Origin of the sequence: Halomonas sp. BC1 (genome assembly GCF_002078135.1) — a bacterium.
Classification (GTDB): domain Bacteria; phylum Pseudomonadota; class Gammaproteobacteria; order Pseudomonadales; family Halomonadaceae; genus Vreelandella; species Vreelandella stevensii.
The window spans coordinates 44,566-99,181 of record NZ_LFGS01000017.1 but is presented as its reverse complement, the minus strand read 5'-3'; the positions used below and the strand labels follow the sequence as shown (position 1 = coordinate 99,181).

55 protein-coding genes and 1 pseudogene are annotated in these 54,616 nt (G+C 61.8%); 34 read left to right on the top strand and 22 right to left on the bottom strand.

Annotation, left to right across the window (positions count from 1 at the left end; genetic code table 11):
- Positions 1-34: 34 nt before the first annotated feature.
- Positions 35-286 (top strand): hypothetical protein, encoded by a 252-nt coding sequence (locus tag B7L72_RS13530; RefSeq protein ID WP_081194975.1) that lies wholly within the window; start codon positions 35-37, stop codon positions 284-286.
- Between the two features lie 15 nt (positions 287-301).
- Here the strand turns inward: B7L72_RS13530 and B7L72_RS13525 are convergent, their stop codons facing one another.
- Complete coding sequence (locus tag B7L72_RS13525; RefSeq protein ID WP_081194973.1) at positions 302-997, bottom strand: extensin-like domain-containing protein; 696 nt, start codon at positions 995-997, stop codon at positions 302-304.
- A 117-nt stretch (positions 998-1,114) separates the two neighbouring features.
- Between B7L72_RS13525 and gmk the strand changes: the two genes are divergently transcribed.
- The 4 genes from gmk to B7L72_RS13505 all read left to right on the top strand — a co-directional run bounded on the left by gmk (position 1,115) and on the right by B7L72_RS13505 (position 4,739).
- Positions 1,115-1,747, top strand: coding sequence for a guanylate kinase (gmk, locus tag B7L72_RS13520; protein ID WP_081194971.1), 633 nt, complete (start codon positions 1,115-1,117; stop codon positions 1,745-1,747).
- A gap of 87 nt (positions 1,748-1,834) precedes the next feature.
- Positions 1,835-2,095 (top strand): DNA-directed RNA polymerase subunit omega, encoded by a 261-nt coding sequence (rpoZ, locus tag B7L72_RS13515; protein WP_016915502.1) that lies wholly within the window; start codon positions 1,835-1,837, stop codon positions 2,093-2,095.
- A gap of 26 nt (positions 2,096-2,121) precedes the next feature.
- A complete protein-coding gene (locus B7L72_RS13510) occupies positions 2,122-4,254 on the top strand; it encodes a RelA/SpoT family protein (RefSeq protein WP_081194969.1) in 2,133 nt (710 codons plus the stop codon).
- Between the two features lie 95 nt (positions 4,255-4,349).
- The gene (locus B7L72_RS13505) at positions 4,350-4,739 is read left to right on the top strand and encodes a RidA family protein (RefSeq protein WP_016915500.1); all 390 of its coding nucleotides are present in this window, start codon (positions 4,350-4,352) and stop codon (positions 4,737-4,739) included.
- A 69-nt stretch (positions 4,740-4,808) separates the two neighbouring features.
- Here B7L72_RS13505 and B7L72_RS13500 read toward each other — a convergent pair whose 3' ends face one another.
- On the bottom strand, positions 4,809-5,690 hold the full coding sequence (locus B7L72_RS13500; protein ID WP_026001903.1) for an SDR family oxidoreductase: 882 nt from the start codon (positions 5,688-5,690) through the stop codon (positions 4,809-4,811).
- A 150-nt stretch (positions 5,691-5,840) separates the two neighbouring features.
- On the opposite strand from B7L72_RS13500, the gene B7L72_RS13495 reads away from it, so the two are divergent.
- Positions 5,841-6,770: a hydrogen peroxide-inducible genes activator gene (locus B7L72_RS13495; protein WP_016915498.1), complete on the top strand. Its 930-nt coding sequence runs from the start codon at positions 5,841-5,843 to the stop codon at positions 6,768-6,770.
- Positions 6,767-8,845, top strand: a complete 2,079-nt coding sequence (gene recG / locus B7L72_RS13490; protein WP_081194967.1) for an ATP-dependent DNA helicase RecG — start codon at positions 6,767-6,769, stop codon at positions 8,843-8,845. Before B7L72_RS13495 ends, recG begins: the two co-directional genes overlap by 4 nt.
- Before the next feature lie 44 nt (positions 8,846-8,889).
- On the opposite strand, the gene yccS is transcribed toward recG, so the two are convergent.
- Positions 8,890-11,106: a YccS family putative transporter gene (gene yccS, locus B7L72_RS13485; protein WP_081194965.1), complete on the bottom strand. Its 2,217-nt coding sequence runs from the start codon at positions 11,104-11,106 to the stop codon at positions 8,890-8,892.
- Positions 11,107-11,344: 238 nt separating this feature from the next.
- Between yccS and B7L72_RS13480 the strand changes: the two genes are divergently transcribed.
- The 5 genes from B7L72_RS13480 (at position 11,345) to B7L72_RS13460 (ending at position 16,362) form a co-directional block, all read left to right on the top strand.
- On the top strand, positions 11,345-12,160 hold the full coding sequence (locus B7L72_RS13480; protein ID WP_081138546.1) for a DUF3100 domain-containing protein: 816 nt from the start codon (positions 11,345-11,347) through the stop codon (positions 12,158-12,160).
- Positions 12,150-12,644: a hypothetical protein gene (locus tag B7L72_RS13475; protein WP_081138548.1), complete on the top strand. Its 495-nt coding sequence runs from the start codon at positions 12,150-12,152 to the stop codon at positions 12,642-12,644. Before B7L72_RS13480 ends, B7L72_RS13475 begins: the two co-directional genes overlap by 11 nt.
- Before the next feature lie 10 nt (positions 12,645-12,654).
- A complete protein-coding gene (locus tag B7L72_RS13470; protein ID WP_081194963.1) occupies positions 12,655-13,812 on the top strand; it encodes a M20 aminoacylase family protein in 1,158 nt (385 codons plus the stop codon).
- 97 nt (positions 13,813-13,909) lie between these two features.
- Entirely contained in the window at positions 13,910-14,815 is a 906-nt protein-coding gene (locus B7L72_RS13465) for an NAD(P)-dependent oxidoreductase (protein ID WP_016915492.1), read from the top strand.
- Positions 14,812-16,362, top strand: coding sequence for an aldehyde dehydrogenase family protein (locus B7L72_RS13460; protein ID WP_081138549.1), 1,551 nt, complete (start codon positions 14,812-14,814; stop codon positions 16,360-16,362). Before B7L72_RS13465 ends, B7L72_RS13460 begins: the two co-directional genes overlap by 4 nt.
- On the opposite strand, the gene B7L72_RS13455 is transcribed toward B7L72_RS13460, so the two are convergent.
- From B7L72_RS13455 to B7L72_RS13440, 4 genes are all read right to left on the bottom strand, one after another.
- Positions 16,341-17,279, bottom strand: a complete 939-nt coding sequence (locus tag B7L72_RS13455) for a LysR family transcriptional regulator (RefSeq protein WP_081194961.1) — start codon at positions 17,277-17,279, stop codon at positions 16,341-16,343. The genes B7L72_RS13460 and B7L72_RS13455 overlap by 22 nt on opposite strands.
- Before the next feature lie 46 nt (positions 17,280-17,325).
- The gene (locus B7L72_RS13450; protein WP_081194959.1) at positions 17,326-17,682 is read right to left on the bottom strand and encodes a hypothetical protein; all 357 of its coding nucleotides are present in this window, start codon (positions 17,680-17,682) and stop codon (positions 17,326-17,328) included.
- Entirely contained in the window at positions 17,682-17,954 is a 273-nt protein-coding gene (locus tag B7L72_RS13445) for an HU family DNA-binding protein (protein WP_016915488.1), read from the bottom strand. Before B7L72_RS13445 ends, B7L72_RS13450 begins: the two co-directional genes overlap by 1 nt.
- A gap of 92 nt (positions 17,955-18,046) precedes the next feature.
- Positions 18,047-19,231, bottom strand: a complete 1,185-nt coding sequence (locus tag B7L72_RS13440) for an NAD(P)/FAD-dependent oxidoreductase (protein WP_081194957.1) — start codon at positions 19,229-19,231, stop codon at positions 18,047-18,049.
- Positions 19,232-19,318: 87 nt separating this feature from the next.
- Between B7L72_RS13440 and B7L72_RS13435 the strand changes: the two genes are divergently transcribed.
- The 5 genes from B7L72_RS13435 (at position 19,319) to B7L72_RS13415 (ending at position 23,541) form a co-directional block, all read left to right on the top strand.
- Positions 19,319-19,891 (top strand): chorismate--pyruvate lyase family protein, encoded by a 573-nt coding sequence (locus tag B7L72_RS13435; RefSeq protein WP_081138554.1) that lies wholly within the window; start codon positions 19,319-19,321, stop codon positions 19,889-19,891.
- A 37-nt stretch (positions 19,892-19,928) separates the two neighbouring features.
- Positions 19,929-20,819, top strand: coding sequence for a 4-hydroxybenzoate octaprenyltransferase (gene ubiA, locus B7L72_RS13430; protein ID WP_039179261.1), 891 nt, complete (start codon positions 19,929-19,931; stop codon positions 20,817-20,819).
- A gap of 96 nt (positions 20,820-20,915) precedes the next feature.
- The gene (phoB, locus tag B7L72_RS13425; RefSeq protein ID WP_016915484.1) at positions 20,916-21,605 is read left to right on the top strand and encodes a phosphate regulon transcriptional regulator PhoB; all 690 of its coding nucleotides are present in this window, start codon (positions 20,916-20,918) and stop codon (positions 21,603-21,605) included.
- Between the two features lie 2 nt (positions 21,606-21,607).
- Positions 21,608-22,903 carry a phosphate regulon sensor histidine kinase PhoR gene (gene phoR, locus B7L72_RS13420; RefSeq protein ID WP_081194955.1) on the top strand — a complete coding sequence of 432 codons (1,296 nt, stop codon included), beginning with the start codon at positions 21,608-21,610 and terminating at the stop codon, positions 22,901-22,903.
- 329 nt (positions 22,904-23,232) lie between these two features.
- A complete protein-coding gene (locus B7L72_RS13415; RefSeq protein WP_229800834.1) occupies positions 23,233-23,541 on the top strand; it encodes a hypothetical protein in 309 nt (102 codons plus the stop codon).
- Positions 23,542-23,820: 279 nt separating this feature from the next.
- Here B7L72_RS13415 and cysZ read toward each other — a convergent pair whose 3' ends face one another.
- The 6 genes from cysZ to B7L72_RS13385 all read right to left on the bottom strand — a co-directional run bounded on the left by cysZ (position 23,821) and on the right by B7L72_RS13385 (position 29,770).
- On the bottom strand, positions 23,821-24,567 hold the full coding sequence (gene cysZ / locus B7L72_RS13410; RefSeq protein WP_081194953.1) for a sulfate transporter CysZ: 747 nt from the start codon (positions 24,565-24,567) through the stop codon (positions 23,821-23,823).
- Between the two features lie 70 nt (positions 24,568-24,637).
- A complete protein-coding gene (gene phoU / locus B7L72_RS13405; RefSeq protein WP_016915480.1) occupies positions 24,638-25,363 on the bottom strand; it encodes a phosphate signaling complex protein PhoU in 726 nt (241 codons plus the stop codon).
- 30 nt (positions 25,364-25,393) lie between these two features.
- Entirely contained in the window at positions 25,394-26,206 is an 813-nt protein-coding gene (gene pstB, locus B7L72_RS13400) for a phosphate ABC transporter ATP-binding protein PstB (protein ID WP_016915479.1), read from the bottom strand.
- On the bottom strand, positions 26,200-27,609 hold the full coding sequence (pstA, locus tag B7L72_RS13395; RefSeq protein WP_081194951.1) for a phosphate ABC transporter permease PstA: 1,410 nt from the start codon (positions 27,607-27,609) through the stop codon (positions 26,200-26,202). Before pstA ends, pstB begins: the two co-directional genes overlap by 7 nt.
- A complete protein-coding gene (locus tag B7L72_RS13390; protein WP_081194949.1) occupies positions 27,609-28,727 on the bottom strand; it encodes an ABC transporter permease subunit in 1,119 nt (372 codons plus the stop codon). Before B7L72_RS13390 ends, pstA begins: the two co-directional genes overlap by 1 nt.
- A 95-nt stretch (positions 28,728-28,822) precedes the next feature.
- A complete protein-coding gene (locus B7L72_RS13385) occupies positions 28,823-29,770 on the bottom strand; it encodes a PstS family phosphate ABC transporter substrate-binding protein (protein WP_081194947.1) in 948 nt (315 codons plus the stop codon).
- Between the two features lie 101 nt (positions 29,771-29,871).
- Between B7L72_RS13385 and B7L72_RS13380 the strand changes: the two genes are divergently transcribed.
- A complete protein-coding gene (locus B7L72_RS13380; RefSeq protein WP_016915475.1) occupies positions 29,872-30,285 on the top strand; it encodes an acyl-CoA thioesterase in 414 nt (137 codons plus the stop codon).
- A 92-nt stretch (positions 30,286-30,377) separates the two neighbouring features.
- Here B7L72_RS13380 and B7L72_RS13375 read toward each other — a convergent pair whose 3' ends face one another.
- The 3 genes from B7L72_RS13375 to hexR all read right to left on the bottom strand — a co-directional run bounded on the left by B7L72_RS13375 (position 30,378) and on the right by hexR (position 34,760).
- On the bottom strand, positions 30,378-31,466 hold the full coding sequence (locus B7L72_RS13375) for a TRAP transporter substrate-binding protein (protein ID WP_081195084.1): 1,089 nt from the start codon (positions 31,464-31,466) through the stop codon (positions 30,378-30,380).
- 125 nt (positions 31,467-31,591) lie between these two features.
- Complete coding sequence (gene uvrD, locus B7L72_RS13370; protein WP_081194945.1) at positions 31,592-33,790, bottom strand: DNA helicase II; 2,199 nt, start codon at positions 33,788-33,790, stop codon at positions 31,592-31,594.
- A gap of 115 nt (positions 33,791-33,905) precedes the next feature.
- On the bottom strand, positions 33,906-34,760 hold the full coding sequence (gene hexR / locus B7L72_RS13365; protein WP_016915472.1) for a transcriptional regulator HexR: 855 nt from the start codon (positions 34,758-34,760) through the stop codon (positions 33,906-33,908).
- Positions 34,761-35,013: 253 nt separating this feature from the next.
- Between hexR and B7L72_RS13360 the strand changes: the two genes are divergently transcribed.
- Entirely contained in the window at positions 35,014-35,232 is a 219-nt protein-coding gene (locus B7L72_RS13360) for a PA3496 family putative envelope integrity protein (protein WP_016915471.1), read from the top strand.
- Between the two features lie 94 nt (positions 35,233-35,326).
- Here B7L72_RS13360 and B7L72_RS13355 read toward each other — a convergent pair whose 3' ends face one another.
- Both B7L72_RS13355 and B7L72_RS13350 read right to left on the bottom strand, forming a co-directional pair.
- Positions 35,327-36,670 (bottom strand): sodium-dependent transporter, encoded by a 1,344-nt coding sequence (locus B7L72_RS13355; protein WP_081194943.1) that lies wholly within the window; start codon positions 36,668-36,670, stop codon positions 35,327-35,329.
- Between the two features lie 153 nt (positions 36,671-36,823).
- Positions 36,824-37,261 (bottom strand): annotated as a pseudogene (locus B7L72_RS13350) (DUF72 domain-containing protein); the annotation flags it as partial.
- Positions 37,262-37,389: 128 nt separating this feature from the next.
- On the opposite strand from B7L72_RS13350, the gene napE reads away from it, so the two are divergent.
- From napE to mscL, 8 genes are all read left to right on the top strand, one after another.
- Positions 37,390-37,572 (top strand): periplasmic nitrate reductase, NapE protein, encoded by a 183-nt coding sequence (gene napE, locus B7L72_RS13345; RefSeq protein ID WP_058577687.1) that lies wholly within the window; start codon positions 37,390-37,392, stop codon positions 37,570-37,572.
- A gap of 82 nt (positions 37,573-37,654) precedes the next feature.
- Positions 37,655-38,170 (top strand): ferredoxin-type protein NapF, encoded by a 516-nt coding sequence (locus tag B7L72_RS13340; protein WP_332868344.1) that lies wholly within the window; start codon positions 37,655-37,657, stop codon positions 38,168-38,170.
- Positions 38,163-38,450 carry a chaperone NapD gene (locus B7L72_RS13335; protein WP_081194939.1) on the top strand — a complete coding sequence of 96 codons (288 nt, stop codon included), beginning with the start codon at positions 38,163-38,165 and terminating at the stop codon, positions 38,448-38,450. Before B7L72_RS13340 ends, B7L72_RS13335 begins: the two co-directional genes overlap by 8 nt.
- Entirely contained in the window at positions 38,447-40,951 is a 2,505-nt protein-coding gene (napA, locus tag B7L72_RS13330) for a nitrate reductase catalytic subunit NapA (protein WP_081194937.1), read from the top strand. Before B7L72_RS13335 ends, napA begins: the two co-directional genes overlap by 4 nt.
- Positions 40,952-40,971: 20 nt before the next feature.
- Positions 40,972-41,457: a nitrate reductase cytochrome c-type subunit gene (locus B7L72_RS13325; protein ID WP_062359248.1), complete on the top strand. Its 486-nt coding sequence runs from the start codon at positions 40,972-40,974 to the stop codon at positions 41,455-41,457.
- Positions 41,454-42,116: a NapC/NirT family cytochrome c gene (locus B7L72_RS13320; protein ID WP_062359247.1), complete on the top strand. Its 663-nt coding sequence runs from the start codon at positions 41,454-41,456 to the stop codon at positions 42,114-42,116. Before B7L72_RS13325 ends, B7L72_RS13320 begins: the two co-directional genes overlap by 4 nt.
- 120 nt (positions 42,117-42,236) lie before the next feature.
- Entirely contained in the window at positions 42,237-42,683 is a 447-nt protein-coding gene (aroQ, locus tag B7L72_RS13315; protein WP_081194935.1) for a type II 3-dehydroquinate dehydratase, read from the top strand.
- Between the two features lie 169 nt (positions 42,684-42,852).
- Entirely contained in the window at positions 42,853-43,287 is a 435-nt protein-coding gene (mscL, locus tag B7L72_RS13310) for a large conductance mechanosensitive channel protein MscL (protein ID WP_308429518.1), read from the top strand.
- Between the two features lie 57 nt (positions 43,288-43,344).
- On the opposite strand, the gene B7L72_RS13305 is transcribed toward mscL, so the two are convergent.
- Genes B7L72_RS13305 through hemC form a run of 4 tightly spaced genes read right to left on the bottom strand, consistent with a single transcriptional unit; the run spans position 43,345 to position 47,723 of the window.
- Positions 43,345-44,607, bottom strand: a complete 1,263-nt coding sequence (locus B7L72_RS13305; RefSeq protein ID WP_081194933.1) for a heme biosynthesis HemY N-terminal domain-containing protein — start codon at positions 44,605-44,607, stop codon at positions 43,345-43,347.
- Positions 44,604-45,986 (bottom strand): uroporphyrinogen-III C-methyltransferase, encoded by a 1,383-nt coding sequence (locus B7L72_RS13300; protein ID WP_254893822.1) that lies wholly within the window; start codon positions 45,984-45,986, stop codon positions 44,604-44,606. The genes B7L72_RS13305 and B7L72_RS13300 overlap by 4 nt, the downstream gene beginning before the upstream one ends.
- Positions 45,987-46,029: 43 nt before the next feature.
- The gene (locus B7L72_RS13295) at positions 46,030-46,782 is read right to left on the bottom strand and encodes a uroporphyrinogen-III synthase (RefSeq protein ID WP_081138582.1); all 753 of its coding nucleotides are present in this window, start codon (positions 46,780-46,782) and stop codon (positions 46,030-46,032) included.
- Complete coding sequence (gene hemC / locus B7L72_RS13290; RefSeq protein WP_081138584.1) at positions 46,779-47,723, bottom strand: hydroxymethylbilane synthase; 945 nt, start codon at positions 47,721-47,723, stop codon at positions 46,779-46,781. The genes B7L72_RS13295 and hemC overlap by 4 nt, the downstream gene beginning before the upstream one ends.
- A gap of 135 nt (positions 47,724-47,858) precedes the next feature.
- Here hemC and B7L72_RS13285 point away from each other — a divergent pair, with 135 nt between their 5' ends.
- The 7 genes from B7L72_RS13285 to B7L72_RS13255 all read left to right on the top strand — a co-directional run.
- A complete protein-coding gene (locus B7L72_RS13285) occupies positions 47,859-49,922 on the top strand; it encodes a putative bifunctional diguanylate cyclase/phosphodiesterase (protein ID WP_081194931.1) in 2,064 nt (687 codons plus the stop codon).
- 119 nt (positions 49,923-50,041) lie between these two features.
- On the top strand, positions 50,042-51,445 hold the full coding sequence (gene argH, locus B7L72_RS13280) for an argininosuccinate lyase (RefSeq protein WP_016915463.1): 1,404 nt from the start codon (positions 50,042-50,044) through the stop codon (positions 51,443-51,445).
- Complete coding sequence (gene lptM / locus B7L72_RS13275; RefSeq protein ID WP_081194929.1) at positions 51,445-51,570, top strand: LPS translocon maturation chaperone LptM; 126 nt, start codon at positions 51,445-51,447, stop codon at positions 51,568-51,570. Before argH ends, lptM begins: the two co-directional genes overlap by 1 nt.
- The gene (lysA, locus tag B7L72_RS13270; protein ID WP_081194927.1) at positions 51,570-52,841 is read left to right on the top strand and encodes a diaminopimelate decarboxylase; all 1,272 of its coding nucleotides are present in this window, start codon (positions 51,570-51,572) and stop codon (positions 52,839-52,841) included. Before lptM ends, lysA begins: the two co-directional genes overlap by 1 nt.
- On the top strand, positions 52,841-53,674 hold the full coding sequence (gene dapF / locus B7L72_RS13265) for a diaminopimelate epimerase (protein ID WP_081194925.1): 834 nt from the start codon (positions 52,841-52,843) through the stop codon (positions 53,672-53,674). The genes lysA and dapF overlap by 1 nt, the downstream gene beginning before the upstream one ends.
- A 16-nt stretch (positions 53,675-53,690) precedes the next feature.
- Positions 53,691-54,419 (top strand): DUF484 family protein, encoded by a 729-nt coding sequence (locus B7L72_RS13260; protein WP_016915459.1) that lies wholly within the window; start codon positions 53,691-53,693, stop codon positions 54,417-54,419.
- Positions 54,409-54,616: site-specific integrase (locus tag B7L72_RS13255; protein ID WP_176212889.1), on the top strand; the 208-nt coding region annotated here is incomplete at its 3' end. The genes B7L72_RS13260 and B7L72_RS13255, both read left to right, overlap by 11 nt.

Sequence of the window (54,616 nt, the reverse complement as noted above, 5' to 3'; positions counted from 1 at the left end):
AGGGTGTAAGATGCAACCCATAAGGAGGTGACCCATGCAAAGCCCATCATTGAACGTCTCGCGTAGCTTGACCCTGAGTGCCATCGCGGCGCTGACCCTGGCCTTGGCGGGCTGTGGCGCAACCACTGGAGAGCGCGCCACCAGCGGCGCAGGCGTAGGTGCCGCCGTCGGTGCTGGCGCAGCAGCGGCCACTGGCGGAAGCGTTGGCCGTGGCGCGGTGATTGGTGCAGGCGCAGGTGCTGCGACCGGTGCCCTGACCGATGAAGAGGACATCAGCCTCGACTGACGTTGGCACAGGCCACTAGCGGCACAGCCTGAAACCGCGCATGCCCAGATGGAAATGATCGGCATGCGCGGCATTGTAATCCGGCCCCAGCACGTTGCCGAAGGTATCGCAGGCACCATCCCTCGCTGCCCGCAAGAACTCCCCTGCCTCACCCTCGTCGTCCCAGTCGCGAATCAGCGTAATCTGACGACCATTCTCGAAGCGAAAACCCACCACATCCAGGGCTTCAGCCGTGGCGTGCTCGCTGCGTCGACCGCTTTCGCGTCCGTAGACATTCCGGCAGGCAAAGCTGCCCACATGATCCACCTGGGCGACCGGGCTGCCCATGATGGCTTCGGCAGCCGGTTGCAGGGCGTGGCGTTCGTACATCACCCAGGCCAAGGCCAGCGGGCAGGTGGCCACGAAGCTCTGGTTGAAGCGCACGCTGCTGGACTGCATACGCACCACGTTACTCAGCGGGCAGCTGGCGGTGGGGGAGTAGTCGGCCAGCGGCGTGTAGCTCAGCCCGCCCTCGGGGACGGTGTCCAGGGCGGCCAGACAGGCCTCACGGTCGTCGTTGAGGCGCTTGAGCTTGAGTTGGGTGACCGGCGTGATCGGGTCGTCCACGTGCAGCGGTGCCCAGGGGGCCCAGTGGCGCGGGATGACGATGACATCCTTGTAGATGGCAACGCCAACCCCGACCAGCAGGAGCAGGAAGAAGAGTGCGCGCATGGTGACCTCCGTGTGGTGTTCTTGAACCCCTACAGTCCCTGCCAGGGGTATGCGATACTGCGCTATTGGCGTAGGCCGTCACCCACGCCCATTTCTGATCAACAAGGGAAGCGCTGCATGTCCCAGGGTACGCTTTATATCGTTTCTGCCCCCTCTGGGGCGGGTAAAACCAGCCTGGTTCGCGAGCTGATAGAGAGCCTGGATGGCATTCAGGTATCGGTGTCTCATACCACCCGTGCCAAGCGCGAAGGCGAAGTGAACGGCGTGAACTACCACTTCACGCAGATTCCCGAGTTCGAGGCCATGATGGCCCGCGGCGACTTCTTTGAGTATGCCAAAGTCTTCGACAATTACTACGGTACGTCACGTCAGGCCGTGCAGACGCGGCTGGATGCCGGGCAGGACGTGATTCTGGAAATCGACTGGCAGGGCGCGCGCCAGGTTCGCGAACAGATGCCCTCCGCCGTGTCGATCTTCATTCTGCCGCCATCGCGCAGTGAGCTGGAGCGCCGCCTGTCGAGCCGTGGCACCGACGAGCACGCGGTGATCGCTCGGCGCATGCGTGATGCCGTCAGTGAGATGTCCCATTACGATGAATACGACTACCTGGTGGTCAACGATGACTTCACCACGGCGTTGCAGGAACTGCAGTCGCTGGTAATCAGCCACCGCTTGACCCTGGCCACCATGCAGCAGCGTCATGCTCCCCTGCTGTCTGCGCTCTTGTCACAGACGCCTGGCGTCGAGTAATCTAGCAGGTCGTATGACTACTTTTCTCGCTGGGTCGGCGGCGTTTTCAGCCCTGCCGGCCCGGCGTCGTTATTACAGGATGGCTCCATGGCTCGCGTAACCGTCGAAGATTGTCTCGAAAACGTAGAAAACCGCTTCAAACTGGTGATGATTTCTACCCAGCGTGCCCGTCAGCTGGCGCGTGGCTCCCGTGATGCCCAACTGCCCTGGGAAAACGACAAGCCGACCGTCATGGCGCTGCGTGAGATCGCCGCAGGCCTGGTCGACCATACGGTTCTGGATGAGCCGGTCGAAGCGCCGGTGCGGGCGCGTCCTGCCATGACGCCCAGCGCTCAAATCGACGACTAAGCTAGCACCGATCAGGGGCGCGGTACATGTTCACCATTGATGACCTGGCCGACCGACTCGGCGGCTACTTACCCCCGGACGAGATCCAGCAGGTCAAGCGCGCCTTCTATTACGCCGAGCAGGCCCACGACGGCCAGCGCCGTCGCTCGGGCGAGCCCTACGTGACCCACCCGCTGGCGGTGGCCAACATTCTCGCCAACATGCACATGGACCATCAGAGCCTGATGGCCGCCATGCTGCACGATGTCATCGAAGACACCGGCGTCTCCAAGAAAGCCCTGGCCGCCCAGTTTGGCAAGCCGGTGGCCGAGCTGGTGGATGGCGTCTCCAAGCTGACGCAGATCACCTTCGAAGACAAGGCCGTTGCCCAGGCGGAGAATTTCCAGAAGATGGTGCTGGCGATGTCGCGGGACATCCGCGTCATCATCGTCAAGCTGGCCGACCGGCTGCACAACATGCGCACTCTGGGGGCCCTGCGGCCCGACAAGAAGCGCCGCATTGCCCGGGAAACCCTGGAAATCTACGCCCGTATTGCGGGGCGGCTAGGGATCAACACCATTCGTGTGGAGCTGGAAGACCTCTCGTTCCAGGCGATTCACCCCATGCGGGCCGAGCGCATCAAGCGTGCGGTGGCCAGCGCTAGAGGGAATCGTCGCAGCGCCATGCGTGAAATCCAGGCCTCGCTACAGCAGAGCCTCGATGACGAAGCGCTGCAGGGCACGGTGATTGGTCGCCAGAAGCATCTGCTGTCGATCTACAAGAAGATGCGCGACCAGCGCAAGCCGTTTGCCGAGATCATGGACGTCTTCGGGTTCCGTATCATTACCGAAGACGTGGCCAGCTGTTACCGGATTCTGGGCGTGGTGCACAACCTCTACAAGCCGGTACCCGGGCGCTTCAAGGACTACATCGCGATTCCCAAGGCCAACGGCTACCAGAGCCTGCACACGACGCTGTTCGGCCAGCGTGGCATGCCCATCGAAGTGCAGATCCGCACCCGCGAAATGGAAGCCATGGCCAACAACGGCATTGCCGCCCACTGGCTGTACAAGGCTGGCCAGACCGCGCATCCGATTGCCGAAGGCAGCCACGCCCGTGCCCGCGCCTGGGTGAAGGGGCTGCTGGAGATGCAGCGCCACGCGGGAGACTCGCTGGAGTTCATCGAGCACGTCAAGAACGACCTGTTCCCGGATGATATCTACGTGTTCACGCCCAAAGGCGACATCATGGAGCTTCCCCAAGGGGCCACGGTGATCGATTTTGCCTATAGCGTGCACACCGATATCGGCAACAACTGCATTGCCTGCCGAATCGACCGCCACCTGGCGCCGCTCTCGACACGGCTGGAAAGCGGCCAGACGCTGGAAATCATCACCGCGCCCGGCGCGCGCCCCAACCTGGCGTGGCTGAATTTCGTTACCACCGCCAAGGCGCGCTCGGCCATCCGTCACGCACTCAAGCATCAGCAGCAGGCAGAAGCCATCATGCTGGGACGCCGTTTGCTCAACAAGGCCCTGGCCCCCTTCGAGACCAGCCTGGAAGAGCTGGACGAAAGCGTGTTCGAACAGGCGCTGAAAGAGCTGGATGCCAGCTCCATGGATGCGCTGCTGGAGTCGATGGGGCTGGGCAATCGTATGGCCCACGTGGTGGCTCGGCGGCTGGTGGACGTGGCCCACGGCGAGAGCTTCGACAAGACGCTGGCCGACAACAGCGACAAGGCAGTGGTCATCAGCGGCGGCGAAGGCATGGTGATCAACTTTGCGCGCTGCTGCCACCCGCTGCCGGGCGACCCGGTGGTGGGACACCTCTCTGTGGGCAAGGGGCTGGTGGTGCACCGCAGTGAGTGCAAGAACCTCTCTGAGCGCAAGAACGACCCGGAAAAGCTGTTTGCTCTGGAGTGGTCGGAAAATATCGACGAAGACTTCCCGGTGGCCCTGCGTATCGAGATCGAAAGCCGCCGTGGCCTGGTCGCCGAGCTGGCCGGGCTGGTGACCGATGCGGACGCCAACATCGAGCGGATCGGCATCGAAGAGCGTGACGCACGGCTCTCGACGGTCAACCTGACCCTGTCGGTGAAAGGGCGAGTCCATCTAGCGCGGATCATCAAGCGGATTCGCAACCTGCCCAACGTCGGCAAGATTACCCGTATGGCCAATTAAAACGACCCGGTACCCGCCGCTGGCCCGTCAGGCTGGCGGCGTCAGCCGTGGCGATCATCATCCATCGATGTATTCTCACAGGAGCAAGAGACGTAATGAGCAATAAAGCGGTTATCAACACCGAGAAAGCCCCGGCGGCCATTGGCCCCTATTCACAAGCCATCAAGGCGGGCAACACGGTGTATCTGTCGGGCCAGATTCCCCTCGACCCGGACACCATGGCGCTGGTCTCTGACGATTTCGAAGCCCAGGCGCGTCAGGTGTTTGCCAACCTGCAGGCAGTGTGCGAAGAGGCGGCGGGCTCGCTGAGCGATATCGTCAAGCTCAACCTCTACCTGGTGGACCTGGACAACTTCGCCATCGTCAACAAGGTCATGGAGGAGTTCTTCTCCACGCCGTTCCCGGCCCGTGCGGCGGTGGGCGTGAAGGCGCTGCCCAAGGGCAGCCAGGTAGAAGCCGAAGCGGTCATGGTGATTGGCGACTAACGCCAAGGCCTGATACAGCACAGTAAAAAGCGAGCCGTGGGGCTCGCTTTTTGCTCTTACGCGATAGCGTCAGGCTTTTTGCAGTTCCAGAAACCCGCCTTCCTTGAGCACCTGCAGATACCCCTCCTTGTAGCTGGGGTAGCGGAAGGTGTAGCCGGTTTCACGAATACGGCGGTTGTCGCAGCGCTTGCTGGCCCGGCGGCGCAGGGGGGACTGCATGGTCTCGGTGGACTCCACCTTCAGCTGTTTCGCCAGCCATGCCATCACGTTGTGCATGGTCACCGGCTCGCAGTCGCTGCCCAGGTACAGGTCTGCCAGCGGCGTACCGCTCTCCTGACAGCGAATCAGGTGCGCCAGGATGCCGGTGCAGTCGTCGCGGTGAATCCGGTTGGAGTAGATCACCGGCGTCACGGCGGCAATGCGGCCTTCTGCCACCTGGTGAATCAGGCGGTCACGCCCCGGGCCATAAATACCTGAAAAACGCACCACGGTGCCAGGCAGCGGGTGGTTGAGCAGCGCCTGTTCTGCTTCGCACATCAGGGTGCCGGAGAAGCTGGTGGAGCTGGTGGGGCTCTCTTCGTTGACCACTTCGCCTTCCTGCTGGCCGTAAACGCTGGTAGAAGAGACGAAGAAGATCCGTTTGGGCGGCGTGTCGTGCTGCTCCAGCACGCTCAGCACACGTTTCAGGCCGTCCGGGTAAGCGCTTTGATAGGCGCTCTCTTCGAAACGGTCGGCGCTGACGGTGTAAATGACGTAGTCCGCGCTGGGCAAGGCGTTGGCGGGTGCGCCCTCCAGGTCGTTAAGGTCCAGGGCCAGCGGCTCGATGCCCGTGTTGGCCAGTGCATCGGCCTGGCGGCGCACGCCGATCACGCGGTGCCCTTCGTCCAGCAGCTCCTTGCCAAGCGTGACGCCGATATCTCCACAGCCGATAATCAGTACCGTTAGCTTCACCTTGCTCACCCCTCTTGATAAATATTCCCTATTAGATACAAAGTCCCTATGAGATGTGCCATCTTCAATAGGGCTTGTCTGTCCTTTTCCATCTCGCTAATTACGATTACCAGTCACGAGCTGCAACGAGAGGATGCCACTGGCACCACCATGACTTTAACAGAACTACGCTACATCGTAACCCTTGCACAAGAGCGCCATTTTGGCCGTGCCGCTGAACGTTGCCACGTTTCACAGCCCACCCTGTCGGTGGCGGTGAAAAAACTGGAAGACGAACTGGAAGTGGCGCTGTTCGAGCGCTCCAAGTCCACCGTACAGGTAACGCCGCTGGGTGAAAAGGTCGTTGCGCAGGCGCAGCGCGTTCTGGAACAGAGTGGGCTGATTTTCGAACTGGCCAAGGCAGGCAAGGACCAGTTGGCCAACCCCCTGCGCATTGGCGCCATCTACACCATTGGGCCCTACCTGTTTCCCCATCTGGTGCCTGCGCTGGCCAACGCTGCGCCACAGATGCCGCTGTACATCGAAGAGGGCATGACCGGCACGCTGCGCGCCAAGCTGCGCAATGGCGAGCTGGACGTGATCATCGTGGCGCTGCCCTTCACCGAAACCGATGTAGTTACCAAGCCGATCTATGACGAGCATTTCGAAGTGCTGATGCCCGCCAGCCATCCGTGGGTAGCGCGTGAAGCCATCCACAAGGAAGACCTGCTGGAAGAGCGCCTGCTGCTGCTGGGGGAAGGCCACTGCTTCCGCGACCAGATTCTGGAAGCCTGCCCGGCCATCACCCAAAAGCTGAACAGCCCCAACAACACCCTGATTGCCGAAGGCGGCTCGTTGGAAACGATTCGCCACATGGTGGCCTCCAGGCTGGGCATTACCGTACTGCCCCAGTCGGCGCTGGGCACCGACCAGTACGAAAACGCCATGCTGGTCAGCCGTCCCTTCGTGGAGCCTGCGCCTTCGCGCACGGTGGCGATTGCCTGGCGCGCAAGCTTCCCTAGGCCCAAGGCCATCGATGCCCTGGCCCAGGCGATTGGCCAGTGCCAGCAACCGGACCACAAGGCCCACACGGACTCATGAGTGAACTGGCTGCTCCGGTCACGGCGCTGAAGGGCGTAGGCGACGCGCTGGCCATCAAGCTGGCGCGGCTGGGAGTCGAGCGCGTCAGCGACCTGCTGTTTCACCTGCCGCTGCGCTACCAGGACCGTACGCGGCTGACGCCGATAGGCCACCTTCGGGCGGGCCAGGAGGCGGTGGTGGAAGGGGAAGTGACCGCCAGCGACGTGGTCAAGGGGCGGCGGCGCAGCCTGCTGGTGCGGCTGCGCGACGGGAGCGGCATCCTGAGCCTGCGGTTCTTTCACTTCTCTCCGGCTCAGCAACAACAGCTGCGCCCCGGCGCCACCGTGCGTGCATTCGGCGAAGCCCGGGCAGGGGCCACGGGGCTGGAAATCTACCACCCGGAGTATCGCCTGAGCGGCAGCAGTGACACCCCGGTGGAGGAGTACTACACGCCCATCTACCCCACCACGGAGGGGCTGCATCAGGCTCGCCTGCGGGCCCTGGCCCAGCAGGCGCTGCGCCTGCTGGCGCAAGCCCCTGAAACGCTGCCGGACGTGATCCCCGACACCCTGCGCCAGCGCTTCCAGCTACCGGGGCTGCATGCCAGCCTGCAGCTCTTGCACCAGCCACCGCCGGACGTGGATCTGGAGCAGCTTGCCCAGGGGCTTCACCCCGCCACCCGGCGGCTCGCCCTGGAAGAGCTGCTGGCCCATCAGCTTAGCCTGCGGGAAGTGCGCCTGCGCATTCAGGCCGATGGCGCGCCGACGCTGCCCTCCGGGCGTAGCCTGCAAACCCGCTTTCTGGCACAGCTGCCGTTTGCCCTCACCGGAGCCCAGCGCCGCGTGCTGGAGGAGATCGCCCTCGACCTGGCACGCCCGGCGCCCATGCTGCGGCTTGTGCAGGGAGATGTGGGGTCGGGCAAGACGGTGGTGGCAGCCATGGCCGCGCTCTCGGCGCTGGCGGGCAACTGCCAGGCGGCCATGATGGCGCCCACGGAAATTCTCGCCGAGCAGCACTATCGTTCGTTCAAGGCATGGTTCGAGCCACTGGGCATCGACGTCGCCTGGCTGGCGGGCAAGCTGAAAGGCAAGGCGCGGCTGGATGCCAAGGCCGCCATCGCCGATGGCCGAGCGCGGATGGTGGTGGGCACCCACGCGCTGTTTCAGGACGATGTGCATTTCCAATGCCTGGGGCTGGCGATCATCGACGAACAGCACCGCTTTGGCGTGCACCAGCGCCTCGCCCTGCGTGAAAAGGGGGAGGCCGGTGGGCTGACGCCTCACCAGCTGATCATGACCGCCACGCCGATTCCCCGCACCCTGGCCATGAGCGCCTACGCCGACCTGGACGTGTCGGTGATCGACGAGCTGCCGCCGGGGCGCACGCCGGTGAAGACCGTGGTGGTCTCGGACGAGCGCCGCCCGGAAGTGGTCGAGCGTATCCGCAATGCCTGCCGCGATGGCCGCCAGGCCTATTGGGTTTGCACGCTGATCGAGGAGTCCGAAGTGCTCCAGTGCCAGGCGGCGGAAGTCACGCGGGACGAGCTTACCCAGGCGTTGCCGGAGCTGGCCATCGGGCTGATACACGGGCGCATGAAGGCCGCTGAAAAAGCCGAGGTGATGGAGGCTTTCAAGACCGGCGAGCTGGATCTCCTGGTTGCCACCACGGTGATCGAGGTCGGCGTGGATGTCCCGAATGCCAGCCTGATGATCATCGAAAACCCGGAGCGCCTGGGGCTTTCTCAGCTCCACCAGCTACGCGGGCGTGTTGGGCGGGGCAGCACCGAAAGTTTTTGCGTGCTGCTTTACCACGCGCCGCTGTCCAAAAGCTCCCGAGAGCGGCTCAGCGTGATGCGCGAAACCACCGACGGCTTCCGTATTGCCGAAAAAGACCTGGAAATTCGCGGCCCCGGCGAAGTGCTCGGCACCCGACAGACCGGCCTCGCCCAGATGAAAATCGCTGACCTGGAGCGCGATGCCGACCAGCTGGAGCGGGTCACCGCCCTGGCCCAGGCGCTCCAGGGCAACGCCGAAGTCACCGCGGTACTGGTGCGCCGCTGGCTGGGCGAAGCCGCCGGGCGCTACGGGCAGGTGTGAGGGCCGGTGTGAGGCTGCAGGTGTAAGAGGCCGGTGTGCGAGAGTTAGCGTAGCGCTCCAGCCGCGTCGGCTTGAAGGCTGCCGGGCGCCACCAGTCGCCCAGCCGCCTCGCTGAGCGGCCCCAGTTGCTCGGCGATCAGACGCAGCTGGCTCTGGATGGGGCGGTAGTGGGTCATGGCCTTCTCATCCAGCGTATTGCTCTGCTCTTCCAGCAGGGCCAGCAGGGCCAGCAGCTCCTGGGCCTGGGCGGCCAGCGGCTCCACCGGCAGGCGTTTGTCCAGCTGTGTGGCCAGCTGCTCCAGCAGGGCGCTGATGCGTTTGGCCAGCGGTACCAGGGTGGCGTCGTCTTCGTCATCGGCCAGCCGATGACGGTGTGCGCCTAACGCCGAAAGGTGGCTGAGCAGCGTGTTGGAGAGCACCAGGAAGCGCAGGCCGTTGTCGGCGTCCTGTTTGCGGTAGTGGCCTGGCTCGTGGAGCATGTTGGTCAGCAGGGTCGAGAGCGCCGCATCGGCGTTGTGGGCATTCCGCCGGGCCAGGCGGTAGGCCAGGTCGTCCTGTTTGCCCTCTTCGTACTGGTGCACGATCTCGTCCAGGTAGTGACGATGGTTGGTCAGCACCTTGCCCGCCTCAAGGTAGAGCCGCCGCCCTTGCCAATCCGGCAGGATAAAGAACACCGCCAGCCCGGCAATCAGCGAGCCAATCAGGGTATCGAACAGCCTGGGCCAGATCAGATCGAAGCCATCCCCCACCTGATTGAAGCTGCACAGCACCAGCAGGGTGATGGAGGCAGTGGCAATCACGTAGTGCTTTTCCCGATTGGCGAAGAAGGATACCCCCGCCACCACGGCGATCATGCTCTGGACCAGCGGTTGGGGAAACAGGCTGATCGACATCCAGCCCGCGGTCAGGCCCAGCACCGTGCCGAGGATACGCTGAGATAAAAAGCGCCGCGTGGTGGCAAAATTCGGGCGGCACACGAACAGCGTGGTCAGCAGTATCCAGAAACCCTGTTTGGGGTCCAGCCACTGCAGCAGCCCATAGCCCACTAGCAGGGCGGTGGTCAGGCGTACCGCATGGCGAAAGGTGGGCGAGCCCAGCGTGAAATTGAGCCGCACGCGCTTCCAGGCTTCCAGCAGGCTGGAGGGCGAGCGGTCGTAGAGGGCGCTGTCGCGGCGCTCTTCATCGGCGGCAGGGTTATGGGCGCTGGCAATCTGGGTTTCCAGGGTGGTGAGGTTGTCGGCCAGGGCGGTCAGCGGGCGAATCAGGGGCCGCCACTCGGGCTTGCCGCGTTCGCGGAGGTTCTCGATGGAGGCGCGCAGATCGGCTAGCGCCTGCTCGCTCTGCTCGTGACTGAACGGGCGATTGAGCAGCAGCGATTTGGCCAGCTGACGGCAGGCACGGCCCTGCTGGTCCAGCAGGCGCTGGCAGCGAAACAGCACGTCGTGATGGAAAAACGCATCGGTGAGCGCGCTGTAAGGGTAGTGGGTGGAGCTGGCCCGCTCGTGGATATCCTGGGCAATGAAGTAGATCTGCAGGTAGCGGTTGAGCTTGCGGCTGCCGCGTTGGCCCTCCAGGCGGCGAAAGATCATCTCCTTGGCCTGGTTCAGGGCATCCACCACCTGGCCGTTCTGGCGGGCCAGCGCCACGCGTCGGGCCTCCACATCGACCCCGCGTACAGGCTCGAAAAGCGCCGATTTCAGGATCAAGAACTCCCCCAGCGCCTTGTACACCCGTGCCATGCTCTGCTTGACCGGCTGACGGGAGAACAGCGCGCACCAGACCACGGAAATTGCCCCGTACCAGGCCGCGCCGCCCAGCAGCAGCAGTTGGCGTGCCGCCACGTCCTCATCCACTCCGCCGTGTTGCTCGATGTTGATCATGGAGTAGATCGACAGAATCAGCGTGCCCGAGGCAATGGTGGCGTAGCGCTGGCCAATGGCGCCCAGCATGATCAGCGTAAAGGTGGAGACTGCCAGCCCCACGGCAAAGAGCCACGGCCAGGGGAATAGCCACTGCACCACGAACGAGGCCGAGGCAAAGCACAGCAGGGTGACCGCCAGGGCTTGTGCCCGCCCTTGCCAGCTGTCGTCGGTTTCCGAGAGCGCGCAGGCGATGATGCCGAGAAACAGCGGGATCACCAGGGCCACGTCGCCCATCAGCCCGCTCATCAACAAGGCGCCGCTGAAGGCGATGAAGACCCTCAGGCTGTAGGCGAACTTATCCAGTGTCCAGAGGCGGCGTAAGGGTAGTGAAATGGGCATGGTGTGTCTAAGCGGACCTCGAAAGTGTGGTGTTGTAACGTTGTTAGACTTTGGTCGTGTTCGAGTATAGAGCCAACTCGGCGCCGCTGTCGCTATCTGGCGCAGGTCAACCAACGCTGGGCGTTGGCCAAGCGTTTATTCGCTTGGGTGTTCTAAAAAGTAGCGCACAAAATCGCTATGATTGGAACAGTAACCTTTCGATACTCGGAGTGACTCTAAAAAAAACAGGATCACTCCCATGGATCTCAAACTGCTGCTGGACTGGCGTCTGCACCTCACGGTGATCGTGACGTCGATGTTGTCGGAATGGATAGGCATCGTACGCATGCCGCTGGGGCCAGGAACGCTCTTATTACTCCCGCTGCTTTACGCCTTCGTGATCGGCGTGCTGCTCAATCCGCATCTGTTTTCGGCGATGGGCAAGGTCATTCCCAAGCCGGTCAGCCATGCGGCCGGGCCCATCATTCTGATCGCTATTCTGCCGTTCATCGCCAAATTTGGCTCTACCATTGGCCCTGCCATCGAGCAGATCATCGCCGCCGGGCCTGCGCTGATCCTTCAGGAGCTGGGCAACCTGGGCACCATGCTGCTGGCGCTGCCGTTTGCGGTGCTGGTGCTGAAAATGGGCCGTGAAGCGGTCGGTGCCACCTATTCGATTGCTCGTGAGCCCAATATTGCCATCATTTCGGATCGTTATGGCCTGCGCAGCCCGGAAGGGATCGGCGTCATGGGTGTCTACGTGGTGGGCACCATGTTCGGCACGCTCTACTTCGCGCTGATGGCGGGCTATATCGCTTCGCTGGACATTCTCGATATCCGTGCCCTGGCCATGGCCTGTGGGGTGGGCAGCGGCAGCATGGTCGCGGCGTGTTCGGCCGCCCTCGCCGAAGCAGTGCCAGCCTCGCGGGACGAGCTGCTGGCCTTTGCCGGGGCCAGCAACCTGCTGACCTATGCCACCGGGCTGTATATCTCCCTCTTTATCGCGCTGCCCGTCACCGAGTGGATGTACAAGCGCCTGACCGGTAACCGCCAGGAGACGCAACATGAAGGCTAACGAGATGACCACAGAACCCCTGGACAAGAGTGCGCTGGAAGAGCTGCGCCCGGAAAACCAGCTGGGCAAGACCGCACTGGTGCTGGCAGCGGTCTGCGTGGCGGCCTGGTTCAGCAATACCGTCAACGGTGCGCCGCTGCTGGAAGCGCTGCCGGGCATGCTGATTCTTTATGGGCTGGTGATCATTGGCCTGGTCATGGGGCGTCTGTGCCCCTTCTACCTGCCCAGCGTGGCCTGGGTGTCCCTGGTGAGCATTCTGGTCACACTGCCCTCGTTTCCGGGGAGCGCCTGGATCGTATCGCAATTGGCGGCGGTGAATTTCCTGGCGGTCGTGACGCCGGTACTGGCCTACGCCGGGCTGGCGCTGACCGGCCGTGAGTTCAGCATGTTCCGCCAGACCGGCTGGAAGCTGGTCATCGTGGCGCTGCTGGTGTTCACCGGCACGTTCATCGGCTCTGCCGTCGTCGCGCATATCATGCTTTGAGGAGTGAACCATGGCTGCGTCAGTGACCATACCCGACAGCGCTGAACTCGCCGCCTGGCGGCAGGATTTCCATCAGCACCCCGAAACCGCCTTCGAGGAGCACCGCACCAGTGCGCGTATCGTGTCGCTGCTCACCCAGTGGGGCTTCGACGTTACCACGGGCTTGGCGGGCACGGGCGTGGTGGCCACTCTGGATGGCCAGCAGGGGGAAGGCAAGACCATCGGCCTGCGGGCCGATATCGACGCCCTGGACATCCGCGAAGAGACCGGGCTGGCCTACGCCTCGCAGACGCCGGGCAAGATGCACGCCTGCGGCCACGATGGCCATACCACGATGTTGCTGGGAGCGGCCTGGGCGCTGAAGCAGCAGCCCGACTTCAAGGGGCGGGTGGTGTTCATCTTCCAACCCGCCGAAGAGAACGAGGGCGGTGGCCGTGCCATGGTGGAGGACGGCCTGTTCGAGCGCTTCCCCATGGATGCCGTGTACGGGCTGCACAACTGGCCCGGGCTGCCGGTGGGGGTCGCTGCGGTGCACGATACCGACGTCATGGCCGCGTTCGACATCTTCAGCCTGACGCTGACCGGTAAAGGCTGCCATGCGGCGATGCCCCACCTGGGCACCGATACGGTGCTGGCGAGCTGCCAGCTGATCAGCCAGCTGCAGGGGCTGGTGAGCCGTGAAACGCCGCCGGACAAGTCGGCGGTGCTGAGCATCACCAGCATCAATGCCGGAGACACGTTCAACGTGATTCCCGAGCAGGTGGCGCTGCGCGGCACGCTGCGCTGCTTCGACATGGCGCTGAAAGAGCGCCTGGAAGCACGTTTCAAGCAGGCCATTGCCAGCTTGGCCGAGTTCCATGGCTTGACGGTGGAACTGGATTACCAGCGCTGCTACCCCGCCACGATCAATACCCCAGCGCATGCCCAGCACTGCGCCACGGTGCTGGAGGGGCTGCTTGGCCAAGGCAAGGTGCTGCGCAACCCGCCGCCCAGCATGGCCTCCGAGGATTTCTCGTTCCTGCTGGCCGAGTGCCCAGGTGCGTATATCTGGATGGGCAACGGCGAAGATTCGCCGTCGCTGCACAACCCCCACTACGACTTCAACGATGCGCTGTTACCGCTCGGAACGCGCTACTGGGTAGCGCTGGTCAACGCACTGCTCGTCTGACGATGACGTAATACATCCATTCGCTCTCTGATGCCCACTGGGTAGGGGAGCGTCTACCCCGCATTCAGTGTTTCATGGCATGCCAAGGAGTTTGATGATGTCGCAAACCGAACACGCTTTATCGATTACCGTGATAGGCCTGGGCCAGATGGGCGGCAATATGGCGCTGACCTTGCAGGCCGCCGGCTTCGAGGTCACGGGCAGTGACCTGTTTGAGGCCGCGCGGGAAAGGCTCGCAGGCTTGGGCCTGGCCGTGGTGGCACCGGATGCCCTGCCTGCCAGCGATGTCTACCTGCTCTCGCTGCCTACTTCTGCCCACGTGCGCGAGGTGATCGAAACCTCTCCTGGCCTGCTCGCCCTGGCCCCCAAGGGCAGTGTGATCGTCGATACCTCCACCAGTGACCCCGCCGTCAGCCGCGAGCTGGCCGAAAAAGTCACCGCAGCGGGCCTTCACTGGCTGGATGCCCCGGTCAGCGGCGGCCCCAAGGGCGCCGCCAACGGCACGCTGGGCATGCTGCTGGGCGGCGATGATGCCACCCTGGAGCGAGTCATGCCGATGCTGGAGGCCATGTCGGCCAAGCGCACCCATGTGGGCGGCCCGGGCAGCGGCCACGTGGTGAAGCTCGCCAACAACTACCTGTGTGCGGCGCACCTGCTCACGACCGCCGAAGCCGTCGCCATGGCCGCCAAGGCAGGCGTCGAGCCTGCCGCCTGCCTGGCGGGTATCAACAGTGGCTCGGGGCGCAGCGCCATCAGCGAGGTGAACTTCCCCGAGTGGGTGCTGAGCGAACGCTTCGATTCGGGCTTTACCACCGGCTTGATGCGCAAGGACCTGCGCCTGGCGCGGGACGCCGCTGAGCAGTTGGGTATTCCCCTTGCCTTGCTGCAGGCGGTGGTGAATGCCTGGCACGCAAGCCCGGAGCAGCCCGCCGATAGCGACGACTTCAACCATATCACCACGCCGATTCTTGCCTGTGCCCGCCAAACGGAGAGCCACTCATGAGCCCACTCAGCCAACACGCCAGCGACCAGCTTGCCGCCCTCCTGAACGGCTTTGGGTTAGCGGCAAAAACGCCGTTGAGCAACTGGATCGATGGTGATCTGGTGGCCGGAGAAGGCGAAGAGATCACGCTGATCAACCCGGCGACGGGGGAGGCGCTGGTCAGCTACCGCGATGCGGGTGCGGCGCTCATCGAGCGCGCCACGCAAGCCGCGCAGCGGGGCCAGCGCGAGTGGATGGCGTTGACGGCCAGCGAGCGCGGGCGGCGAATGAACGCGGCAATACGGGGCCTGGAGGGCCACGAAGAGGCGCTGGCACAGCTGGAAAGCGTGGTGGCGGGGAAGCCGATTCGCGACTGCCGGGCCGAAGTGGGCAAAGTACGCGAGATGTTCGAATACTACGCTGGCTGGTGCGACAAGCAGCACGGCGAAGTGATTCCGGTGCCCACCACGCATCTTAACTACGTGCGCCACGTGCCTTATGGGGTGGTGGGGCAGATCACGCCCTGGAACGCGCCGATGTTCACCTGTGCCTGGCAGCTGGCACCGGCCATGGCGGCGGGCAATGGGGTGGTGCTGAAACCTTCCGAGCTGACCCCTTTCACCTCGGTGGTGATTGCCCAGCGGCTGGAAAGCGGCGGCCTGCCCAAAGGGCTGATCAACATCGTCAACGGGCTGGGCAGAACCACCGGTGCGGCGCTGACCGACCACCCCGCCATCAGCAAGCTGGTGTTTGTCGGCTCGCCCCAGAGTGGTCGCCTGATCGCCGAGGCGGGGGCACGGCGCCTGGTGCCCAGCGTGCTGGAGCTGGGCGGCAAATCCGCCAATATCGTGTTCGCCGATGCCAAGCTCGATGAAGCGGTGGCTGGCGCCCAGGCGGCCATCTTTGCGGCGGCGGGCCAAAGCTGTGTGGCGGGTTCGCGGCTGCTGATCGAGCGTTCGGTCTTCCAGGAGGTCACCACCCGCCTGGCCCGAGCGGCGGAGCAGATTCACGTGGGTCTGCCCAGCGATGAAGCTACCCGCATGGGGCCGCTGCAGAATCGCCGTCAATTCGAGCAGGTGACGCGCATGATCGAGGCCGCTGAAGCGGAAGGGGCAAGCGTGCTGACGGGGGGCAAACGCCCGGATGGCTTGCCTGACGACGCCCAGGGCTATTTTATCGCGCCCACGGTGCTGGTGAATGTCACCCCTGACATGGAGATTGCCCAGCAGGAGGTGTTTGGCCCGGTATTGATCGCCATGGCATTCGATGACGAGGCCCAGGCCGTTCGGCTTGCCAACGACACCCGGTTTGGGTTGGCCGGTGCCGTGTGGAGCCAGGACGTGGCCCGAGCGCATCGCGTGGCGGGGCAGCTGCGGGCGGGCACGGTATGGATCAATAGCTACAAGGCGATCAGCGTGATGTCGCCGTTCGGGGGCTTTGGCGACAGCGGCTTTGGCCGCTCCAGCGGTCTGGACGGCCTGCGCGAGTACACGGTGCCGCAAAGCGTCTGGGTGGAAACCGCACCCGAGGCCAGCGTGGCGTTTGGCTACGGCAGCGGTGTCGGCTGATTCGATGCCGGGTCCCGAAAGGCCTGCATCCAGCGCTGCAGGTGGCGCAGCAGCAGGATGCTGGCCTTGGGCTGCTGGCGGCCCACCCGGGTGACCATGTGGGCCTGGGAGCGCTGAAACAGCGGGTCGTCTACCGGGCGTGCGACAAGGCTGCCGATGTCCAGATCGTGGGCGACCGCAAACGCCGGTAGCAGCGTCACCCCCATGCCGCTGCGCACGTATTGCGCCAGTATCACCATCGAGTTGGTGTTCATGGTCATGCGCGGAGCAAGGCGGGCCTGTTGAAACGCCTGGTCGACCATCTGGCGCACGCCATGGGTGGTGTCCCACATGGCCATGGGCTGGGTGCTGAGCTGAGCCAGGGTGAGCGGGTGGGGCTGCTCGGCCAAGGGGTGATGCGGCGACAGAATGGCCATCAACGGCTGTGGGCTGGAGGCCCAGAAGCGCAGCTGCGGATGGGTACGCTCGTGAAACATCAGCCCGATATGGCTTTGATCCTCGACAATCGCATCGATGATGCCGGAGGTGCCCGCGATATGGATATCCAGCTGGATGCCCGCATAGCGCTGGGTGAATTCATGCAGGGGAGAAGCCACCAGGTCGCTGACGAAGCCTTCGCCCACGGTGAGGGAAATCGTTCCGGTTTCCAGCCGCTGGTAGGCTTCGAGGGACGTGATAAAGCTCTCGTCGAGGGCGCTGCGCCGCTCGCAGTACTCCAGCAGCATCTCGCCGACGGGCGTGGGGCGTATGCCGCCGCGCTGGCGTTCCATCAGCGTTGCCCCCAGGGCTTCTTCCAGCAGGGCAATCTGTCGGCTGACGGCGGAAGGGGCAATGTTGAGCCGCGACGCAGCCCGGCGCACCGAGCCTGATTCAAGCGTCACGCGAAAGTAGGCCAATCGCTGATGAGGGATATCCATCGCCTGGTACTACCTCGCGTGACGAAAATGCGCCCAGCTTGAAGGGCTACAAGTATCTGAGCAGCTTTTGCAGCTTGTTCATGTCGGCAGAGTCGCCGACGAGGCGCACGTCACCCGCCACCATGCCATCCAGAAATGCCTGTTGCGTCGGCTTTCTGAGGATGCGCAGGGCGGCTTCCTGGTCGCGAAAGCGCAGCTCCAGGTCCAGGTCGACGGGCAGGCCTTTACCGGACGTGATGCGTTTGGGGGTCATCCGGTAGTGGCGTGCCGTGCTCAAATCTTCTGTGGCAATGCCCCAGTCCAGGCCGCGCATGCGTTCCAGCTGCTCACGAAAGCGCGGCTTGCGGCGCAGGGCGCGCTTGAGCATGAAACTCAACAGCCACAGCATCAGCGAAAGCTTCATTAGGAAACGGCGTCCTTGAGCGCTTTGCCTGGCTTGAACGCCACGTTCTTGCTGGCCGGAATCTGTAGCGGTGCGCCGGTCTGCGGGTTCTTGCCGGTACGGGCGGCGCGTTCACGTACGGTGAAGGTGCCAAAGCCAATCAGTGTGACGTCTTCGCCTTTGGCCACGCTGTTGGTGATTTCGTCCAGAATGACATTCAGGACCTGGCCTGCCTTGTCCTTGGACAGGTCAGCACTCTCGGCGATGGCAGCGGCGAGTTCAGGTTTGCGCATGAAGGAATCTCCCTTGTGAAAAACAAACGTCAATGTTGTTGGTAACCCACCCCAGCGGGGCTTCTTTAGCCTAGTCGTGAAGGCGGCGAAAATCAGCCTAGCAGGGCAGGGACAGCTCTGGAAAGCTCCACTTTCCTTCTCACGCAGCCCCCTGTCAACGCAAAACCAATCAAACGACCGTCTTTATCTTCCGCCAGCGCCGTCAAATCCTGCCCATGACCCTCCACTCGCCAGTGCTGCGGTGTGCCCACTGGCGGGTAGGCCACCACCGGGAGCAGAGGCGTTTTGACGATGATCGGCCAGGCGCCGAAGCTTACCGGGGTAGGCGAGCCGCCCAGCGTGGCCGCCAGCGCTTTGGCGCTGGCTTGCAGCGGCTGAACGTACATGGCGTTCACGCCGTCGATGCAGGCCACGTCGCCCAATGCGTATACGTTGGGCTGGTGAGTACGAAGCAGCCGGTCCACCTCGATACCGCGGGCGCTGACCGCGAGTCCGGCGGCCTCGGCCAGCGCCGTGCGGGGCGCCAGTCCCGTGGCCAACAGGACGATGTCCACCGTATGGCGCTCGCCGCCGTCGAGCTGCAGTACCAGGTCGCGGTCGGCATTCATGGATAGGCTGTCCAGCGTGCGCCCCAGTACCAGTTGCATGCCTGCCGTTCGAAAGGTTTCGGCCAAGGCATGGCCCAGCGGCTCGGGCAGCAGGCGCGGCAGCGGGGTGCTCTCTGGCGCCACCAGGGTGACGTGGTGGCCGCCCGCATGGAGGTCGTTGGCGAATTCGCAGCCCACCAGGCCCGCGCCAATGATCGCCACTCGGCTTGGCTGGGCGAGCGCTGCATACAGGCGGCGGTAGTCATCCAGGTCGTTGACCGTGAAGCAGCGCCCTTTCAGCGCATCGGGTATCTGGAACGGCGTGCGCGGGGCCGCGCCGGTGGCGAGCACCAGGTGCTCGTAGCGGAGCAGGGTGCCGTTGTCCAGGCGCAGCATCTGGTGTTCCAACGCCAGTTCGACGACTTGCGTGTGGGCCATGAGCTGGGCATTCAGTTCGTCGGCGAGCGCTTCTGCGCTGCGCTGCGCCAGCTTTTCGGGGCTCAACCGCTTGGCGAAGCCCGTGGACAGCAGCGGTTTGCTGTACTCTTCGCCACGGTCGGCGCTAACCAGCGCGATGGTGCGAGAATCTCCCTGGCGGCGCAGCGCTCGCGCCAGGCCAATACCGGCCATGCCAGTGCCGACAATGACCAGCTCGGCATGTGGGGATTCGCTGAAGTGTGAATCGGGCATATCGTTATCCGGGGGTAAGGAACAAAAGCCTGCCAAGCCATCATGTTACACTAGCCTTCTTTCCAATTGACTGCTCTGGAGGCTCAGGTGACGCTCGTTGAGTTGCCACGCCCTGCGTTTTCGCTACCCCCCCACTGGCGGCCGGTTGCCGCTGCGCGGCCTGCCATGAGTGCGGCCTGGTGGCAATGGGTGGCCTCGACCGACTCCCTGACGGCGCGCCTGATGGCAGCCGGAGCGCCGAGCCAGTTCCGCGTACGCCTGCTGCGTCAGACCATTGGCCTGCCGTTTCAGGACGAAGCCATGGCGCTGGGCATCGCTCCACGTCGCCACGCCTGGCTACGCGAGGTGGCGCTGTGCATCGACGGCACGCCCTGGGTGGTGGCGCGATCGGTGGCACCGCTGGAGCAGCTGCAGGGCAAAGGCCTGGGGGCCTTGGGCGAGCGTTCGCTGGGCAGCTGGTTGTTTCAGCAGCCGGACCTGGTGCGCGGGCCGTTGCAGGCCACGGTGTCGCTCCCGCGCTTCACGGCGTGGGGTGCCCCCGCCAAGGGGCGTAGCCAGTGGGGGCGTCGCTCGGTCTTTCAGCACGCGGGGTTGTCGCTGCTGGTTCAAGAGTATTTTTTATCGACCATGGCCGATGCGCTGAGCCTGCCCTCGCGCTAGGCTATTCTGGAGTTTCTTTCACGAGGTAAGCATGAGCATGGACCGTTCTCTATTGCGGCCAACGGGTTGGGCCCGGCTGGCAGACTTTCTTCAGCTGATGCGCCTGGATCGGCCCATTGGTACCTGGCTGCTCATGTGGCCGACGCTCTGGGCGCTGTGGGTGGCTGCAGAAGGGGTGCCGGGTCGCTCCGTGCTGATCATCTTCATTGCCGGTGTCTACGTGATGCGTGCTGCGGGCTGCGTGGTGAACGACTATGCCGACCGCCATGTGGATGGCCACGTCAAGCGTACTCGCCAGCGCCCCATGGCCACGGGACGCATCAGCGAAACCGAAGCCCAGCTGCTGTTCGTGGCGCTGGTCGCCGCTGCCTTCATTTTGGTGCTGCTGACTAACTGGTTCACCGTGCTGCTGTCGGTGGGCGGCGTGCTGCTGGCTTTCGTGTATCCGTTCATGAAGCGCTACACCCACTTCCCGCAGGTGGTGCTGGGCGCGGCCTTTTCCTGGGCCATTCCCATGGCGTTTGGCGCGGTATTGGGCCACGTGCCTTTGGAAGCCTGGCTGCTGTTCAGTGCCAACCTGCTGTGGACCGTTGCCTACGATACCCAGTACGCCATGGTCGACCGTGACGATGATCTGAAAATCGGTATCAAGTCGACCGCCGTGCTGTTTGGCCGTGCTGACCGGTTGATCATCGGGCTGCTGCAGGCAAGCGTGCTGGCCCTGCTGAGCTGGGTTGCGCTGCGCGTCGGGCTGGGGGGCTTTTTCTGGCTGGGGTTGCTGGGCATGGCGGCGACGTTCGTGTACCAGCAGTGGCTGATCGTCGGGCGTGATCGTGACCGCTGTTTTCAGGCCTTCCTGAACAACCACTGGTCGGGTCTGCTGGTCTTTGCAGGTATTGCCTTGAGCTGGTGGCCGGTGGCGGGCTAAATTGATTGTGTGTCATGGAACTGTCATCAAGTCATGGTGTTATCGTCACACGCATGTCATTGAACTTTCCTGTATAGAGCACCGTGAGGCCCTGGAATGACCGCCAAGACCGTACTGATCGTCGATGATGAGGCGCCTATCCGCGAAATGATCGCCGTGGCGCTGGAAATGGCTGACTATCGCGTGCTTGAAGCGGACAACGCCCAGGATGCCCACGCCATGGTCGTCGACCACCAGCCCGACCTGCTGCTGCTGGACTGGATGATGCCGGGCACCAGCGGCATCGAGCTGGCCCGTCGGTTGAAGCGCGAAGAAGCCACCGCCGAGCTGCCGATCATCATGCTGACGGCCAAGGGCGAAGAGGACAACAAGATCCAGGGCCTGGAAGCGGGTGCCGACGACTATATCACCAAGCCCTTTTCCCCCCGTGAGCTGGTGGCCCGCCTGAAGGCCGTGCTGCGCCGTGCCACGCCGCGTGGCGTGGAAGACCCCATCGAAATCAATGGTCTGCTGTTGGACCCTGTGAGCCACCGGGTCAGCGCCCATGGCAAGGCGCTGGAAATGGGGCCTACCGAGTATCGTCTGCTGCAGTTTTTCATGACCCATCAGGAGCGCGCCTACACGCGCAGCCAATTGCTTGACCAGGTATGGGGTGGCAACGTCTACGTGGAAGAGCGCACGGTGGACGTGCATATTCGTCGTCTTCGTAAAGCGCTGGGCGAGCCTCATCAAAATCTGATTCAAACGGTGCGCGGTACCGGGTACCGGTTCTCTGCGCGAGTGTAAGCGTGCGCCTGTGGAGCCGTGAGATCTGGCGCATCATCTGGCTGGCCCTGTTGGGCCTCTGCCTGGGATGGCTGGTGGATTACCCTGGCGTCGGGCTGGCGGCGGGGCTGCTGTTTTGTCTGGTCTATCATCTGCGTCAGTTTCGGGCGCTCTTCCTTTGGCTGACGCTTCACCCCCACGATGAGCCCCCGGCGGCCAAGGGCATGTGGGGGGAGCTGTTCGACCGCCTCTATCGCTACCAGAAAAGCCAGCGCATTACCCAAAGTCGTTTACGGGCGACGCTGGCGAGAATTCAGGAGTCCTCCGAAGCCATGCGCGATAGCGTGGTGATGCTGGACCGCCACGGCGACCTGGAGTGGTGGAACAGCGCGGCCACCGACATGCTGGGGCTGCAAACCGCCCACGATCGTGGCCAGCACATCACCAACCTGCTGCGCGACCCTCGCTTCATCAGCTACTTCAATGCCCGCGACTACAGCGAGCCGCTGACGCTGACCTCGCCGATCGACGAGCGGCGCATCCTCCAGTATCAGATCACTCTGTACGGCGATGACGAGCGGCTGGTCATGGCCCGTGATATTACGCGTCTGCACCGCCTGGAGCAGATGCGGCGTGACTTCGTCGCCAACGTCTCCCATGAACTGCGCACTCCGCTGACCGTGCTGTCGGGCTACCTGGAAACCTACGGCGACCTCAAGGAGCTGCTGCCTCCCCGCCTGGGTAAAGGGATCGTACAGATGGAGGAGCAGACGCGACGGATGCAGAATCTGGTCAACGACCTGCTGCTGCTGTCACGGCTGGAAATCGACCAGGGAGGCGATGATCACCAGATGCTGGCCGTAGGCCCCATGCTCGACAGCATTCGCCGAGACGCCCTGGCGCTCTCCAGGCAGCAGCACAGTGTGCAGGTCATTCTGGAGAGCGACGCTGGCTTGATCGGCAGCGAGCAGGAGCTGCGCAGCGCCATTTCCAATCTAGCCTTCAATGCCGTGCGCTATACCCCGGAAGGCAGTCAGATCACGTTGCGCTGGTCGGTGGCCGCCAACGGCAGCGGGTGTATCGAGGTCGAGGACGATGGCGATGGCATTGATCCGGTGCATATCCCCCGCCTGACCGAGCGCTTCTATCGAGTGGATAAAGGGCGTAGTACGGCAACAGGAGGGACGGGTCTGGGCCTGGCCATCGTGAAGCACGTGCTGCTGCGCCACGAGGCCCAGCTCAACATAGAGTCACATCCTGGCGAGGGGGCATCCTTTCGCTGTGTCTTCCCTGCCAAGCGAGTCAGCGGCCCGGCTTGAGGGCTCGATGACGCTTTGCGCTCCTCCTTATCCGCTTCCTGCACAACCCCTGTATAAGTGTGCCATATTGGCATAGAGCTCTGGTCACACATCACTCATGTGTCATTTTTAACCACCTCAAAGGCGTGGTCATGACCCCCTGAGCCCATGCTTTATACTATCCTTGTTTTTTAAATTATTGATAATAAATAATTTTTTTGATTTTTGGCATGCGTGGCACAACGTATGCAATGTTCTAGGCAAGGAAGATTACCGCAGGAACTGGTAAGACATGAAGTCACTCTTCCTTAACTATGCGGTATCAACAGCGATCGAGGAGGCGGAATATGATGTCCAAGGAACTACTCAAGAAAGCTGGTATTTTAGGTGTTTCTTTTGGCCTGATGGCAAGCCCACTGGCTTTTGCAGACACCACGGATCACTCATCCATCGACCAGAATCAGGATGTAACCGTCGAAGATGAGCCCATGAACACACAGTCTGGTACGGCTGAGCCGGGCAGTTACGACACCGAAGACCTGACGACGGATCACGGCACACAAGGCCCCGACGTTGTGGATGAGCCGGACTCCACCAACATGAGTGGTGGTGCCGAGTACACCCCGGAAGATGTGGTAGAAGAAAATAGCGGCAGCTAAACGTAACAATCCTTTTCAAAGCTGAAAAAAACTCTTACGCTTAGGGTTGAGCAAATAAGGGGCAAGGATGTCCCATAGCAAGGATGCTCATCGATTCAAGGATGAATCAGAAAACGGTCAAGACACTGGTCAGGGTAAATTCCAGGGTTGGAGTCCCGCAAACGGAGAGGAAGCCAGCAGTCAGTATCGTTTAAAAGTAAGAGTGGTCGAGACCCCGCCTGGCGGGGTCTAATTTTTGGTACCTGCTATATGGGCGGCCCTGTGATGAGTGGCTCTGATTCAGAGCGCCGAGCCTGCCGCCTTATCCCGCGTGTCCGGTGTGCCACGATAGTGGCGGTCCCACATGAGGACTGCGCCTGCGACGGCGCCTGGAATCAGGAACAGGTTGGCCAAGGGGATCCAGGTGATGAGCATGACCAGCCCACCATATGTCATGCTCGGCCACCAGCGCCGTGAAAGCCTGCTGCGCATCTCCTTGAACGACACTTTGTTGTTATCCATCGGGTAATCCAGATAGGTAATGGCCATGACCCAGGCAGAAAAGAGCGCCCACAAGGGGGGCGCGAAGACGTTCAAGCCGGGAACCCAGCTGAACAGGAACAATACGGCCATGCGCGGCAGGATATAGCTCAGCTTGACCAGCTCTCGACCCACGGCGTCCAGCGCCGTTTTGGCCAGCCCTCGGTCATCCAGCGGTTCGCGCCCGGTGGCCTGGCGCTCTACCTGAGCCGCCAGAAACCCATAGAAAGGCGCTGCGATCAGGTGAGTCACCAGGGTGAAGCTAAAAAAGATCACCACCAGCAAGCTGATGAAGAATAGCGGCCAGATCAGCCACGACAACCACTCCAGCCAGCCAGGCACCATGGCCATGCTGCTCTCCAGCCAGCCCGAAAAGCGTGTGAAGACCACGTAAACCATACCCGTATACACGAGCAGATTGACCAGAATGGGTAGAAAAACATAGCGCCTTAGCCCGGGCTGATACACCAGGCGGGTGCCTTGCCCCAATGCGTTGAGTGCATTCACGCGACATTACTCCCTAAAAAAACGCCCAGACAATGGTCTGGGCGTATTGCAGGAGGGTTTGACGGCCAGGTCAAGATTTTTTCATGACCTTCTGTTCCAGGGTGTCTGGGTCACTGTGGCGAATATCCAGGCCTTTCACCAGGTACACCACGTATTCCGCCAGGTTATTGGCGTGGTCGCCCACCCGCTCCAGGGCGCGCAGCACCCACATGATGCTCAACACCGAGCTGATGGAGCGCGAGTCTTCCATCATGAAGGTCATCAGCGAGCGCATGGCGCTGCCGTATTCGTCGTCCACCGATTCGTCTTCGCGAACGACCTGCATGGCCAGCTCGGTATCGAAGCGGGCGAAGGCGGTCAGGGCGTCACGCAGCATCTTGCGCACGTGCTCGCTGATATGGCGGACTTCTACCAAGCCACGAATGGCACCGCTGTTTTCACTTAACAGCAGCGCATTGCGGGCAATCTTGCTGGCTTCGTCGCCGATTCGCTCCAGGTCCGAGGTGGCACGGATGACCGCAAGTACCAGCCGCAGGTCCGATGCCGCCGGCTGACGGCGAGCCAGCACTCGGGTGCACTCGTCGTCGATTTGCAGCTGCAGGTCGTTGACCTGACGGTCATTGTCGCGCACTTTTTCCGCCAGGCGGCTGTCGCCCTCCAGCAGAGCATGCACCGCATCCTGCACCTGCTTTTCCACCAGACCGCCCATGGCCATCAGGTGGGTCTTCAGCTCTTCCAGCTCCTGGTTGAACTGGCGAGAGATGTGTTGGCTGTGTGTCTCGCTCGTGATATCCATTGAGCACTCCTGACGTATCGTCGATGGGGCCTAGGTCATGCGGCCGGTAATGTAATTTTCGGTGCGTTGTAGACGCGGGTTGGTGAACACTTGATCCGTGGGCCCATATTCGATCAGTTCACCGTTTTGCAAAAAGGCCGTGTAGTCGGAAACCCGCGCGGCCTGCTGCATATTGTGAGTCACCAGCACCAGGGTGAGCTGGGACTTCAGGTTGCGTATCAACTCCTCGATCTTGAGGGTCGAAATAGGGTCGAGGGCCGAGGCGGGCTCGTCCAGCAGCAGGACATCCGGCTGAACGGCCAGCGTCCGGGCAATCACCAGGCGCTGCTGTTGCCCGCCGGAGAGCTGCCAGGCCGAACGGTGCAGGCGGTCCTTGACCTCATCCCACAGAGCGGCCGATGTCAGCGCCCACTCGATGATATCGTCGCGTTTGCGTTTGGGCAGGCGCCCTTGCAGGCGCAGGCCAAAGGCCACGTTTTCGTAGATCGACATCGGGAACGGGTTGGGCGTCTGAAACACCATCCCTACCCGCCGTCTGAGTTCGGTCACGTTCATGCGTGGCGCATGAATGTCCTGCTCTTCCAGGTAGATATGGCCATCGTGGGTCACGGACTCGTTCAAGTCATGAAGCCGATTGATTGCCCGTAGCAGCGTGGACTTCCCGCAGCCCGAGGGGCCGATGAACGCGGTCACCCGGTGACGAGGTACGTCGAGCGTCAGGTCACGCAACGCCGGTTTCCCCGCATAAGCGAGGTTGAACTGGTGGATGCTCAGGCACCGGGCGTCGGCTGAGAAGCGCGTCACCGGCGGTTGAGCAGTGTTGGCGGACGATAACGCTAGCATTCGTTTCCTCGTTGACGCCTTAGATAATGACGCAGAAATATGGCAGTTAGATTAAGCACCAGCACAATCAGTACCAGCAGGAGCGCGGTGGCAAACACCAGGGGGATCGCGGCCTGTACGTCTTCACCGTGGAAGGCCGTATCAAATAGATGATAGCCGAGGTGCATGAACTTGCGTTCGAGGTGCAGGTAGGGAAACTCGCCGTCCAGGGGCATTTGCGGAGCCAGCTTGGCGACGCCCACCAGCATCAACGGGGCCACTTCGCCAGCGGCCCGCGCCACGGCCAGAATCACCCCGGTCAGCATGGCGGGCATGGCCATGGGCAGCACGATGCGCGTGAGCATCTCCAGGCGGGTCGCCCCCAGCGCCACGGCCCCTTCACGTTGGGCATCGGGAATGCGTGCCAGGCCCTCTTCCGTGGCCACGATCACCACCGGCAGGGTCAGCAGTGCCAGGGTCAGCGATGCCCACAGCAGCCCGCCGGTACCAAAGGTCGGTGATGGCAGTTCGTCTTCGAAGAACCAGCTGTCGATGGAGCCGCCGATGCCGTACACGAACACCCCCAGCCCAAACACGCCATATACGATGGAGGGTACGCCAGCGAGGTTGCGGACCCCGATACGCACCAGATGGGTCAGGCGGTTCTGGTGGGCAATTTCGTTGAGGTAGATGGCCGCCAGCACGCCAAAAGGGGTGACGATCACGGACATGAGAATCACCATCAACAGCGTACCGAAAATGGCCGGCCATACGCCGCCTCCGGTATTGGCCGCGCGCGGCCCCTCACTGAGGAACTGCCACACGCGCCCGCCCCAGGCCGCCACCTTCTGATGCCAGGCCATGGCGTTGGGGGTTTGCAGGCGGGTGATCCCCGCCAACGGCTGAGGCTGTACCCTGCCATTGGCCTCCAGCAACAGCTGGGCGTCGGGGCGCTGGTTTGGCGGCAGCATCAGGGCTTGGCGCACGAACTCCTTGGCTGGCTGGCCCTCCAGCCGCTGGCCTTCGCTTTCGATGGCATCCAGGCGGCCAAGAAAGTCGCCCCAGGGGGTGCGCTCCAGACGTATCAGCTCAGCAGGTGTGGTGATCTGGGCGATTTGATCGACGGCCAGCCAGCGCCAGCTGGCGCCCGTGAGGTCGCGGTTGCCGGTAAAATAGAGCCGCTCCATGCTTTGGGCATGGGGTAGCGGCACCTCGCGCACCGGCTGGCCGATCACCGTTTCGCCGCTGTGCAGGGTGACCTCCTCCAGCTCGGCGGGCCAGAAATGGCCTAACCCTTTGGTGGTCAGCAGTACCAGCAAAGCCCCGAGCATGAGCAGTGAAAGGGCCACGCTACCCGCACATAGCCAAGGCCACAGCCGGTTGCCCGCCGTGTTCAGGCGAAAGCTCAGCGCTCGCCAGCCCATCAGCGTGCGCCTCCCAGCCGCTGATAGCGCCGACGCAGGCGCTGACGCACGACTTCGGCCAGCGTATTGACCGAGAAGGTGAAGATGAACAGCGCCAGCGCCGCCAGAATCAGCAGGTGATAGGTCATGCCGCCGGGGGAGGCCTCCGGCAGCTCGATGGCAATCGACGCCGACAGTGAACGTAGCCCCTCAAAGGGGCTGGCGCTGAACAGTGCGGTGTTGCCGCTGGCCATCAGCACGATCATGGTTTCGCCCACGGCGCGGCCTGCGCCAATCATCACCGCCGAAAACACGCCAGGGCCTGCGGTGGGCAGGGCGACTTTCCACAGCGCTTGCCAGCGGCTGGCGCCCAACGCCTGGGCGCCCTCCATCAAGGTGGATGGCACGTCGGCCAGGGCGTCATCGGCCAGCGAGTAGATGCTGGGAATAATCGCAAAGCCCATGGCGATGCCGACGATCAGGGCGTTGCGAGTGGCGTAGTCGATGCCGTGGCGCTGCTCCAGCCACAGACGCAAGTCGCCCCCCAGCCAGTGGGTTTCGGCGAGCGGTGCCGCCCACAGGGCCAGGGCGGTCATGCAGGCGAGCCACGGTATCAGCCACAGTGCCGCCGACGACAGCGGCAGCCGCTGGCGCCAACGGCTGCTGGCCATATGCCAAAGGGCACCTGCCAGCGCTGCGCTCAGCGGCAGCCAGGCCAGTACGAGCAGGGTGCTGGCCAAATGACGCTCTACCCACGGGGCCAGCAGCAGTCCGGCAATGAAGCCAATCACCACGCCGGGTATTGCTTCCATCAACTCCATCACGGGCTTGATGCGGCTGCGCAGGCGTGACGACATGAACAGCGCCGAATACATGGCGGCCCCTAGCGCAATGGGCGTGGCAAACAGCATGGCCGCCAGGGCAGCTTTGAGGGTGCCCCAGGCGAGCGGCGACAGCGTGGCCAGGGAGAGCGCTTCGCCAAAACCAAGCAGCGGCAGCGCTTCCCATACCAGAAAGACGCCAATGGCGAGGATCGCCAGCAAAACAGCAATGCCGCCAGCCGTAATCAGTCCGGTGGCAATACGGTCGTGAAGCAAACGTAGCGGCTGACGCGAAGCAGGTAGCCGAGGAGGAGTCATGTCGACATCATACGAAGCAGGTGCCGTGATGAAAATAAGGGTTTGTGGCCAGAATAGCTTACCCTACGCCCTGTTTGTGACAATTGGATGACAGTTTATTCATCCAACGCTTGGCTGCTGCGCAGGTGGTCGGGAAGCGCCACGAAGCCTGCCGCCTGCACGATCTGCTGCCCTTCGGCTGAAAAGACCAGCTCCAGAAAGGCTTGCTCGGCCGCTGGGAGCGCTTCGCCAGGGGGCTGATTGACGTAGAGATACAGCGTTCTGGAGAGTGGATAGGTGGCCTTTTGAATGTTCGCCACGCTGGGCTCTACCGGGGTGCCTTGCTCATCGGCCAGCGCCACGGCGCGCACCATGGGCGTCAGGTGGTTGTATCCGGCATAGCCCATGGCGTTGGGCGACTCACCCACGGCAGAAATCACCGCTGCCGCACCGGGGTGTTCGCTGATATCGCGGCGAAACTGCCCGCCGCACAAGGCGCGCTGCTGGAACAGTCCCTGGGTGCCGGAGGCCAGGGTTCTGCCATGCAGGGCAATGTGCCCGTAGGGCCAATCCGTGGCGGGCAGCAGCGATGCCCACCGCTGCAGAGGCGCATCGGCACCGCAGGCGAGGGTGGTAGAGAAGATGGCATCTACCTGCGCCAGTGACAGGGCTTCCAGCGGGTTATGACGATGTACCACCAGGACCAGGGCATCGCGGGCGACGCTGAGTTGCAGCGGCGGGTAGCCATAACGCTGGATGAACTGCTGGCGCTCGCGTTCGGTCATGGCCCGCGACATGGGCCCGATGCGGGTGGTGCCTGCCACCAGGGCCGTGGGGGCGCTGGCCGACCCCCCCGCCTGAAATTGCAGAGTGATATCGGGGTAGCGCGCATTCAAGGCTTCACCCCAGCGCAGCATCAGCCCGGCCATGGTGTCCGAACCCACGGCGCCCAGGGTGCCGCTGATGGGCGCTGGCTGCGCCCAGGCAAAGGCGCTGAAGCAGCATAGCCAGCTTGCCAGCAGTAGGCGGTAAGGTCTCCATCGCTGTACACTGTCGCTCTTCAAACGCCTTTCCTCTTGTGATTAACTGGTGCTAGCCTGTTATTGCAGTGCAGCAACAGGCGCCAGGCCCGACCACAACAATAACCTTGCAAAGCGACGACCTCATGACACCACTGGATTCCGATGTGGACGATGCTCCCGCCCCCCAAGGGCAGCTCACGTTAAAGTTACTGGCTTCTCGTCAGGATACCAACCTCTACGGGGACATTCCCGGTGGCTGGCTGGTGAATCATATGGACCAGGCCGCCGAGCTGGCCGCTGGCCGAGAGGCAGGCGGGCGTACTGCCACGGTTGCCATCGAAGCCATGGATTTTCTAAGCCCGGTGCGCGTGGGTTCCATGGTCAGTGTATACACCCAGGTACAGGATATTGGCCACAGCTCGATCCGCATCGACGTGGAGGTCTGGGTGCGCCCACCCCATGGCCGACACATCGAAGAGCGACAGAAAGTCACCGAAGCGCGTTTCGTCATGGTGGCGCTGGATGATAATGGTCGGATCAGAGCGGTTCACAGCTGATGTGGCCATGACACCGTCGTCATAACAAAGGCGTCATAACAAAGGCGTCATAACAAAAAGGGCGCCGAGGCGCCCTTTTGAGTCGAAGGTGATCAGGCACCCACGCTGTCGCGGCTCTTCAGGTAGGCATACTCGCCTACGTCACTGAAGGGGCGCAGCACGCTCTGGAAGGCCGAGTAGGATTCCCACACGCGACGCGACTCTTCGTCGCCATCGACCTGGCGCTGAATGGCTTCTTTGGAGGACTCGTACAGCGCGGCCATGACGTCATCCGGGAAGGTGCGCAGCTGCACGCCGTGCTCGTCGACCAGTGTCTTGAGCGCCTGGGCGTTGCGGTAGGCGAACTCGCTGATCATGGCCAGGTTGGATGCACGTGCCGCTTCGCGAATCACGTCCTGCAGGTCTTCCGGCAGGGCATTCCAGGCGTCCAGGTTGATGGTGCCTTCCAGCGCCGCTGTGGGCTCGTTCCATACCGACGTGTAGTAGTAGTCGGCCACCTGATGCAGGCCGAAGGCCATGTCGTTGTAGGGGCCTACCCAGTCGGCGGCATCCAGAACACCGGTTTGCAGCGAAGTGAAGATTTCGGAGCCCGGCATGTTCACGGTGGTGACACCGATACCGTTCATGGCTTCACCGGCCAGGCCTGGCAGGCGCAGGCGAATGCCCTGCATGTCGGCCAGCGAATTGATCTCTTTCTTGAACCAGCCTGCCATCTGAGTGCCGGTGTTGCCGACGGCAAAGGGCTTGAGGTTGTGGTTGGCGTAGATCTCGTCCCACAGCTCCTGGCCACCGCCATGGTACAACCAGGCATTCATTTCGGTGGTGTTCATGCCAAACGGCACCGCCGTGAAGAACTGGGAGGCGGCCACTTTGCCACGCCAGTAGTAAGAGGCGGAATGGCCCATCTCGGCGGTGCCGGCGGCGACGGCATCGAAGACTTCCAGCGCAGGCACCAGCTCGCCTGCGCCATGGACCCGAATACGCATACGGCCGTTGGAAAGTTCTTCCACACGGCGAGCAAAGTCATTGGCGCCGGTGCCCAGAGCCGGGAAATTCTTGGGCCATGAAGTCACCATGTCCCAGGTATAGGTTTCACTGGCGCTGGCAGTCGATACGAACGGTGCAGCAGCGACACCGGCGGCACCCAGGCCGGCGGTTTTCAGGAATTGACGGCGTTGCATGGCGGGCATGACTCCGAAATTATTGGATGTTTTTTATAAGCGCAGTGAGCGCAGTGTCCGCTTGCCAGTATGCGCCAAGCAGGTTTTATTGGGCAAGTGCCCACGCTTGCTGGCGGGTCAACGGGTTACAGGGGGGAGAGCTTGGCAAACCCGAGTACCAGCCACTTCACGCCTTCGCCGTCAAAGCTCACCTGTACCCGCGCCCGAGCGCCTTCGCCTTCGGCGTTCAGGATGATGCCTTCGCCGAACACCGGGTGGCCCACCCGCTGGCCGACATGCAGGGCGGGCAGGTCGCCGTCGCTTTCGATGCTGGATTGGGCAAAGCTGGGCCGTGAAGCGGTCACGGGGCGCGAGACATGGCCGCGCAGACGCACTTCTTCCAGCAGGTGAGGCGGCAGCTCACGAAGAAACCGGGAGGGGCGGGGAAACACCTCTTTGCCGTGCAGGCGGCGAGTCTCGGCGTGGGTCAGGTAGAGCTTCTGCATGGCGCGCGTCACGCCCACGTAGCAGAGGCGGCGCTCCTCCTCCAGGCGGCCTGGCTCCTCCACGGACATCTTGTGGGGAAACAGCCCCTCTTCCACCCCGGCAATGAACACCACCGGGAACTCCAGCCCCTTGGCCGAGTGCAGGGTCATCAGCTGCACGCTGTCTTCGAACTCCTCGGCTTCATGGTCGCCTGCGTTGAGGGCGGCTTCCGAAAGGAAGGCTTCCAGCGCGGCCATGCCTTCTCCGGCTTCCGGGGTCTCGAAGGCATCGCCATGGGTAAAGGCCCGGGCCGCGTTGACCAGCTCTTCCAGGTTCTCGACCCGAGCCTGGCCTTTTTCACCGCGCTCGCTTTGATGGTGCTCGATCAGCCCGGTGCGTGCCGTGACGTGGTCGATGATCTCGTGGAGCGGCAGCCCGGACGTGTCGTTGTCCAGCTGCTCGATCAGGTTGGTAAAGGCCTGCACGGCGTTGCCTGCACGGCCTCTCAAGGTGCCATCCTGAAGGGTGTCGTGCAGCGCTTGCCACAGCGATACGCTCTGCTCCCGGGCGTGATGGCGGACGATTTCCACGGTGCGCGTGCCGATGCCTCGGGTGGGCACATTGATGACGCGCTCCAGGGAGGCATCGTCATCACGGTTGAGCAGCAAGCGCAGGTAGGCCAGGGCGTTCTTGATTTCCAGCCGCTCATAAAAGCGGTGGCCGCCATAGATACGATAGGGCATGCCCTGGCGAATCAGCGTCTCTTCCAGCAGGCGCGACTGGGCGTTGGAACGGTAGAGGATGGCCACGTCCCGGCGGTTGAAGCCTTCGTTGACCTTCTCCTTGATGGTATCGACGATATAGCGGGCCTCTTCGAGGTCGTTGAACCCCGCATACACCGAGATAGGCTCGCCTTCGGCGCCATCGGTCCATAGGTTCTTGCCGAGACGCTCGCTGTTGTGGCTGATCAGCGTATTGGCCGCTTCCAGAATCGCGCTGGTAGAGCGATAGTTCTGCTCCAGGCGCACGGTATGAGTGTTGGGAAACTCTTCTTCGAAGCGACGAATGTTCTCGACCTTGGCGCCCCGCCAGCCGTAAATGGACTGGTCGTCATCGCCCACGGCGGTCATCGGGGTCTGCTGGCCGGTGAGCAGCTTGAGCCAGGCGTACTGCAGGGTATTGGTATCCTGAAACTCGTCCACCAGCACATGGCCAAAGCGCTCGCGATAGTGGTTCAGCAGCGGCGGGTTGTCGCGCAACAGCTCCAGGCTGCGCAGCAGTAGCTCACCGAAATCCACCAGCCCGCCTCGCTCGCAGGTGAACTGGTAGCGCTCGTAGAGCTCGACCATCTGGGCGAGGTACGCATCGCCATTGACGTTCACCTGATGGGGTCGCAGGCCCTCTTCCTTGCAACCAGAAATGAACCCCTGCACCTGGCGTGGCGGGAAGCGCTCATCGTCAATCGAGTAATCTTTCAGCAGCCGCTTGATTAGTCGCAGCTGGTCATCGGAGTCGATGATCTGAAAGTGCTGGGGCAGACGGGCATCCTGCCAATGGGTGCGCAGTAGCCGGTGCGAGATCGAGTGAAAGGTACCCACCCAGACATGGCGCATGGAGATGCCCAGCAGGGCTTCCAGACGCGTGCGCATTTCGCGGGCGGCCTTGTTGGTAAACGTGACGGCCAGCAGCGCATAAGGGGAAAGCCCTTCGGCCTGCATCAGCCAGGCAATGCGGTGTACCAGCACACGCGTTTTGCCGGAACCGGCGCCGGCCAGTACCAGAAGATTGCCCTGGGGCGCACTGACGGCTTCCCGCTGGGCCGGGTTGAGATGATCGAGTATCGCTGTGACGTCGTCCATATAAGCCGCTGCCGGTTCAAAAAAGGGGCGACCAGTCTAGCACAGCCAGCACACTGGCTGTGCATACAGCATGTCTTCAGGACGCTGGCTCAGGACTCTTTATCAGAACCGTTGCTCAGGACTCTTCCGGGTAGCGCAGCGTGGTCAGGCTCTTCTTCACCGCTTTCAACTGTTCGGCCAGTTTGGGGCCCCGGGTCTTGGCCACGCCCACCGCCAGCACGTCGATCAGCACCAGGTGGGCAATACGCGAGCTGAGCGGGGTGTAGATCTCGGTGTCTTCGTGCACGTCGATGAACAGCGGCAGGCTGACCTCCTGAGCCAGCGGCGATTCGCTGGGACACAGGCCGATCACGGTAGCGCCTGCTTCGCGGGCCAGGCGAACGCTGGCTACCAGCGCCCGGGTTCGGCCTGTCTGCGAGATGGCGACCACCACGTCGCCCTCTTGCAGGGTCACCGCCGACATGTTCTGCATGTGCGGGTCGGCGTAGGCAGAGGTCGAGATCTGCAGGCGGAAAAACTTGTGCTGAGCATCGAAGGCCACCGCGCCGGAGGCGCCAAAGCCGTAGAACTCGACGCGATTGGCCATGGCCAGTGCATTGACGGCCTTGCCCAGCGCATCGTTATCGAGCCGGTCGCGCACCGACAGCAGCGTGCCCACGGTGGAGTCGAAAATGCTATGGGAGAATTCGGCCACCGAGTCGCTGTCGTTCATCGAGAACTGCGCGAACTGGCTTCCGCTGGCCAGCATCTGGGCTAGCTGCAGCTTGAAATCCTGAAAGCCGTTGCAGCCCAGCGCACGGCAGAAGCGCACCACCGTAGGCTCGCTCACCTTTGCTTCGGTGGCCAGGTCCACGATGCGCATGTGAATGACTTCATCGGGGTTGCGCAGCACGAACCGCGCAACCTTTTGTTCGGAGCGACGGAAATGCTCCATGCGGCGTCTCATTTCATCGAACAGGGCGCGGCTCACGTTCAGCTCCTTAAATTCTTGATCGTGCTTGTGCGGCCATAAAGAGACCACAGTATGCCTGAGTGTTGCATCGGGGGCAGCGTCCTTCACGAGAGTACTGCCGTTTAAAAGGCGTTAACCCATTTCTTCAAGAGTCGTCATCATTTTGTCAAGTAGGTTATAGTAAGAAGTGACGTGCCGCACTGCATCATTTAAAAATCAGTCGTCACGGATGCAGGTGGACGTAGGCAACTCACCTGGAGGAGCGTCGATTATGAGAAACGTCGAACGAATGACCTCGGTAAAAAGCGAATTGCTCGACATATTCATGAGTATGGAGGTCGATGAGCATGCCCAACGTCGGCGCAGCGCCGCCCAACGTAGCCTGAGAGCGCGTCGGGGCATCGAGCTGCACCGGGAATTCCAGAAGCTGTCACGGGATATCGCTCCCTTGCCAGACGATGACGACCCGCAAGAGAGCGAACTGCACTAGCCAGCCGAAGAAGAGGCTGGTGAAGGAAGGCGAGAAAGCGTTACACCACGGTAACGCCTTCTCTACAGGCTAAGCTTGCCGACCCAGCGGCGAGTCAGAACAGGCCTGCCAGGAAAACCACCGTGACCCCGATAGGGGCAACGTACTTGGCCAGCAGGTTCCACAGGCTGTAGTCGTAGACATCCAGCCTCAGTTCCTTGCGCGCTTCTTCTTTATCCAGGCAGAAGGCGAAGAACACGATCGCACCCAGGCCGGTCAATGGCAGCAGGATCTTGCTGGTGAAGGTATCCAGCAGGTCGAAGATGTTCAGCCCAAAGAACAGCACGTCCGCCCACACGTTGAACGACAGCAGTGCCGCAACCCCCAGCGCCCATACCGCCACGCCGCTGACCAATGTGGCCACGATACGTGACATCGACGTGCGCTCTTCCAGGGTTTCCACCACTGGTTCCAGCAGTGAAATGGCCGACGTCAGGGCGGCAAAGGTCAGCAGCAGGAAGAACATCAGGCCCAGAATGGTGCCGCCGGTCATGTTGCCAAACGCCAGGGGCAGGGTGACAAAGATCAGGCCAGGGCCTTCGCCGGCACTCAGGCCGTTGGCAAAGACGATGGGGAAGATGGCCAGGCCCGCTAGCAGGGCGATGGCGGTATCCAGCAGGATGACCGTTCGCGCGGTGCTGATCAGGTTGACGTCTTCGCCCAGGTACGAGCCGTAGGCCATCATGATCCCCATGCCCAGCGACAGCGTGAAGAACGCCTGGCCCATGGCCGCCAGTACGACACCACCATCGAGAGCATCCCAGTCAGGGCTGAACATGAAGCTCAGGGCCTCACCAAAGTAGCCGCTGGTCATGCCGTAACCCACCAGCACCAGCATCAGGACCACCAGGGCAGGCATCAGGGTGCGAGCAGCGCTTTCCAGGCCTTTGGTGACCCCGCGTGCCACGATCCCAACGACCAACACCATGAAGGCCGTATGCCACAGCAGCAGGGCGGTAGGGCTGCCCAACATGCCGCTGAAGATGGCGCCAATGCTGTCAGCGTCCTGGTCATTGAAGCTGCCGAGCACCGAACCCAGCGTATAGTTCAACGACCAGCCGCCGATGACGCTGTAGAACGAGAGAATCAGAAAGGCAGCCAGGACGCCGCTGACGCCGACCAGTGCCCACGCTTTCGAGCGGCCATGATTGGCGGCCAGTTCGGCCATGGTATTGATGGGGTTCTTCTGACCGCGACGGCCAATCATCCACTCGGCGACCAGAATGGGCAGGCCGACCAGTGCCACACAGGCCAAATAGACCAGAACGAAAGCGGCGCCACCGCTGTCGCCCACCATGTACGAGAAGCGCCAGATATTGCCCAGGCCAACGGCGGAGCCCGCCGCGGCCAGCACAAAGCCCATACGAGATGACCACTGTGCATGCGCAAGTTTTGCCATAAATCACCTGTTTCAGTTCAATTGTAATGGGTCGATATCGGCAGATTGCGCCGATGTTCGGAAAAAAGAGATTGTCAGCGTGCTTTTCCGAAAGAACGCGCAATTTATCCGATCAAGGGTAGGCTTGCCAGTGAGCCAGCCTAAAAAGGCGGCTTAAAACAGCTGGCTCTGCTTTTCATCGGCGAAAGGTGCCAGGTCCGCCAAAGCAGCCCTGGCCTGCACCAGGCGATAGAGGTGGCGAGCCATTTGGGGAGACTCACGGTTGTCTGCGGTATGCACAAATAAAAAAGGGGTTTTCCCCTGTTTTATCCACAGGCTGAGCTGCTCTATCCAGGGCGTGAAGTAGCGTGTGTTGATCGCTTTGTCAATATGTCCAATGAAGCGAATGATGGGCTGCTGACCAGTGGAAAGCACGTGTAGCGGGAGTTTCGGCTTCTCCTGCTGGGCGTGGGCCAGTCCAGTGTGCCCCTCGTGTGGCGTAGAGAAGAGCGGGCGCACATCCAGCATGACTCGGTTGACCGAATAAGTTATCAACAGGCGGTTCAAGGCTCTCTCCGCGTCACCCTTGTGGAAAAAAACAGGGTGGCGAACGATATAGTGACGAACTTGGAAAAATTGATCTAGATCAAGTGACAAATCAGGGCTTAGTTGCTACGCTCTAAATATAACTATTTTAATACACATCTACAGCGGTGTGTTCTTCCCCTGTGGAGTTATCTATGTCAAAAAAATCTCATCCAATAATAGAAGAGGAAGCGCCCCTCAAGCGTCAAGAACGAGGGCTTTTTCTGTTTATTGTCGTGTTGCTCTTTCCCATTTTGGCCGTAGCGGTGGTGGGGGGCTATGGCTTTTTGGTGTGGATGTATCAAATGTTTGCAGGCCCCCCTGGCCCGCCGCTATAGCAGTGTCACAAGCTTCTATCTGATCACTTTAAAGGTGTTAACCGCTGCTAAATAAAGTGGTTAACATTCTTTTAACGCAGGAATGCTCATGACGCGCACGGATAACAATAATAATCGGCGCAATCTTTTTCGCCGCTTGTCAGGGCGTGATGATGTGCGTCGGCCGCCCTGGAGCAGAGCTGCCTTTCTCGACCTCTGTACCGGTTGTAACGCCTGCATCGACGCGTGCCCGGAAGGCATTTTGTCCCGCGGTGGCGGTGGCTATCCCGAGCTTAGCTTTGCCCAAGCGGGCTGCTCACTGTGCGGTGACTGCGCAACGGTATGCGCGCCACAGGCGATAGAGCGCGGCGGTAGCGTTAGCGAAGCCTTTGCTTGGCAAGCTGAAGTTCAGCCGCACTGCTTGGCACTGGCGAGTATCCATTGCCAAAGCTGCCAGGACGCCTGCGAGTGGAACGTAATTCGCTTTCCGCTGCGCCCCGGTGGTCGGCCACCGCAACCTGAGATCCACTTAGAAAGCTGCACCGGCTGTGGTGCTTGCTACTCCGCCTGCCCTAACCAGGCAATCTCACTGATAACAAAAGATACCGTCTATGGCTGATCAACTGCTGCACATCATTAGCTTTATCGTTCATGCGCGGCCCGAGGCGCTGAAGCAGACAGCGGAGTGGATTACCCAACATAGCGTTGGCGAAGTGATGGGCGAAGACGCGGCTGGAAAGCTCGTGGTCGTCGCCGAACATACTGACGAACAACAACTATTGGCTTTAATGGATCACGTACGCGAGCAGCCTGGCGTTATTGACGCCGCCTTTGTTTATCACGAAGTCGTTGATGCTCTGTCAGCGGATGAGCCGCACGTACAGGAGGGGGAGCAATGAAACTAACACGCCGAGAGTTTGTAAAGGCGAACGCCGCAGCGGTGGCCGCTGCTACGGCGGGGATGTCGATTCCCGCCGGCGCCAGCAATCTAATTACCCATGCTGATCTGAACCGCTTGCAGTGGGATAAAGCACCTTGCCGTTTTTGCGGTGTCGGCTGTAGCGTCATGGTTGGCACCTATAACGGCCAAATCGTGGCGACTCACGGTGATAACCAGTCCGAAGTGAACCGGGGGCTTAACTGTGTTAAAGGCTATTTTCTTTCCAAAATTCTCTATGGGGAGGATCGCTTAACCCAGCCGCTACTGCGTAAGCGCAACGGTCAATACGCGAAAGATGGCGATTTCGAGCCGGTCTCCTGGGATGAAGCGCTCGACCTTATGGCGGAAAAAATCACCAGCGCCATTCGTGAACATGGCCCAGAGAGCGTCGCGCTGTTTGGCTCTGGCCAGTGGACGATCTGGGAAGGCTACGCGGCCAGCAAGCTATTTAAAGCCGGGCTGCGCTCGAACAATATCGACCCCAACGCCCGCCACTGTATGGCTTCGGCGGTGTATGGTTTTATGCGCACTTTCGGCTCGGATGAGCCCATGGGCGTGTATGACGATATCGAACACGCGGATGCCTTTGTGCTGTGGGGCTCTAACATGGCCGAGATGCACCCGGTGCTCTGGACCCGCGTTACCGACCGGCGGCTTTCCTTCCCAGACACAAAGGTCGCCGTGCTGTCGACCTTCGAGCATCGCAGCTTTGAGTTGGCCGATATACCCATGGTCATGTCGCCTCATGCGGATATCGTGATCCTTAACTACATCGCCAACCATATTATTCAGACCGGCCGGGTAAACCAGTCATTTGTTGATAAGCACGTCAACTTCGCCCGGGGTGCTGATGACATCGGCTACGGCCTGCGCGACGAGCACCCGCTGCAACAGGCAGCGGAGAACGCCGATGATGCCAACAGCTGGACGGACATGAGCTTTGAAGCGTTCGCGGACTATGTCGCGCCCTACACCTTAGAGCGGGCAGCGCGGGAATCCGGCGTCTCTGAAAACCATCTTGAGGCGCTGGCAGAACTGTATGCCGACCCCGATAAAAAGGTGATGACCTTCTGGACCATGGGGGTTAATCAGCATACCCGCGGGGTGTGGGTCAATAACCTGATTTATAACCTCCACCTGCTGACCGGCAAAATTTCCGAGCCGGGTAACAGTCCTTTCTCGCTCACCGGCCAGCCTTCTGCCTGCGGCACGGCGCGGGAAGTGGGCACCTTCGCCCACCGCCTGCCCGCCGACCGCGTGGTTACTAATCCTGACCATCGCCGCGATGCGGAGAAAATCTGGAAGCTGCCCGAAGGCACCATTCCTTCATGGGTGGGCTTTGACGCAGTGGCCCAAAGCCGCCGCCTTAAAGACGGTGACATCAAGGTTTACTGGACCCAGGTGACGAATAATATGCAGGCGGGTGCCAACGTCATGCAGGAAATTCTGCCCGGCTGGCGTAACCCTGAAGCCTTTGTGGTGGTCTCCGACATCTACCCCACGGTTTCAGCCCAGTCTGCGGATTTGATTTTGCCTGCCGCGTCCTGGGTAGAAAAAGAAGGGGCTTTTGGTAACTCCGAGCGGCGCACCCAGTTTTTCCATCAGCTGGTCAATGCCCCCGGCGAGGCGCGTTCAGATTTATGGCAGACCGTGGCGCTTTCCCAGCGCATCCGCGTGGCTGACGTATGGCCCGAGGAGTTGTTGGCAGCCGCCCCAGAGATGCGCGACAAAACCCTGTTTGATTTACTGTTCGCCAATGGCCAGGTTGACCAGTTCCCCACCTCCGATATGGAACAGGGCTACGCCAACGCCGAGGCAGACGATTTCGGCTTCTATATCCAAAAAGGGTTGTTTGAAGAGTACGCCCGCTTTGGCCGCGGCAAAGGCAAGGATTTGGATCACTTTGATGCGTACCACGCCAGCCGTGGCAAGCGCTGGCCGGTGGTGGATGGCCAGGAAACCCTATGGCGCTACCGAGAGGGGCTTGACCCCTATGTAGAGCCAGGTAGCGGCTGGCAGTTCTACGGTAAACCCGATAATCGCGCGTTAATTTTCGCCGTACCGGCCGAGCCACCCCCTGAGGCACCTGACGCCGACTTCCCTTATTGGCTCTGCACCGGGCGCGTGCTGGAGCATTGGCACACCGGCTCCATGACCCGCCGCGTGCCGGAACTGCACCGGGCAGTGCCTGCCGCGCTGTTGTATATGCACCCAGAAGATGCCCGAGCCGAAGGGTTCCGGCGGGGAAGCGAGGTTAAAGTGGCCAGCCGGCGTGGCGATGTGAACCTGCGGGTAGAAACCCGTGGGCGGGTTAAACCGCCCCGCGGCTTGGTGTACGTGCCCTTTTTTGATGCCTCCTACTTGATCAATAAGGTCACGCTGGATGCGACTGATCCCATTTCCAAACAGACCGATTTCAAGAAGTGCGCGGTGCGCCTTGATCTCGTCAATCTGGCGTAAACAGACTAAGGAGAACAATCATGAAATGGCTTTTTCCTCTCTGTTTATTCATGGCTTTGCTGGGAAGCACGGTCAGTGCAGATGAAACACGCGATGCCTCGGCTCCGGATGGCTTGCGCCCTGGTGGCACCATTAGCCAGACCCAGCCCGCAGCGCCTATCGCCGGCGAGCCGCGGGATAGCGGCCGTGAAGTGCGCAATTACCCAGAGCAACCGCCGGTGATTCCGCACTCAATCCGCGATTATCAAGTCGATATGCGCGTTAACCAGTGCTTAAACTGCCATAGCCGTGAACAGGCCGTCAGTGCGGGCGCGCCGATGGTGAGCATTACCCACTTTATGGATCGCCATAAGCAGGTGTTGGCCGCCGTATCGCCGGACCGTTACTTCTGCACCCAGTGCCACGTGCCTAAAACCGATGCCGAACCGCTGGTTCCCAATCGCTTTCAGTCCGTGGAAGAGGTAATGACCGAGGCGCTACGTGAGCGCCAGGAGGGTGGGCAATGAAACGCTTTTTCACCCGCTACTGGCGTATTTTAAGCCGCCCGAGTGTTCACTACAGCCTAGGGTTTTTAACCCTAGGCGGTTTTATCGCCGGCATTATCTTCTGGGGCGGTTTTAACACGGCCATGGAAGTAACCAACACCGAGCAGTTTTGCACCTCCTGCCATGAAATGGAGCGCAACCCGATGCAGGAGCTCAAAACCACCATTCACTACTCCAACCGTTCTGGAGTGCGGGCGACCTGCTCAGATTGCCACGTTCCCCACAGCTGGACGCATAAAGTGGCGCGCAAAATGGAGGCCTCTAAAGAAGTATGGGGCTGGGTGTTTGGCTCTATTCGCACCGAAGAGCAGTTTGAGGCAAAGCGCCGCCAGCTTGCCGAACGTGAATGGTCGCGGCTACAGGCCAATGACTCGCTAGAGTGCCGTAACTGCCACGAATTTGACTCGATGGATTTTACCCAGCAAAGCACGCGTGCCGCCCGTGCCCACTCCACCAACCTTGCTTCGGGTGAGTCGACCTGTATCGATTGCCACAAAGGCATCGCCCACGAGCTGCCGGATATGAGCCCCCGTATAGGTGCCGCCACGTTAGGCATGTCTGATATCGTTTCCTGGGCTGCGCATTTAGAGCTAGAAAGCGGTGTCTACGCCGAGCAGTAGTGGCTTTTTACCCAGCGCCAGCACGCCTCGCTTGAACGGGCGCTGGCGCAGTGCGCGGGTTAAGTGATAGAACAGGCAGTATCGTTAATTCATACGCCAACTTGCTGGGTGGAAAAGAGAATGAGTCAGGGAAAAGTAGTGGTGCTTCATGGCCCTAATCTAAATTTGCTGGGCACTCGCCAGCCCGAAATATACGGGTACGAAACGTTAGACGACGTGAATAACCTGCTGCGCGAAAAAGCGGTAATGGCAGGCTGGGAGATCAGCTGCCTGCAAAGTAACCATGAAGGTGCGCTCATCGACGCCATTCACGCAGCGAGGGTAGATGGCACGCAGGCCATCATTATCAATCCGGCGGCCTATACTCATACCTCGGTAGCGATTCTCGATGCGTTGAACGCCTTTGACGGCAAGGTCATCGAAGTTCATCTCTCTAACGTGCATAAGCGCGAGTCGTTTCGCCACCACTCCTATGTCTCGCTACGGGCAGACGGCGTGATTGCGGGCTTAGGCGTGCAGGGATATAAAGCGGCATTAGAGGCAGTGATGGCTGCCTCCCATCAATAATATAACTCCCTTGTACCGTTAGCTCTTGCCGCCCTTTTAACCTTGGCCCATTCTTCTCTCAGGGCAACTTAGCCCTTGGCGTTTCATTGGCTTGGTAAGGATAGGTGGGGTATGGCTAAATTTTTTCGGGAATTCCGCGAGTTTGCTGTTTAAGGGCAACGTGATTGATATGGCGGTGGGTATCATTATTGGCGGGGCATTTACGCTGATTGTGCAAAGCCTTGTCAAAGACGTGATGAATCCGCTGATTGGCCTGTTGGTGGGTGGGATCGATTTTTCGAATCTGTTCGTCGTATTGCGGGAAGGCGTGGCGGGAGCGCCCTATGCCACCTTGGCAGAAGCTCAAGCGGCAGGGGCGGTGACGCTGAACGTGGGGCTGTTTATCAACGCGGTGGTGAGCTTCTCCATCGTCGCGTTCGTGGTGTTTTTGCTGGTGCGTACCATCAACCGCTTAAAGCGCGAAGAGGCGGTGGCACCGGCAGACCCGACCGAAAAGCCCTGCCCTTACTGTTTTATGGTGGTGCCAATCAAGGCCATTCGCTGTGGTCACTGTACGTCTGAGCTACAGGCGGCGGCCCCAGAGAAGCCTGCCGAGAGCGTGTAGCGAAGCGTTATTAAAAAAGGGTGCTCGTGGGCACCCTTTTTGCGTTACAGAAGGCGGTTATGCCGTCTTTTTCGCCGCTTTCTTATCGCTTTGCGTGTTGTCACTGGCATCGCTGGGCTGTGGCAGTGAAGGCAGCGACTTGGCCAGCATGTCCACGCTGTGCCGGTAGTAGAGCTGGCTCTTGTTGTGCTCGCCCAGGCTGGCGTACAGGCGTGCAAGCTCGGCACAGACCTCACCGTTCGGGCGCTGGCGCTGGCTGGCCTCGAAATACTCAAGGGCCTTTTCCCACTGGCCAACCCGTAGTGACAGGCGGCCACAGGCCAGCAGCAGTTCCGGGTCGTTGGGGCGCTCTTGCAGCCATTTCTGCGCCTTGGCCAGCTGGCGCGCGGCGTCGACGTTCAGCAGGCCATAGCGCTTGACCAGGCGTGCATCCCAGTGATGGTCCAGGGAGTGATTGAGCAGCCGCTCGGCAATCGGTTCTTCGTTGGATTGCAGCAGGGCTTCGGTGTAGAGCACGATCAGCTCGGTATTGCCGCGCAGGTAGTCGGGCATATCCGCCCACAGCCCGCGAACCCGTTCGATATTGGACGGGTTCTTGGCTTCGAACAGAATCAGCTCCCGGTAGGCCTTGAACTCCAGCTGCTCGCGCTCTTGCTGGGTAATCAGCTTCTGCGCGGCCAGGCGTGGAATGAGGCGACGCAGCCCTTCCCAGTCGTTGACGCTCAAATGCACCTGCTTGAGCAGTTTCAGCACTTGAGGATGGTTGGAGAGCTGCTTGTCCAGTCGGTTGAGGATCGCCAGCGCTTCTTCGGGCTGTTGGCGGTCGGTCATCAGCTGGGCCTGCATCAGGCCAATGGCGGTGTCGGCGCCGTCGGTGGTGAGTTGCGCCTGATTCAAGTGCTCCTGAGATTTCTCGTGGTAGCCCTGATAGTGGGCTGCCAGGGCGGCTGCCAGGTAGTTCACCAGCGGGGTGCTGGAGTCATCGGCAGCACGCACCAAGGTCTTCTCGGCTTTTTTCCAGCGGCCTTCGGTGAGCGCCACCAGCCCATGTACGGTGCGCTTCATGGCGCGGCGGTTGCGGGCGCGGCTATTCCAGGTGCGAAAGCGCCCCACGGGACGAATGATACCGGTCAGCAGGCGCAGCATGAAGTGCAGCACGATGAAGGCCGCCAGCAGCAGTACCAGACCGAACCAGAACGACGTCTGGACCGAGGTGTCGCCCACTCGAATCAGCCAGTAGCCGGGCACTGACATCATCAGGTGCCCGAGCAGTGCGCCAACCGCCAGGCCTGCAATGATCAGCAGGATAAGTTTTCTCATGCATCACCTCCGCCCTGGCGGCGCGACTCGAAGCGGTTTTCGATGAAGCTGGCCAGTGCCTGCTGGGAAGCACTGATGTCCGGCAGCTCGGGCTTGACCTGAACCTGCTTGAGCTCCTGCAGACGCGCGATGACGCTCTGGGTTTCTTCGCGCTCGGTGGCGTAGTAGCCATTCAGCAGTTCCAGCGCCTTGTCGAGGCTGGCTTCATACAGTTCCTGCTCTTCTTGCAGCAGGGCCAGCTGCGACTGCTCCAGCACCAGACGCAGGCTTTGACGCAGATAGGACTCTTGTTCCGGTGTGATCAGCGTTTCGAGGGCTTCATCGTGATGACGAATGACCACGAGGTCTTTCAGCTCTTCACCGAAACGAGCCAGCTGGCGCTGGAAAGTGCCGGTCGGCGGCTGCTCGATTCCTGATGTTACGGCGCGCTCTTCGATCTCTTGGGAGAGCCGCAGGCCTGCAATGCGCTCCTGCTGCGCGTTGAGCGCCAGGTAGATACCGGTACGGTCGACACGGGGCACGGCATCCAGAGCGGCCAGCTCGCTGGCGATTTCTCGGCGCACCGAGGTGAGTGCCGGGTTGTCGGCATCGACCAGGCGAGCGTCGGCAGTGCGCAGCAGGGCCGCGGCACCATCCACATCGCCTTCGAGCTGCAGACGCTGGTTCGCCAGACGCAGCAGGTAGGCGGCTTCGGCGTGTAGCCAGTCGCGTTCGTCGGTTTCCTGCTCTTGTGACAGTTGGGCCAGCACCTCATCCAAAGTGCTGTTGACGTCGCTGCGGTAGCTGTCCAGCTCGCTGCGCAGTTCGCTCATGGTGCTTTCCAGCGCCTGACTGCGCTCGGCCTCACCGGACTCTAAACGTGCTTCCAGGTCGCTGACCGAGGCTTGTGTGGCGCTGTTCTGGGTCTGTTGGGCCAGCTCGTCGATGCGCTGCTGCTGGCTATCCAGGCGCTGCCAGCCTTGCCAGGCAACGATACCCAGGGCGAGTGCCAGGATAACCACCAGCGCAATGGCAATGCCGCCACCCTTGCCGTTTCCGCCACCGTTGTTGGAGGGTGGTGGCGTGGGCTTCGCGCCGCCGCCTGCTGGAGCAGGCCCGCTGTGCCTGGCAGGCTTTTCATCTGCCGGTTTGGCGGTGGGTTTGGTATCTGCGACGCTCTCTTTCGGGGTGTCGGCCGCTGCGGTTGCCGCAGGGGTCGCTGCCGTATTGCTGGTGTTTTTATGCCGCCGCCGTGAACGGCTGTTCTTGGCGGCATAAGACGAAGAGCCGTGGGTGCCCGAGTCTCGGGTGGCGGTGGCGTCACCAGCAGGGGTGCTGCCCTTGGATGCATCGGTAGACGCCTGGTTGACGCCTTCCTGATCAGTTGGTTGTTTGCTCATCTGTCGCTAGCCCTTATTAAGTTCCTTGATCGACATCGGCACCCTAGGGGTTGCAGGACTGATCCAACGCGGCCACCAGCGCAGCCGGCGTTGCTCCCGACGCCACCTTGAGGTCACAAAAACCCAGTCTACCGGCCAGTGTAGCTAAACGGCGACTGGAAACGATTAGCGGTTGGTTCAACGCAGCTGGACCGCACCATTTTGCCAGATATTCAAGTAGTTCGCCGCTGGTGACGATTAACGCTCGGTAATGGCCGTTTGCCAGACACTGCTGCATGGCCGCCGAGGGCGGCTGGTATACGCGCCGATAAACGGCCAGCCGAGTGACGCAGGCGCCCCGCTCGGTCAGCGTGTCCGCGAGCAGGGTGCGTCCGCCTTCTCCAGCGACCAGCAGCACCCGCTGATGGTCCAGGCGGGCCAGCGAGGCCAACGACAGGAGTGCTTCGCTGGTGTCTTCCCCCCACTGGGGCGGGGGAACACGCACTCGTACGCCAAGCTGGTCATGCAGTGCACTGGCAGTACTGCGGCCCACGCTGTAATAATCGATGCCGATTGGCAACTGCGGCCAGTAGCGATCCAGCGCTTCACTCAAACAGTAAGCGGCAAAGGGACTGACGACTACTATCTTATGGTACTGATCGATATCCAGCCAGATTTGACGCTGCGTCGCATCTTCCGCCAGTGCTTCCAGGCGCATGACGTCCAGAGGTGCAACCTCCCACCCCTGCTTGCCTAGCGCGTAGGTCAAGGCGTCGCCGCGTTCACCGGGGCGACAAATCAGCACCGGTAGCGTCATACGTTGCTGCCGTAGACCTCGGCCAGGATGTCACCAGCCCCCTGATCCAGCAGCTCTTCGGCGATGCGAATGCCCAGTGCTTCCGGTTCGTGAATGGAGCCTCGGCCTTCGGCACGCAGTACCTCGGTGCCTTCCGGGTTGCCTACCAGGCCGCGCAGCCAGAGCGTGTCATTGGACTTGTCCAGTACGGCGTGGCCTGCGATGGGCACCTGGCAGCCGCCTTCCAGGCGGGTATTCATGGCGCGCTCGGCGCGCACGCGGGTGGCGGTGTCCGGGTCATCCAGCGGGGCCAGCAGTGCAATCAGGTCGGGATCGTGCAGGCGGCATTCGATGCCCAGCGCCCCTTGGCCGCAGGCTGGCAAGCATACTTCCGGTGGAAGCGCCTGGGCGATCCGGGCGTCCAGCCCCAGGCGCTGCAGGCCTGAGGTTGCCAGGATGATGGCTTCGAACTCGCCGTCGTCCAGCTTGGCCAGACGAGTTTGTACGTTGCCGCGCAGGTTGAGAATCTGCAGGTCTGGGCGCGCTTCACGAAGCTGCAGGCCCCGGCGCAGGCTGGCGGTACCGATGCGAGCGCCTTCCGGCAGTTCCTCGACGCTGGCGTAGTGGTTCGAGACAAACGCATCGGTTGGGTCGGCGCCTTCCAGAATAACCGACAGCCCCAGCCCTTCAGGGAAGTACATCGGCACGTCCTTCATGGAGTGCACGGCGATATCGGCGCGGCCATCCAGCATGGCGTCTTCGAGCTCCTTGACGAATAATCCTTTACCGCCGATTTTGGAAAGCGGCGTGTCGAGGATCTTGTCGCCTTTGGTGGACAGCGGAACGAGCTCGACCTCCAGACCATCGTGGGCCGCCATCAGGCGGTCGCGAACATACTCGGCTTGCCACATGGCCAACTGGCTTTTTCGCGTGGCGATGCGCAATTTCGTGATGGGTAACACGTTAAACTCCCTTTGCCGCTGACACGGCGCGTCGAACTGTGATAATTCTCATCATAAAGCACCCGGCCACATAGTAAAAATAACCGGTACATTCAAGACTCGCACGAGATGCGCCCAACCCTGCCTGGAATGCCCATGTCCGTTGATGAACCGCAAGGCAAGTTAGACCAGTTCTTCCTGCTTTCCCAGGACTTGTTCTGCTGCATCGACTTTGCAGGCAAGCTGCTCAGCGTCAACCCACGCTTCGAGACCTTGCTGGGGTATGACGCTGCCGCGCTACTGGGCAGGCCCTGTGGTGTCGTGGTGGAGCCTCGAGACCATCCGGCCATTGAGGAGGCCCTGGCGCGGCTGTGCCGTGGCGACAAGCTCGACGCCTTTTCGGTGTGTGCACTGACCGCCGATGGACGCCGGGTGTGGATCGAAGTCACCGTCTCTACCGGCGATCGGGTGATCTACGTCATTGCTCGGGATATTACCCAGCGCAAGGCTACCGAACGCCAGTTGACCCTGCTGGAGCGCAGCGTGGAGTCCAGCACCAACGGTGTGGTGATCGTCGATGCGCAGCAGCCGGACCTGCCGATGGTCTACGTGAATAGCGCTTTCGAACGTATCACCGGGTACTCTCGTGACGCGGCGCTGGGGCGCAACGGTCGCTTCCTGCAGGGCGAAGAGACGGATTCGGCAACGCTGGCACTGTTACGCAAGGGCATCCAGGAGCAGCGGGACGTGCACGTGGTGATCCGCAACTATCGCCGCAACGGCGCGCCATTCTGGAACGATCTGTACATTTCCCCCGTGCGTGACGACGACGGCGTGGTGACCCATTTCATCGGCGCTCAAAACGACATTACCGCCCAGCGCGAGTATCAGGCCCAGCTGAGTCATAACGCCAACCATGATGCGTTGACAGGGCTGCCCAACCGGCTGCTGCTGGATCAGCGGCTGGCCCAGGGGTGCCTGCTGGCCAAGCGTTATCACCGTTATTTGGCCGTACTGTTTATCGACCTCGATGATTTCAAGCCCATCAACGACACTCTGGGTCACGAAGTGGGCGACTTCATGCTCCTGGAGGTGGCCAAGCATCTGGAGGAGGAGCTGCGGCCCTGGGATACCGTGGCGCGTTTTGGCGGCGACGAATTCATCGTGCTGTTGCCGGACCTTGCCCATGAGCACGATGTGCTGCAGGTGGTCGAGCGGCTTCTTGCCCGGGTGTCGGCACCTTATTGGTATCGCGGCAGCGAGCTGCGCATGACCGCCAGCATTGGCATTGCCACCGACGACGGCACCATCAAGGAGCCGCGCCAGCTCATTCAGCAAGCCGACCTCGCCATGTACAAGGCGAAGCGGCGGGGGCGCAACACCTTCCAGTGGTACACCGACGAGCTGAACCGCAAGGTGACCGAGCGCGTCAACCTGCGGCATGCGGTGCAGCAAGCCATCGAGCAGCACCAGTTCGAGCTCCACTACCAGCCGCAAATCGATCACCGTGGGCGAGTGGCTGGGGTCGAGGCGTTGATTCGCTGGCATCACCCGGTGCGGGGCAATATCCCGCCTACCCAGTTCATCAGCCTGGCCGAGGATACCGGGCAGATCATCCCGATCAGCGAGTGGGTGCTGGCCACTGCGTGCCGTGATGCGCTTGAGCTAAACGCACTGAGCGACACTCCCATTACCGTGGCCATCAACGTCTCGCCGATGCAGTTTCAGCGCCCGGGGTTTCTCAATTCGCTAGAGCAGGTGCTGGCCGACAGTGGCTTGCCGCCGGGGTTGCTGGAGGTGGAACTGACCGAAGGGGTGTTGATGGATAGCGCCGAAACCACCATCCAGGCATTGAGCGCCATTCGGCGGCTGGGCGTACACATTGCGCTGGATGACTTTGGTACCGGGTTCTCCAGCCTCAGTTACCTCAAGCGCTTGCCGATCAACAAGCTGAAGGTGGATCACTCCTTCATACGTGATGTGGCCAACGATACCCGCGACGCCGCTATCGTCGAGGGGGTGGTGACCATGGCCGACAAGCTCGGCCTTGAAGTACTGGTCGAGGGGGTGGAAACGGCCGAACAGTTTGCCTATCTCCGCCAGCTCCAGTGCGACCATTTTCAGGGCTACTACTTCGCCCGCCCGATGAGCCTGGTGGCGCTGAAAGACTTCTTGCGTACGCCGCTTGGCTTCCTGGGCGCCCTTGCTGAACGGCCGTGAAGGTGAGGGCTGCCGAGCACACTGAGCAGAGTGATAAAACGGCATGCCGCTCGGCGGGGTGACTCTGGTACACTTTCCGGTAACGACTCCTTTAGTTTTGTCAGCAGGATATATCACCGATGAGCCAAGCTACGAATCAGTCCTGGGGCGGCCGCTTCAGCGAGCCTACCGATGCCTTTGTCGCACGCTTCACTGCGTCTGTGAATTTCGACCAGCGCTTGGCGCGCCAGGATATTCAGGGCTCGATTGCCCACGCCACCATGCTGGCGCGGGTGGGCGTGCTCACCGAGGACGAGCGTGACGCCATCATCAATGGCCTGACCGAGATTCAGGGCGAGATCGAGCGCGGCGAGTTCCAGTGGTCGGTGCCATTGGAAGACGTGCACATGAACATCGAAGCGCGGCTGACCGACAAGATCGGCATCACCGGCAAGAAACTGCACACCGGCCGTTCGCGCAACGACCAAGTGGCCACCGATATTCGCCTGTTCATGCGTGATGAAATCGATGTGATCGAGGCCGAGCTGACACGGCTGCGCGATGGCATGATCACGCTGGCCGAGCGGGAAGCCGACACCATCATGCCGGGCTTCACCCACCTGCAGACGGCACAGCCGGTCACTTTCGGCCACCACCTGCTGGCCTGGCAGGAAATGCTGGCCCGCGATCACGAGCGGCTGCTGGATTGCCGCAAGCGGGTCAACGTGATGCCGCTGGGTTCGGCAGCGTTGGCGGGCACCACCTACCCCATCGACCGCCACGTGACCGCCGAGCTGCTGGGCTTCGAGCGCCCATCGGAAAACTCGCTGGATGCCGTGTCGGATCGCGACTTTGCCATCGAATTCACCAGCTTCGCCAGTATCTTGCTGATGCACCTCTCGCGCATGAGTGAAGAGCTGGTGCTGTGGACCAGCGCGCAGTTCAATTTCATCGACCTGCCTGACCGCTTCTGCACCGGCTCCTCGATCATGCCGCAGAAGAAAAACCCCGACGTACCCGAGCTGGTGCGTGGCAAGACGGGCCGCGTGTATGGCCACCTGATGGCGCTGTTGACGCTGATGAAGTCCCAGCCACTGGCCTACAACAAGGATAACCAGGAAGACAAGGAGCCGCTGTTCGATGCCGTCGATACCGTGCGCGACTGCCTGAAAGCCTTTGCCGACATGGTGCCCGCCATCGAGCCGAAGAAAGACAGCATGTACGAGGCGGCGCGGCGTGGATTCTCGACCGCCACCGACCTGGCCGACTATCTGGTACGCAAGGGCGTGGCTTTCCGTGATGCTCATGAAATTGTCGGCCTCTCCGTGGCCTACGGCCTGAAGAGCAAGAAAGACCTCTCGGAAATGACGCTGGAAGAGCTGCAGCAGTTCTCCGCGATCATCGAGCAGGACGTTTTCGAGGTGCTGACACTGGAGGGCTCGGTGGCGGCGCGTAATCACATTGGTGGCACGGCACCGGACCAGGTGCGTGCCGCCGCCAGCCGTGCCCGTGACGCGCTGAAAGCGCTCCAGGGTGCCTCATGATGCGCGCGGCCACTGCCTTCGGCGCGCTGCTGCTGGTGGCTCTGCTGCTGGCGGGCTGCGGCCAGAAAGGGCCGCTCTACTTGCCTGACGACACATCCGATTCGGCCGCCGAGCAGGAGGGGTAATGGATCACTTTAACTATCGCGATGGCGTGCTCTATGCCGAAGACGTCCCGCTGACGACGCTGGCCGCCGAGCTGGGCACGCCCTGTTACGTCTACTCCAAAGCCACTCTGGAACGCCACTTCCGGGCCTACACCGAAGCGCTGGGCGGCCATCCGCACCTGATCTGCTATGCGGTGAAAGCCAATTCCAACCTGGCGGTACTGGGCCTGCTGGCACGTCTGGGTGCCGGGTTCGATATCGTCTCGGTGGGTGAGCTGGAGCGGGTGCTCAAGGCGGGAGGCGACCCCGCCAAGGTGGTGTTCTCCGGCGTGGCCAAGCAGCCCCATGAAATGGCTCGGGCCCTTGAGGTCGGGATCAAGTGCTTCAACGTCGAGTCGCGCCCGGAGCTGGAGCGCCTGAACGCCGTGGCGGGTGAGCTGGGGAAAATCGCCCCGGTCTCGCTGCGCGTCAATCCGGATGTCGATGCGGGTACCCACCCGTACATCTCTACCGGCTTGAAGGACAACAAGTTCGGCATTCCCGTCGATGATGCGCTGGACGTGTATCAACTGGCTGCCAGCCTGCCCCATTTGCGTGTGACCGGTCTGGATTGCCACATCGGCTCACAGCTGACCGAAACCGCCCCGTTCCTGGATGCCCTGGAGCGCCTGCTGCTGCTGATGGAGCGCCTGCGCGAGCAGGGTATCGAGATCGACCAACTGGACCTGGGAGGTGGTCTGGGCGTGCCTTACCGCGACGAGAAGCCGCCCCAGCCCTTCGACTACGCCAGCCAGCTGCTGGCGCGCCTCTCCCGCTGGGAAGGCGGCGAGACCCTGACGCTGCTGTTCGAGCCGGGCCGCTCCATTGCGGCCAACGCGGGCCTGATGCTCACCCGGGTGGAGTTCCTGAAGCCTGGTGAAACCAAGAACTTTGCCATCGTCGATGCGGCCATGAACGACCTGATTCGCCCGGCGCTGTATCAGGCGTGGCAGGCCATCGTGCCGGTGGATACCCGCACGCCCCGTGAGCCGGCCACCTACGACGTGGTCGGCCCGGTGTGTGAAACCGGCGACTTCCTGGGCAAGGAGCGGGAACTGGCGATTGCCGAAGGCGACCTGCTGGCGGTGCGCTCTGCGGGCGCTTACGGTTTCGTGATGGCCTCGAACTACAACAGCCGCCCACGCCCGCCGGAAGTGATGGTGGACGGTGACCGCTACCACGTGGTGCGTGCGCGGGAAAGTCTGGAGAGCCTGTGGGCGGGCGAAGCGCTGCTGCCGGAAGGGGCGCGCTGATGCTGCTGCACTTCACCAAGATGCACGGGCTGGGCAACGACTTCATGGTGATCGATCTGGTCACCCAGCGTGCCCGCCTGCGCGACGAGCAGATCCGCCAGTTGGCGGATCGGCGCTTTGGTATCGGTTTTGATCAACTGCTGATCGTCGAACCCCCGCGCGACCCGGACATGGACTTTCGTTATCGTATCTACAACGCCGACGGTAGCGAGGTGGAAAACTGCGGTAACGGAGCGCGCTGCTTTGCCCGCTTCGTGCGTGACCAGCGCCTGACCCACAAGCACGAAATTCGCGTGGAGACCGCTGGCGGCCCGCTGGTACTCAACGTCCAGCACGATGGCATGGTGCGGGTGGACATGGGCGCGCCGCGCTTCAATCCGGCCACGCTGCCCTTCGAAGCCACCGGCGACCAGCCTCTCCACGAGGTGGAGGTAGAGGGTGAAACGCTCTCCCTTGGAGTGGTTTCCATGGGCAACCCCCATGCCGTGCTCCAGGTGGAGGATGTCGAGCGTGCGCCCGTCGAACGGCTGGGTCCGCTGCTGGAGTCGCATCCCCGCTTTCCCAAGCGCGTCAACGTAGGCTTCATGCAGGTCGTGTCGCCCAACGAGATTCGTCTGCGGGTCTTCGAGCGCGGCAGCGGTGAAACGCTGGCCTGCGGTACCGGGGCCTGCGCGGCGGTGGCCAGTGGCATTCGTCAGGGGCTGCTGAAGAGCCCGGTCAAAGTCTCCCTGCCGGGTGGCCAGCTGAGCATCGAGTGGCCGGGCCCAGAAGCCTCGCTGGTCATGGTGGGGCCCGCTACCCGAGTGTTCGACGGTCGGGTATCACTCAACTGATTCGAGGAGAACGGCGATGTCTCAAGCCCCTGAGCCGCGTAAAACGCTGGACCCGGACCAGGTCGCGTTCTGGCTGGCCCGCCATCCCGATTTTTTCATCGGTCGTGAGGGGCTGCTGCAACAGCTGAAAGTCCCGCACCCGCATATCGAGGGAGCGGTGTCGCTGCTCGAACGCTTGGTCATCGACCTGCGCCAGCGGGCCGAAACGGCGGAGGGCCGCCTGGAGCACCTGCTGGAAACCGCCCGCCATAACGAGGCCCAGTACCGCCGCCTGCGCGAAACGCTGCTCAGCCTGGTGGAAGCAGAAGACCGAGATGCCCTGGCGCAAGCGCTGGCGACCCAATTGAGCGAGCGTTTCCAGACGCCCGCCATGGCGCTGTGGTGCCCGGCCTCCTTGAGTGACGCAGAGCCCGCGCCGCCGCAAGCGCCCCGGCATGTGCTGGACCAGCACGCCGGTGCCCGCCTGGCGGCGTTGCTGGATGGTCGCACCAGCCGCTGCGCCAAGCTCAGCGTCAGCGACTGGAAGTGTCTGCTGCCCCATGCCAAGCCCCCGCGCAAGGCGGGCTCTTGTGCGATTACGCGGCTTTCCGCAGGCGAATCCCTGGGCTATCTGCTGCTCGCCAGCCCCGACCCCGAGTGCTACCGCGCCAGCATGGATACGCTGTTTACCGAGTATCTGGGGGATATCGTTGCTCGGCTGTTGCTGCGCTTGGGGCCGCTGGGTTCGGTACCCCATGGAGAGTGACTCTCCGCTGGCGCAGGCGATAGAGGGCTATCTGGCCCATCTGGCCAGCCATGCCAGCCCGGCGACGGTGGCTGCGTATCGGCAGGATCTGAACGCGTTCTGCCAGTTTGCCCGGCAGCGCGGTGTCACTCAGCCCCATGGCTGGGACACGGCGCTGGCGCGGGCCTTCCTGGGGGCCGAGCGCAGCCGTGGCCTGG

What these genes read in the sequence shown, in the direction of transcription:
- pstB (WP_016915479.1), bottom strand. Translation starts at nt 26,206, where the DNA reads ATGCTAGCGTTATCGTCCGCCAACACTGCTCAACCGCCGGTGACGCGC.
- lptM (WP_081194929.1), top strand. Translation starts at nt 51,445, where the DNA reads ATGCGCGCGGCCACTGCCTTCGGCGCGCTGCTGCTGGTGGCTCTGCTG.
- B7L72_RS13325 (WP_062359248.1), top strand. Translation starts at nt 40,972, where the DNA reads ATGAAATGGCTTTTTCCTCTCTGTTTATTCATGGCTTTGCTGGGAAGC.
- B7L72_RS13445 (WP_016915488.1), bottom strand. Translation starts at nt 17,954, where the DNA reads ATGCGCAAACCTGAACTCGCCGCTGCCATCGCCGAGAGTGCTGACCTG.
- B7L72_RS13300 (WP_254893822.1), bottom strand. Translation starts at nt 45,986, where the DNA reads ATGAGCAAACAACCAACTGATCAGGAAGGCGTCAACCAGGCGTCTACC.
- B7L72_RS13480 (WP_081138546.1), top strand. Translation starts at nt 11,345, where the DNA reads ATGGATCTCAAACTGCTGCTGGACTGGCGTCTGCACCTCACGGTGATC.
- phoU (WP_016915480.1), bottom strand. Translation starts at nt 25,363, where the DNA reads ATGGATATCACGAGCGAGACACACAGCCAACACATCTCTCGCCAGTTC.
- argH (WP_016915463.1), top strand. Translation starts at nt 50,042, where the DNA reads ATGAGCCAAGCTACGAATCAGTCCTGGGGCGGCCGCTTCAGCGAGCCT.
- B7L72_RS13285 (WP_081194931.1), top strand. Translation starts at nt 47,859, where the DNA reads ATGTCCGTTGATGAACCGCAAGGCAAGTTAGACCAGTTCTTCCTGCTT.
- B7L72_RS13510 (WP_081194969.1), top strand. Translation starts at nt 2,122, where the DNA reads ATGTTCACCATTGATGACCTGGCCGACCGACTCGGCGGCTACTTACCC.
- recG (WP_081194967.1), top strand. Translation starts at nt 6,767, where the DNA reads ATGAGTGAACTGGCTGCTCCGGTCACGGCGCTGAAGGGCGTAGGCGAC.
- B7L72_RS13340 (WP_332868344.1), top strand. Translation starts at nt 37,655, where the DNA reads ATGCTCATGACGCGCACGGATAACAATAATAATCGGCGCAATCTTTTT.
- B7L72_RS13415 (WP_229800834.1), top strand. Translation starts at nt 23,233, where the DNA reads ATGTCCAAGGAACTACTCAAGAAAGCTGGTATTTTAGGTGTTTCTTTT.
- gmk (WP_081194971.1), top strand. Translation starts at nt 1,115, where the DNA reads ATGTCCCAGGGTACGCTTTATATCGTTTCTGCCCCCTCTGGGGCGGGT.
- B7L72_RS13355 (WP_081194943.1), bottom strand. Translation starts at nt 36,670, where the DNA reads ATGGCAAAACTTGCGCATGCACAGTGGTCATCTCGTATGGGCTTTGTG.
- B7L72_RS13505 (WP_016915500.1), top strand. Translation starts at nt 4,350, where the DNA reads ATGAGCAATAAAGCGGTTATCAACACCGAGAAAGCCCCGGCGGCCATT.
- mscL (WP_308429518.1), top strand. Translation starts at nt 42,853, where the DNA reads ATGGCGGTGGGTATCATTATTGGCGGGGCATTTACGCTGATTGTGCAA.
- yccS (WP_081194965.1), bottom strand. Translation starts at nt 11,106, where the DNA reads ATGCCCATTTCACTACCCTTACGCCGCCTCTGGACACTGGATAAGTTC.
- uvrD (WP_081194945.1), bottom strand. Translation starts at nt 33,790, where the DNA reads ATGGACGACGTCACAGCGATACTCGATCATCTCAACCCGGCCCAGCGG.
- B7L72_RS13450 (WP_081194959.1), bottom strand. Translation starts at nt 17,682, where the DNA reads ATGAAGCTTTCGCTGATGCTGTGGCTGTTGAGTTTCATGCTCAAGCGC.
- B7L72_RS13475 (WP_081138548.1), top strand. Translation starts at nt 12,150, where the DNA reads ATGAAGGCTAACGAGATGACCACAGAACCCCTGGACAAGAGTGCGCTG.
- B7L72_RS13360 (WP_016915471.1), top strand. Translation starts at nt 35,014, where the DNA reads ATGAGAAACGTCGAACGAATGACCTCGGTAAAAAGCGAATTGCTCGAC.
- B7L72_RS13530 (WP_081194975.1), top strand. Translation starts at nt 35, where the DNA reads ATGCAAAGCCCATCATTGAACGTCTCGCGTAGCTTGACCCTGAGTGCC.
- B7L72_RS13380 (WP_016915475.1), top strand. Translation starts at nt 29,872, where the DNA reads ATGACACCACTGGATTCCGATGTGGACGATGCTCCCGCCCCCCAAGGG.
- B7L72_RS13320 (WP_062359247.1), top strand. Translation starts at nt 41,454, where the DNA reads ATGAAACGCTTTTTCACCCGCTACTGGCGTATTTTAAGCCGCCCGAGT.
- B7L72_RS13470 (WP_081194963.1), top strand. Translation starts at nt 12,655, where the DNA reads ATGGCTGCGTCAGTGACCATACCCGACAGCGCTGAACTCGCCGCCTGG.
- B7L72_RS13295 (WP_081138582.1), bottom strand. Translation starts at nt 46,782, where the DNA reads ATGACGCTACCGGTGCTGATTTGTCGCCCCGGTGAACGCGGCGACGCC.
- B7L72_RS13440 (WP_081194957.1), bottom strand. Translation starts at nt 19,231, where the DNA reads ATGCCCGATTCACACTTCAGCGAATCCCCACATGCCGAGCTGGTCATT.
- B7L72_RS13525 (WP_081194973.1), bottom strand. Translation starts at nt 997, where the DNA reads ATGCGCGCACTCTTCTTCCTGCTCCTGCTGGTCGGGGTTGGCGTTGCC.
- lysA (WP_081194927.1), top strand. Translation starts at nt 51,570, where the DNA reads ATGGATCACTTTAACTATCGCGATGGCGTGCTCTATGCCGAAGACGTC.
- napE (WP_058577687.1), top strand. Translation starts at nt 37,390, where the DNA reads ATGTCAAAAAAATCTCATCCAATAATAGAAGAGGAAGCGCCCCTCAAG.
- B7L72_RS13390 (WP_081194949.1), bottom strand. Translation starts at nt 28,727, where the DNA reads ATGACTCCTCCTCGGCTACCTGCTTCGCGTCAGCCGCTACGTTTGCTT.
- phoB (WP_016915484.1), top strand. Translation starts at nt 20,916, where the DNA reads ATGACCGCCAAGACCGTACTGATCGTCGATGATGAGGCGCCTATCCGC.
- B7L72_RS13460 (WP_081138549.1), top strand. Translation starts at nt 14,812, where the DNA reads ATGAGCCCACTCAGCCAACACGCCAGCGACCAGCTTGCCGCCCTCCTG.
- dapF (WP_081194925.1), top strand. Translation starts at nt 52,841, where the DNA reads ATGCTGCTGCACTTCACCAAGATGCACGGGCTGGGCAACGACTTCATG.
- napA (WP_081194937.1), top strand. Translation starts at nt 38,447, where the DNA reads ATGAAACTAACACGCCGAGAGTTTGTAAAGGCGAACGCCGCAGCGGTG.
- B7L72_RS13455 (WP_081194961.1), bottom strand. Translation starts at nt 17,279, where the DNA reads ATGGATATCCCTCATCAGCGATTGGCCTACTTTCGCGTGACGCTTGAA.
- B7L72_RS13305 (WP_081194933.1), bottom strand. Translation starts at nt 44,607, where the DNA reads ATGAGAAAACTTATCCTGCTGATCATTGCAGGCCTGGCGGTTGGCGCA.
- ubiA (WP_039179261.1), top strand. Translation starts at nt 19,929, where the DNA reads ATGGACCGTTCTCTATTGCGGCCAACGGGTTGGGCCCGGCTGGCAGAC.
- B7L72_RS13335 (WP_081194939.1), top strand. Translation starts at nt 38,163, where the DNA reads ATGGCTGATCAACTGCTGCACATCATTAGCTTTATCGTTCATGCGCGG.
- B7L72_RS13495 (WP_016915498.1), top strand. Translation starts at nt 5,841, where the DNA reads ATGACTTTAACAGAACTACGCTACATCGTAACCCTTGCACAAGAGCGC.
- B7L72_RS13465 (WP_016915492.1), top strand. Translation starts at nt 13,910, where the DNA reads ATGTCGCAAACCGAACACGCTTTATCGATTACCGTGATAGGCCTGGGC.
- pstA (WP_081194951.1), bottom strand. Translation starts at nt 27,609, where the DNA reads ATGGGCTGGCGAGCGCTGAGCTTTCGCCTGAACACGGCGGGCAACCGG.
- B7L72_RS13260 (WP_016915459.1), top strand. Translation starts at nt 53,691, where the DNA reads ATGTCTCAAGCCCCTGAGCCGCGTAAAACGCTGGACCCGGACCAGGTC.
- rpoZ (WP_016915502.1), top strand. Translation starts at nt 1,835, where the DNA reads ATGGCTCGCGTAACCGTCGAAGATTGTCTCGAAAACGTAGAAAACCGC.
- B7L72_RS13375 (WP_081195084.1), bottom strand. Translation starts at nt 31,466, where the DNA reads ATGCAACGCCGTCAATTCCTGAAAACCGCCGGCCTGGGTGCCGCCGGT.
- aroQ (WP_081194935.1), top strand. Translation starts at nt 42,237, where the DNA reads ATGAGTCAGGGAAAAGTAGTGGTGCTTCATGGCCCTAATCTAAATTTG.